The organism is Paraburkholderia sp. BR13439 (assembly GCF_040948805.1).
Classification (GTDB): Bacteria; Pseudomonadota; Gammaproteobacteria; order Burkholderiales; family Burkholderiaceae; genus Paraburkholderia; species Paraburkholderia youngii.
Genome location: NZ_JBFPKN010000002.1, coordinates 459098 through 516267, shown reverse-complemented (window position 1 = coordinate 516267; position 57170 = coordinate 459098). Strand labels below are relative to the sequence as shown.

The 57170-nt window shown below is 64.7% G+C and carries 51 protein-coding genes, 1 other RNA gene and 1 pseudogene (2 of these 53 running past the window's edge); 34 read left to right on the top strand and 19 right to left on the bottom strand.

Annotated features, from left to right (window positions below; genetic code table 11):
• The 7 genes from AB3X96_RS06235 to AB3X96_RS06205 form a co-directional block, all read right to left on the bottom strand.
• Positions 1-880 carry the 5' portion of a bifunctional UDP-4-keto-pentose/UDP-xylose synthase gene (locus tag AB3X96_RS06235; RefSeq protein WP_176108676.1) on the bottom strand. It extends 167 nt beyond the left edge of the window, so the window shows 880 of its 1047 coding nt (coding positions 1-880); the start codon lies at positions 878-880; its stop codon lies off the left edge, out of view.
• Complete coding sequence (locus AB3X96_RS06230; RefSeq protein WP_368589001.1) at positions 877-1806, bottom strand: formyltransferase; 930 nt, start codon at positions 1804-1806, stop codon at positions 877-879. Before AB3X96_RS06230 ends, AB3X96_RS06235 begins: the two co-directional genes overlap by 4 nt.
• A complete protein-coding gene (locus AB3X96_RS06225) occupies positions 1803-2846 on the bottom strand; it encodes a glycosyltransferase (protein WP_176108674.1) in 1044 nt (347 codons plus the stop codon). The genes AB3X96_RS06230 and AB3X96_RS06225 overlap by 4 nt, the downstream gene beginning before the upstream one ends.
• A gap of 6 nt (positions 2847-2852) precedes the next feature.
• On the bottom strand, positions 2853-4004 hold the full coding sequence (locus AB3X96_RS06220) for a DegT/DnrJ/EryC1/StrS family aminotransferase (RefSeq protein ID WP_368589000.1): 1152 nt from the start codon (positions 4002-4004) through the stop codon (positions 2853-2855).
• Between the two features lie 177 nt (positions 4005-4181).
• Positions 4182-4553, bottom strand: a complete 372-nt coding sequence (locus AB3X96_RS06215) for an SMR family transporter (protein ID WP_013089326.1) — start codon at positions 4551-4553, stop codon at positions 4182-4184.
• A 24-nt stretch (positions 4554-4577) separates the two neighbouring features.
• Positions 4578-6332, bottom strand: a complete 1755-nt coding sequence (locus AB3X96_RS06210) for a glycosyltransferase family 39 protein (RefSeq protein WP_368588999.1) — start codon at positions 6330-6332, stop codon at positions 4578-4580.
• A gap of 112 nt (positions 6333-6444) precedes the next feature.
• A complete protein-coding gene (locus AB3X96_RS06205) occupies positions 6445-6819 on the bottom strand; it encodes an Mth938-like domain-containing protein (RefSeq protein ID WP_176108671.1) in 375 nt (124 codons plus the stop codon).
• Positions 6820-7276: 457 nt separating this feature from the next.
• On the opposite strand from AB3X96_RS06205, the gene AB3X96_RS06200 reads away from it, so the two are divergent.
• From AB3X96_RS06200 to AB3X96_RS06175, 6 genes are all read left to right on the top strand, one after another.
• Entirely contained in the window at positions 7277-8524 is a 1248-nt protein-coding gene (locus tag AB3X96_RS06200; RefSeq protein ID WP_368588998.1) for a pyridoxal phosphate-dependent aminotransferase, read from the top strand.
• A gap of 102 nt (positions 8525-8626) precedes the next feature.
• Positions 8627-9958: a homoserine dehydrogenase gene (locus AB3X96_RS06195; RefSeq protein ID WP_368588997.1), complete on the top strand. Its 1332-nt coding sequence runs from the start codon at positions 8627-8629 to the stop codon at positions 9956-9958.
• Positions 9959-9966: 8 nt separating this feature from the next.
• Complete coding sequence (gene thrC / locus AB3X96_RS06190; protein ID WP_368588996.1) at positions 9967-11418, top strand: threonine synthase; 1452 nt, start codon at positions 9967-9969, stop codon at positions 11416-11418.
• A gap of 237 nt (positions 11419-11655) precedes the next feature.
• On the top strand, positions 11656-12867 hold the full coding sequence (gene glp, locus AB3X96_RS06185; RefSeq protein WP_368589073.1) for a gephyrin-like molybdotransferase Glp: 1212 nt from the start codon (positions 11656-11658) through the stop codon (positions 12865-12867).
• A 54-nt stretch (positions 12868-12921) separates the two neighbouring features.
• Complete coding sequence (gene moaD / locus AB3X96_RS06180; protein ID WP_176108666.1) at positions 12922-13179, top strand: molybdopterin converting factor subunit 1; 258 nt, start codon at positions 12922-12924, stop codon at positions 13177-13179.
• A 59-nt stretch (positions 13180-13238) separates the two neighbouring features.
• A complete protein-coding gene (locus AB3X96_RS06175) occupies positions 13239-13715 on the top strand; it encodes a molybdenum cofactor biosynthesis protein MoaE (RefSeq protein WP_368588995.1) in 477 nt (158 codons plus the stop codon).
• Between the two features lie 74 nt (positions 13716-13789).
• On the opposite strand, the gene AB3X96_RS06170 is transcribed toward AB3X96_RS06175, so the two are convergent.
• Positions 13790-14338, bottom strand: a complete 549-nt coding sequence (locus AB3X96_RS06170) for a group III truncated hemoglobin (protein ID WP_368588994.1) — start codon at positions 14336-14338, stop codon at positions 13790-13792.
• A 254-nt stretch (positions 14339-14592) separates the two neighbouring features.
• Between AB3X96_RS06170 and AB3X96_RS06165 the strand changes: the two genes are divergently transcribed.
• Both AB3X96_RS06165 and clpB read left to right on the top strand, forming a co-directional pair.
• Entirely contained in the window at positions 14593-15123 is a 531-nt protein-coding gene (locus AB3X96_RS06165) for an Rrf2 family transcriptional regulator (protein WP_368588993.1), read from the top strand.
• A 170-nt stretch (positions 15124-15293) separates the two neighbouring features.
• The gene (gene clpB / locus AB3X96_RS06160) at positions 15294-17891 is read left to right on the top strand and encodes an ATP-dependent chaperone ClpB (protein ID WP_368588992.1); all 2598 of its coding nucleotides are present in this window, start codon (positions 15294-15296) and stop codon (positions 17889-17891) included.
• A gap of 174 nt (positions 17892-18065) precedes the next feature.
• Here the strand turns inward: clpB and AB3X96_RS06155 are convergent, their stop codons facing one another.
• Together AB3X96_RS06155 and AB3X96_RS06150 are read right to left on the bottom strand one after the other, a co-directional pair.
• Entirely contained in the window at positions 18066-18497 is a 432-nt protein-coding gene (locus tag AB3X96_RS06155; protein WP_176108661.1) for a YidB family protein, read from the bottom strand.
• 105 nt (positions 18498-18602) lie between these two features.
• Positions 18603-19175 carry a ComEA family DNA-binding protein gene (locus AB3X96_RS06150; RefSeq protein ID WP_368588991.1) on the bottom strand — a complete coding sequence of 191 codons (573 nt, stop codon included), beginning with the start codon at positions 19173-19175 and terminating at the stop codon, positions 18603-18605.
• A 310-nt stretch (positions 19176-19485) separates the two neighbouring features.
• Here AB3X96_RS06150 and AB3X96_RS06145 point away from each other — a divergent pair, with 310 nt between their 5' ends.
• Together AB3X96_RS06145 and AB3X96_RS06140 are read left to right on the top strand one after the other, a co-directional pair.
• A complete protein-coding gene (locus tag AB3X96_RS06145; RefSeq protein ID WP_368588990.1) occupies positions 19486-20013 on the top strand; it encodes a MerR family transcriptional regulator in 528 nt (175 codons plus the stop codon).
• Positions 19932-20342: a carboxymuconolactone decarboxylase family protein gene (locus tag AB3X96_RS06140; protein WP_176108658.1), complete on the top strand. Its 411-nt coding sequence runs from the start codon at positions 19932-19934 to the stop codon at positions 20340-20342. Before AB3X96_RS06145 ends, AB3X96_RS06140 begins: the two co-directional genes overlap by 82 nt.
• 124 nt (positions 20343-20466) lie before the next feature.
• Here AB3X96_RS06140 and AB3X96_RS06135 read toward each other — a convergent pair whose 3' ends face one another.
• From AB3X96_RS06135 to trxA, 7 genes and pseudogenes are all read right to left on the bottom strand, one after another.
• Positions 20467-21846: an MATE family efflux transporter gene (locus tag AB3X96_RS06135; protein WP_368588989.1), complete on the bottom strand. Its 1380-nt coding sequence runs from the start codon at positions 21844-21846 to the stop codon at positions 20467-20469.
• A gap of 2 nt (positions 21847-21848) precedes the next feature.
• A complete protein-coding gene (locus tag AB3X96_RS06130; RefSeq protein WP_368588988.1) occupies positions 21849-23606 on the bottom strand; it encodes an ArnT family glycosyltransferase in 1758 nt (585 codons plus the stop codon).
• A 305-nt stretch (positions 23607-23911) separates the two neighbouring features.
• Positions 23912-24175, bottom strand: coding sequence for a type B 50S ribosomal protein L31 (locus AB3X96_RS06125; protein ID WP_012400355.1), 264 nt, complete (start codon positions 24173-24175; stop codon positions 23912-23914).
• Positions 24176-24353: 178 nt separating this feature from the next.
• On the bottom strand, positions 24354-25187 hold the full coding sequence (locus tag AB3X96_RS06120; RefSeq protein ID WP_368588987.1) for a zinc-dependent peptidase: 834 nt from the start codon (positions 25185-25187) through the stop codon (positions 24354-24356).
• A gap of 14 nt (positions 25188-25201) precedes the next feature.
• A pseudogene (locus AB3X96_RS06115) lies at positions 25202-25559 on the bottom strand (MFS transporter); the annotation flags it as partial.
• 151 nt (positions 25560-25710) lie between these two features.
• A complete protein-coding gene (gene rho / locus AB3X96_RS06110) occupies positions 25711-26979 on the bottom strand; it encodes a transcription termination factor Rho (protein ID WP_008921615.1) in 1269 nt (422 codons plus the stop codon).
• 284 nt (positions 26980-27263) lie between these two features.
• Positions 27264-27590, bottom strand: a complete 327-nt coding sequence (trxA, locus tag AB3X96_RS06105) for a thioredoxin TrxA (RefSeq protein ID WP_013089343.1) — start codon at positions 27588-27590, stop codon at positions 27264-27266.
• A 509-nt stretch (positions 27591-28099) separates the two neighbouring features.
• On the opposite strand from trxA, the gene ffs reads away from it, so the two are divergent.
• The 8 genes from ffs (at position 28100) to AB3X96_RS06065 (ending at position 36405) form a co-directional block, all read left to right on the top strand.
• An RNA gene (gene ffs / locus AB3X96_RS06100) (signal recognition particle sRNA small type) lies at positions 28100-28198 on the top strand.
• A gap of 196 nt (positions 28199-28394) precedes the next feature.
• On the top strand, positions 28395-30890 hold the full coding sequence (locus tag AB3X96_RS06095) for a DNA polymerase III subunit gamma/tau (RefSeq protein ID WP_368588986.1): 2496 nt from the start codon (positions 28395-28397) through the stop codon (positions 30888-30890).
• A 73-nt stretch (positions 30891-30963) separates the two neighbouring features.
• Positions 30964-31290 carry a YbaB/EbfC family nucleoid-associated protein gene (locus tag AB3X96_RS06090; protein WP_008923976.1) on the top strand — a complete coding sequence of 109 codons (327 nt, stop codon included), beginning with the start codon at positions 30964-30966 and terminating at the stop codon, positions 31288-31290.
• A 141-nt stretch (positions 31291-31431) separates the two neighbouring features.
• Positions 31432-32028: a recombination mediator RecR gene (gene recR / locus AB3X96_RS06085; protein ID WP_018418135.1), complete on the top strand. Its 597-nt coding sequence runs from the start codon at positions 31432-31434 to the stop codon at positions 32026-32028.
• A 155-nt stretch (positions 32029-32183) separates the two neighbouring features.
• Positions 32184-33425 (top strand): CaiB/BaiF CoA transferase family protein, encoded by a 1242-nt coding sequence (locus tag AB3X96_RS06080; protein WP_368588985.1) that lies wholly within the window; start codon positions 32184-32186, stop codon positions 33423-33425.
• Between the two features lie 159 nt (positions 33426-33584).
• Positions 33585-34622 (top strand): ABC transporter substrate-binding protein, encoded by a 1038-nt coding sequence (locus tag AB3X96_RS06075; protein WP_368588984.1) that lies wholly within the window; start codon positions 33585-33587, stop codon positions 34620-34622.
• A gap of 73 nt (positions 34623-34695) precedes the next feature.
• The gene (locus AB3X96_RS06070) at positions 34696-35508 is read left to right on the top strand and encodes an ABC transporter ATP-binding protein (protein ID WP_176108651.1); all 813 of its coding nucleotides are present in this window, start codon (positions 34696-34698) and stop codon (positions 35506-35508) included.
• Positions 35509-35580: 72 nt separating this feature from the next.
• Complete coding sequence (locus AB3X96_RS06065; RefSeq protein WP_176108650.1) at positions 35581-36405, top strand: ABC transporter permease; 825 nt, start codon at positions 35581-35583, stop codon at positions 36403-36405.
• A gap of 78 nt (positions 36406-36483) precedes the next feature.
• Here AB3X96_RS06065 and AB3X96_RS06060 read toward each other — a convergent pair whose 3' ends face one another.
• Positions 36484-37458, bottom strand: coding sequence for an NADPH:quinone oxidoreductase family protein (locus AB3X96_RS06060; RefSeq protein WP_368588983.1), 975 nt, complete (start codon positions 37456-37458; stop codon positions 36484-36486).
• A gap of 224 nt (positions 37459-37682) precedes the next feature.
• On the opposite strand from AB3X96_RS06060, the gene surE reads away from it, so the two are divergent.
• From surE to rlmD, 6 genes are all read left to right on the top strand, one after another.
• Positions 37683-38441, top strand: a complete 759-nt coding sequence (surE, locus tag AB3X96_RS06055) for a 5'/3'-nucleotidase SurE (RefSeq protein ID WP_013089351.1) — start codon at positions 37683-37685, stop codon at positions 38439-38441.
• On the top strand, positions 38438-39652 hold the full coding sequence (locus AB3X96_RS06050; protein ID WP_368588982.1) for a protein-L-isoaspartate(D-aspartate) O-methyltransferase: 1215 nt from the start codon (positions 38438-38440) through the stop codon (positions 39650-39652). The genes surE and AB3X96_RS06050 overlap by 4 nt, the downstream gene beginning before the upstream one ends.
• 5 nt (positions 39653-39657) lie before the next feature.
• Entirely contained in the window at positions 39658-40608 is a 951-nt protein-coding gene (locus AB3X96_RS06045) for a peptidoglycan DD-metalloendopeptidase family protein (protein ID WP_176368878.1), read from the top strand.
• Positions 40609-40619: 11 nt separating this feature from the next.
• Positions 40620-41708, top strand: a complete 1089-nt coding sequence (rpoS, locus tag AB3X96_RS06040; RefSeq protein ID WP_368588981.1) for an RNA polymerase sigma factor RpoS — start codon at positions 40620-40622, stop codon at positions 41706-41708.
• Positions 41709-41712: 4 nt separating this feature from the next.
• Complete coding sequence (locus tag AB3X96_RS06035) at positions 41713-42489, top strand: 3'-5' exonuclease (RefSeq protein ID WP_176108645.1); 777 nt, start codon at positions 41713-41715, stop codon at positions 42487-42489.
• A gap of 153 nt (positions 42490-42642) precedes the next feature.
• Positions 42643-44073, top strand: coding sequence for a 23S rRNA (uracil(1939)-C(5))-methyltransferase RlmD (gene rlmD / locus AB3X96_RS06030; RefSeq protein ID WP_176368879.1), 1431 nt, complete (start codon positions 42643-42645; stop codon positions 44071-44073).
• A gap of 93 nt (positions 44074-44166) precedes the next feature.
• Here the strand turns inward: rlmD and AB3X96_RS06025 are convergent, their stop codons facing one another.
• Positions 44167-45027 (bottom strand): outer membrane protein assembly factor BamD, encoded by an 861-nt coding sequence (locus AB3X96_RS06025; RefSeq protein WP_176108643.1) that lies wholly within the window; start codon positions 45025-45027, stop codon positions 44167-44169.
• A 38-nt stretch (positions 45028-45065) separates the two neighbouring features.
• On the opposite strand from AB3X96_RS06025, the gene AB3X96_RS06020 reads away from it, so the two are divergent.
• From AB3X96_RS06020 to bktB, 10 genes are all read left to right on the top strand, one after another.
• Positions 45066-46316 carry an RluA family pseudouridine synthase gene (locus AB3X96_RS06020; protein WP_368588980.1) on the top strand — a complete coding sequence of 417 codons (1251 nt, stop codon included), beginning with the start codon at positions 45066-45068 and terminating at the stop codon, positions 46314-46316.
• A complete protein-coding gene (gene pgeF, locus AB3X96_RS06015) occupies positions 46313-47176 on the top strand; it encodes a peptidoglycan editing factor PgeF (protein WP_368588979.1) in 864 nt (287 codons plus the stop codon). The genes AB3X96_RS06020 and pgeF overlap by 4 nt, the downstream gene beginning before the upstream one ends.
• A gap of 597 nt (positions 47177-47773) precedes the next feature.
• A complete protein-coding gene (gene phaC, locus AB3X96_RS06010) occupies positions 47774-49579 on the top strand; it encodes a class I poly(R)-hydroxyalkanoic acid synthase (RefSeq protein ID WP_368589072.1) in 1806 nt (601 codons plus the stop codon).
• Positions 49580-49758: 179 nt separating this feature from the next.
• A complete protein-coding gene (locus AB3X96_RS06005) occupies positions 49759-50940 on the top strand; it encodes an acetyl-CoA C-acetyltransferase (RefSeq protein WP_368588978.1) in 1182 nt (393 codons plus the stop codon).
• A 232-nt stretch (positions 50941-51172) separates the two neighbouring features.
• Entirely contained in the window at positions 51173-51913 is a 741-nt protein-coding gene (locus AB3X96_RS06000) for a 3-ketoacyl-ACP reductase (protein ID WP_176108639.1), read from the top strand.
• 137 nt (positions 51914-52050) lie between these two features.
• On the top strand, positions 52051-52668 hold the full coding sequence (gene phaR / locus AB3X96_RS05995) for a polyhydroxyalkanoate synthesis repressor PhaR (protein WP_176108638.1): 618 nt from the start codon (positions 52051-52053) through the stop codon (positions 52666-52668).
• Positions 52669-53097: 429 nt separating this feature from the next.
• Positions 53098-54141, top strand: coding sequence for a tRNA dihydrouridine synthase (locus AB3X96_RS05990; protein ID WP_368588977.1), 1044 nt, complete (start codon positions 53098-53100; stop codon positions 54139-54141).
• A gap of 81 nt (positions 54142-54222) precedes the next feature.
• Positions 54223-55617 (top strand): 30S ribosomal protein S12 methylthiotransferase RimO, encoded by a 1395-nt coding sequence (rimO, locus tag AB3X96_RS05985; protein WP_026228021.1) that lies wholly within the window; start codon positions 54223-54225, stop codon positions 55615-55617.
• Between the two features lie 3 nt (positions 55618-55620).
• Positions 55621-56571 (top strand): sugar kinase, encoded by a 951-nt coding sequence (locus tag AB3X96_RS05980; protein WP_176119879.1) that lies wholly within the window; start codon positions 55621-55623, stop codon positions 56569-56571.
• An 85-nt stretch (positions 56572-56656) separates the two neighbouring features.
• Positions 56657-57170, top strand: the 5' end (the start) of a protein-coding gene (gene bktB / locus AB3X96_RS05975; protein ID WP_368588976.1) for a beta-ketothiolase BktB. It continues 671 nt past the right edge of the window; 514 of the gene's 1185 nt are visible here — the first part of the coding sequence; its start codon is at positions 56657-56659; its stop codon lies beyond the right edge, outside the window.

The window sequence follows — 57170 nt, the reverse complement described above, 5'->3', positions numbered from 1 at the left end:
AGTACGCGCCCGACGACGTTTCGACCAGTTGCACTTTCTTGGCCGAGTCCGCGTATTCGGGGAATTCGGCCGCAAGTGCCAGCATCTTGTGCGCGAGCTCGCGCACCGAGAAGTTGTTGGTCGGATTGCCGATGTTGTAGATCTTGCCGGTGGCGACGCCGTTCTTGTTCTCGATGATCTTCATCAGCGCGCTGATGCCGTCGTCGATATCCGTGAATGCGCGCTTTTGCGCGCCGCCGTCGACGAGGCTGATGTTCTCGCCACGTACGATGTGGCCGAGGAACTGCGTGACCACGCGCGAGCTACCTTCCTTCGGCGTGTAGATCGAGTCGAGGCCCGGGCCGATCCAGTTGAACGGACGGAACAGCGTGAAGTTCAGGCCTTCCATGCCGTAACCCCAGATCACGCGGTCCATCAGCTGCTTCGAGCACGCGTAGATCCAGCGCGGCTTGTTGATCGGGCCGTACGACAGCTGCGATTCTTCCGGATCGAACTGCTCGTCCGTGCACATGCCGTAGACCTCGGAGGTCGACGGAAACACGAGGTGCTTGCCGTACTTGACGGCCGAACGCACGATCGGCAGGTTCGCCTCGAAGTCGAGTTCGAACACGCGCAGCGGCTGCTTCACATAGGTTGCGGGCGTGGCGATCGCGACGAGCGGCAGGATCACATCGCACTTCTTGATGTGATATTCGACCCATTCCTTGTTGATCGTGATGTCGCCTTCGAAGAAGTGCATCCGCTCATGATTGACGAGGTCGCCGAGACGTTCGGTCTGCATGTCCATCCCGAACACTTCCCAGTCGGTCGTTTCGAGAATGCGTTTGGACAGGTGATGGCCGATAAAGCCATTCACACCCAGAATCAGGACTTTTTTCATGAATGAGATTGGATGAGCTGGGCGAATTTCGCCGGACTGACGGCAGTCTCGCCGCCATCGTGCTGGTGCCGCAATTCGCGGATGTTGATTGCGCGGCCGTCGCCGCAAATTGCGAAAACGGCATTATCGCTTACGTGCAGGCCCGGGGGCAAATCCGAGCGGAGCGCGCCGGGCACGGCCAGACGCGCGCGTGCGACGATGAAACGATGGCCGTTCAGATCCGTGAAAGCGCCCGGATACGGCGGTGCGACCGCGCGGATCAGGTTGTAGACCTGCTGCGCGGACTGGCTCCAGTCGATGCGGCCGTCTTCCGGTTTGCGCCCGCCGTAGTAGCTGCCGTGCGCGAGATCGTTCGGCAGATGCGGCGCCTCGCCCGCGAGCAGCGCCGGCAGCACGCGCCAGAGCGTTTGCTCCGCGGCGACCGTGACCTTGTCGAAGACCTGCGCGGCGGTGTCGTCGGGCAGGATCGGCACCGGTGTTTGCGCAATGATCGCGCCGGCGTCGGGTTTCGCGGCCATTTCGTGCAGCGTCGCGCCGGTTTCGCTCTCGCCGTTGAGCACCGCCCAGTTGGTCGGCACGCGGCCGCGATACTTCGGCAGCAGCGAGCCGTGCATGTTGTAAGCGCCCCGTGCGGCGATCGCGAGCAGATCGGGCGGCAGCATGTGGCGGTAGTAGAACGAGAAGATGAAGTCCGGCCGCGCGGCGCTCACCGCGCCGCGCAGTTCCGGGCTCTTCGGATCGGCCGGCGTGACGACGGCGATGCCGTGCTCGGCCGCCACCGATGCCACGCTGCCGAACCAGATGTTCTCGCTCGGGTTGTCTTCGTGCGTGACGACGAGCGCGACGTCGACGCCGCGCGCGAGCAGCACCTGCAGGCAGCGCACGCCGACGTTGTGGTACGCGAATACGACGGCGCGCGGCTTCATGGCTGGTGTCCCTGATCGGCGACCGGCACCGGCTGCACGCCTTGCGCGACGGTCTGACGCGGCGTTTCGGCGACGGCGCCGCCGTCGCGTTCTTCGAGAATGGTCTGCACCAGATAACGCGGCCGCGCACGCACCTGCTGATAGATCCGGCCGATGTATTCACCGAGCAGGCCGAGCGCGAAGATGATCACGCCGAGCAGGAAGAAGGTGATAGCGAACAGCGTAAACACACCTTGAACTTCCGCGCCGATGATGAAGCGCCGAATCAGCAGCAGGACGAACAGCGCCGCGGAGCCTAGCGACAGGATCACGCCGATGAACGACAGCCATTGCAACGGCACCACCGAGAAGCCGGTGACGAGGTCGAAATTCAGGCGGATCAGCGAGTACAGCGAGTACTTCGACTCACCGGCGAAGCGTTCTTCGTGCGCGACCTCGACTTCCACCGGATTCTGCGCGAACGTGTACGCGAGCGCGGGGATGAACGTGTTGATTTCGCCGCAGCGGTTGATCGTATCGATGATGTGACGGCTGTACGCGCGCAGCATGCAGCCCTGGTCGGTCATCTTGATGCGCGTGATGCGCTCGCGCAGATGATTCATCGCGCGCGACGCCTTGCGGCGCCACAGGCTGTCCTGACGCTGCCGACGGATCGTGCCCACGTAGTCGAAGCCCTCGCGCATCTTCGCGACGAGCTTGCCGATTTCCTCGGGTGGATTCTGCAGGTCGGCGTCGAGCGTGATTACGATGTCGCCGCGCGACTGCTCGAAGCCCGCGAGAATCGCCATGTGCTGGCCGTAGTTGCCGTTCAGCAGGATCACGCGCGTCGTGTCGGGCCGCGCGCGGAACTGCCCGGCGAGCAGCGCCGCGGATTTGTCGCGGCTGCCGTCGTTGATGAAGATCACTTCATAACCGGTGCCGAGCGCATCGAGAGCCGGATAGAGGCGCGCGAACAGCGCGGCCAGTCCGGCTTCCTCGTTGTACACCGGAATGATGATCGACACTTCCGGTGCGACGGCGCGATGTTCCGAATAAGTCATGTCCGCTTACTTTCCGTAGTGTTCGCAAATTTCGTTGACCGCGCGGCACACGCGCTCGACGTCGCCTTCGTTCATCAGGGTGAAGAGCGGCAGCGTGACGGTGGTGGCGCCGAAGCGTTCGGCGTGCGGGAACATGCCTTCCTTGAAGCCGCGCGCGCGGTACAGGGAAAACAGGTGCAGCGCAGGGTAGTGCACGCCCGAGCCGATGCCGCGTTCCTTCAGTTCGCCCATGAAGCCGGCGCGGTCGATCGACAGTTTTTCGAGCGGCAGCGTGATCTGGAACATGTGCCAGTTGCTGTTTTCGAAGTCCGCGACGGGCAGGCCGACGCCGAGCTTCACGGCCGCGCCGCCTTCGAGCTGCGCGAAGTACGCGCGCACGAGCTTCTTGCGCTGTGCGATGAAGCGCTCCAGATGCGGCAGCTGGCCGAGGCCGACGCGCGCGGCGACGTCGGTCAGGTTGTACTTGCCGCCGAGCACGTCGCAGTCCATGCCGTCGAAGCCGGTGCGCGTGATGCCCTGCAGCCGGTATTTTTGAGCGAGCACCGCTTCTTCCTCGTTGTTCAGGACGAGCGCGCCGCCTTCGACCGAGGTCAGGTTCTTGTTCGCGTGGAAGCTGAACGACACGATGTCGCCGAGCTTGCCGATGCGCTCGCCGTTCCAGGTCGAGCCGAACGCCTGCGCGGCGTCTTCGATCACGCGCAGCTTGTGCTCGCGGGCGATCGCGTACAGACGGTCCATGTCGACCGGCAAGCCGGACAGGAACACCGGCAACAGTGCCTTGGTGCGCGGCGTGATGGCTTTTTCGAGCAGATCGAGATCGATGTTGCGCGTGACCGGGTCGATGTCGGCAAGCACCGGCGTCGCGCCGGTTTCGAGGATCACGTTGCAGGTCGACACCCAGGTGGCCGGCGTCGTGATGACTTCGTCGCCGGGACCGACGCCGGCGATGCGCAGGCCGATTTCGAGCGTCGCCGTGCCGGAATTGAACGTGCGCACCGGGCGGCCGCCGCAGAACTCAGACAGCGCTGCCTCGAACTTCTGGTTCTGCGGGCCGGTGGTGATCCAGCCGGAACGCAGCACGTCGGCGACGCCCTGGATCGTTTCCTCGTCGATCTCGGGTTTGACAAACGGCAAAAACGGGACTTGTGACTGGCTCATGAATGCATCGCTCGATTGAAAGGGGCGCGGCCCGACGGGCGCGAAGTAAACCACAAACTACGCGCAAACCCAAGGCCGCGGCGGAAAAAACGCAACCGTGCAGCTTACCGCGCCCTACCTTACGTCAGGCTTAGGCGGCTCGTGCGCGGCGCGGGTTCCTGCGCGAGGCCCGGCCGCCTAGCTGCGCGCGAGCACGACCACGCCGACCAGAATGATGCCGATGCCGACCAGCTTCTGCACCGACATCACCTCGCCGAACAGGTACCACGCGGCGATCGCGTTGACCACGTAGCCAAGCGATAGCATCGGATACGCGATCGACACGTCCACACGCGAGAGCCCGATGATCCATACCGCCACGCTGATCACGTAGCAGGCGAGCCCGCCGATGATCGGCGGCTGGGTTGCCAGCTTGAAGCCGATGGGCAGGATGTTCGCACGGGTGAATTCGAAGTGTCCAACGGCATTCGTGCCGGCCTTGAGCAGCAGCTGCGCGCCGGCGTTCAGCGTGACGCCGGCGAGGATGCAGAAGAGGGAAATCGGGTTCATCGAACGGTCTGGTTCTCGAGAGGATTAGGACTTTGCCGCGGGCGTGGAGGCGGGGGCAGCGGCGGCGGGAGCCCCGTCGGCGAGCGGCTTCATCACCACCACGCGACGCGGATCGCGCGCGATCACCTGCATCGGCACGCCTTGCTTGACGAGGCGCTCGTAAGTCGGCGGCGGGATCAGCGCGAGCGCGTAACGATCGGCCTTCCAGCGCTCGATCCACGCTTGTTCCGTCGGCACCCATTTTTGCGGCTCGACGGACACGCCGAACGCGAGCTCGTCCGGGTGCGCGACCATGATCATCGTGTGGCCGATGTAGAACGGCAGCGTGTGGTCGAGCACGCCGACCGAGTAGAACGGCGTGTCGGGCGGCAGCTGCGCGAGTTTTGCCTTGATCGCGGACGCGAGCGGCGCGCCGGAGCTCAGGCGTCCGAACACGTCGTGGCCGGTGCCCGCGATCGTGGCGAGCAGCAGCCAGCCCGCGCCGAACGCGGCGAGGCTGCCGAGGCCGACCCGCGCGTTGGCGCCCACGCCATCCTCGCCGCGGCGGTTCAGCCACAACGCGACCAGCGTGAGCACGAAAGCCACGGCCAGCCCGGCGAGCACCCACACGCGGAATTCGGCGTACAGCGCGGCCGGATTACGCTGGGAGCCGAGGCGCGGCAGGAACAGCGCCGCAAACGCGGCGACCACGAAAAACAGCGCGTAGCCCGCCAGATGCCGGCGCAGCTGCTCGCGCGTGACGAGCGGCAGGTACATGCCGATCAGCATCGCGATCGGCGGCGCGATCGGCAGCGTGTAGGACAGCAGCTTCGAGTGCGACGCGCTGAAGAACAGGAAGATGAAGACGATCCACGTGAGCATCAGCGTGACCGGCGCGAAGCCGTTCGGCTGGCGCGGCTGACGCCACGCGTGGCGCACGCTTTGCACGGTTACCGACAGCCACGGCAGGAAGCCCACCAGCAGCACCGGCACGAAGTAGTAGAACGCGCCGGGGCGATTCTGCTCGGGCGTCAGATAGCGCTTGAACTGCTGGACGACGAAGAAGAAGTTCAGGAATTCCGGATTGCGCTGCTGCACGAGGACAAACCACGGCGCGACGATCGCGAAAAAGACGATCAGGCCGCTCACCAGGTGAAGCCGCTTCCACAGCGCCCAGTCGCGCGCGATCAGCGTGTAGAGCACCAGCACCGCGCCCGGCAGGATCAGCCCGACGAGGCCCTTGGAGAGCACCGCCAGCGCCATCGACGCCCAGCACACCCACATCCAGCCGCGCACGCACGGCAGGCGCAGGTTCGGACGCTGCGCGAGCAGCAGCGCGCACAGCGTGAGGGTCATCCAGAACGACAGGCCCATGTCGAGCGTGTTGAAGTGGCCCATCAGGTTCCAGTACGGCGCGCAGGCGAGCACGAGCGCCGCGAACACGCCGGTCGCCGCGTTGAACACGCGCGCGCCGGTGAAGCCGATCAGCAGCACGCCGGCGAAGCCCGTCAGCGCGGTATAGAGGCGCGCCTGCCATTCGCCGATGCCGAACCACGCGAACGTCAGCGCGTTCGCCCAGGTTTGCAGCGGCGGCTTCTCGAAGTACTTGTAGGCGTTGTAGCGCGGCGTGATCCAGTCGCCGGTCAGGAACATTTCGCGCGCCATTTCGGCGTAGCGGCCTTCGTCGCTCGGCAGCAGATGGCGCCAGCCGAGCGGCACGAACCAGATCACGGCGAGAACCAGCACCAGCAACAGGATTGCGGTGCGGTTGAGCGGTAGCCTCGACGGCGTATCGTTCATGAAATATCAACCCTTCTTGTTATCGACGACGCGCGCACGGGCGCGGCGCGGGGGCCAGAACGGGGCCGGCGCCGGCGCGGGCTCGCGCGGGATGCGCCGGCGCCGGGCCCGCTCAGGCTTCGATCAGCAACGCGGCCGCGACCTTGCGGCCCTCGGCCATCAGAATGTTGTAGGTGCGGCAGGCGGCCTTGAAATCCATCGTTTCGACGCCGATGCGTTTCGCGGTGAGCGCGGCGGTCAGCCGCGGGTGCGGAAAGCGCAGCCGCTCGCCACTGCCGAACACGACCACTTCGGGCGCGGCGTCGACCAGCATCGCGAAATGCTCGGCGCTCAGCCGCTCGAACGACGAGACGGGCCAGGGAATGACCGGCGCGTCCGGCAGCACGAGAATACTGCCCGCGTGACGCACCAGATTGATTTCGACGTAGTCGGCGCCGTAGCCGGTAACGGTATTCAGCGCGCCGCTGGAATCCTGATGTAATTTCAAATTGGTTTTCCGAAGTCGTCGTGAGACGTCATGCGTATTGCCGGCCTGGATGCACGTCGCACAGGCCGCGCGGTTCGACGCGTGTGACACACGAGAAGGCCGAAAAGGCTTGCCGTTGCGGGTGGTGCATTGCGGAAGTCGGCCAAAATCCGCTAAATTATAACTTTTTAGCCGCCTTGCGGCGCCCCTCGCTCAAGTGCCGCCACAAGCCGCGCTGGGCGCATCGGCGTGGCCCACCGGCTACCTGTGCTGGCATCGCCCGCTTTCGCTGCGTTTTTTTCCCGCGCCGGAACCCGGAAAGCCGCGGCCGCTCGACAGTTCGACCCCATTTCGCAGTTGGCCGCCTTCGCTGGCGCCGCCGCGTCCGAATTCCCGTATCGGTGAATCCGAGCGGCCCGGTGACGTCAGCCGGGCCCCGTTTGCCCCAAGGTTTGCCCCAGCCATCAACCAGGATGAAGTGCCCGCCGTGAAACCGATTCTCAAATCCAACAAATTGTTGAATGTCTGCTACGACATTCGCGGGCCCGTCCTCGAACACGCGAAGCGGCTCGAAGAAGAGGGCCACCGCATCATCAAGCTGAACATCGGTAATCTGGCGCCGTTCGGTTTCGAGGCACCCGATGAAATCATTCAGGACATGATCCTGAACCTGCCCAGCTCGTCGGGCTACTCCGATTCGAAGGGCGTGTTCGCCGCGCGCAAGGCGATCATGCACTACACGCAGCAAAAGGGCGTGCACGGCGTCGAGCTCGACGACATCTACATCGGCAACGGCGCGTCCGAGCTGATCGTGATGGCGCTGCAAGGCCTCGTCAACGACGGCGACGAAGTGCTGCTGCCCGCGCCTGACTACCCGCTGTGGACCGCCGGCGTGAGCCTCGCGGGCGGCACGCCGGTGCACTACATTTGCGACGAGTCGAATAGCTGGATGCCCGACCTCGACGACATCCGCGCGAAAATCACGCCGAACACGCGCGCGCTCGTCGTGATCAACCCGAACAACCCGACCGGCGCGCTCTATTCGGACGAACTGCTGCTCGGCCTGATCGAGATCGCGCGCCAGCACGGCCTCGTGATCTTCGCCGACGAGGTGTACGACAAGATCATCTACGACGGCAAGAAGCACACGTCGATGGCGTCGCTGTCCGAAGACGTGCTGACCGTTACGTTCAACAGCCTGTCGAAGAGCTACCGCTCGTGCGGCTACCGCGCCGGCTGGATGGCCATTTCGGGCCTGACCGGCGAGAACCGCCGGCTCGCGAAGGACTATCTGGAAGGGCTCGGCATCCTCGCATCGATGCGGCTGTGTCCGAACGTGCCCGGCCAGTATGCGATCCAGACCGCGCTCGGCGGCTATCAGAGCATCAACGACCTGATCGTGCCGAGCGGGCGCCTGTACAAGCAGCGCGAGCTCGCGTATGAGATGCTCACGTCGATCCCCGGTGTAAGCTGCGTGAAACCGGAAGCGGCGCTGTACATGTTCCCGCGCCTCGACCCGAAGGTGTATCCGATCCAGAACGACCAGCAGTTCATCCTCGACCTGCTGCTCGAAGAGCGCGTGCTGCTCGTGCAGGGCACCGGCTTCAACTGGAAGACGCCGGATCACTTCCGCGTCGTGTTCCTGCCGAACGTCGACGACCTCGCGGATTCGATCAACCGGATCGCGCGCTTCCTCGATGGCTACCGCAAGCGTCACACAGCCTGAGCCGGCCTCGCGTACGATGTGGCGCGTGACGCGGCGCATCAGGCGCGCCGCTCGTGCCACCTCAGACACCCTTTTCAAACCTCTAATAGAAACACACGCTGCATGGAACCGATCAAAGTTGGACTGCTGGGCTTCGGCACGGTAGGCAGCGGCACCTTCACGGTACTGCGCCGCAATCAGGAAGAAATCAAACGTCGCGCGGGTCGCGGTATCGAGATTGCGCGTATCGCCGTGCGCAACCCGGCCAAGGCGACCGCGGCGCTCGGCGGCGAAGCCGGCAGCGTGGCGCTGACCGATGACTTCAACGCGGTCGTCGACGATCCGTCGATCGCGATCGTCGCGGAAATGATCGGCGGCACCGGCATTGCGCGCGACCTCGTGCTGCGCGCGATCAACAACGGCAAGCACGTGGTCACCGCCAACAAGGCGCTGCTCGCCGTACATGGCACGGAGATTTTCGAGGCGGCGCGCGCGAACGGCGTGATGGTCGCGTTCGAAGCGGCGGTGGCGGGCGGCATTCCGATCATCAAGGCGCTGCGCGAAGGCCTGACGGCGAACCGTATCCAGTACATCGCCGGCATCATCAACGGTACGACGAACTACATCCTGTCGGAGATGCGCGACCGCGGGCTCGATTTCGCCACCGCGCTGAAGGCCGCGCAGGAACTCGGCTACGCGGAAGCGGACCCGACCTTCGACATCGAAGGCGTCGACGCCGCGCACAAGGCGACGATCATGAGCGCGATCGCGTTCGGCGTGCCGGTGCAGTTCGACCGCGCGTACGTCGAGGGCATCAGCAAGCTCGCCGCGATCGACATCAAATACGCCGAGGAACTCGGCTATCGCATCAAGCTGCTCGGCATCACGCGGCGCACCGACAAGGGCATCGAACTGCGCGTGCATCCCACCCTGATTCCGGAAAAACGCCTGCTCGCGAACGTGGAAGGCGCGATGAACGCGGTCGTCGTGCATGGCGACGCGGTCGGCACGACGCTGTACTACGGCAAGGGCGCGGGCGCGGAGCCGACGGCGTCCGCGGTGGTTGCCGATCTGGTCGACGTGACGCGTCTGCACACGGCCGACCCCGAGCACCGCGTGCCGCATCTGGCGTTCCAGCCGGACAGCCTGTCGAACACGCCGATTCTGCCGATCGAAGAAGTCACGAGCGGCTACTACCTGCGCCTGCGCGTCGCCGACGTGACCGGCGTGCTCGCCGACATCACGCGCATTCTGGCGGACACCGGCATTTCGATCGACGCGCTGCTGCAGAAGGAATCGGAACTCGTCGACGCGAACGGCAAGGGCGAAACCGACATCCTGCTGATCACGCACGAGACGGTCGAAAAGCAGGTCAACGCCGCGATCAAGTCGATCGAGGCGCTGCAGACCGTCGTCTCGCAAGTCACGAAGCTGCGCATGGAAGCGCTGAACTAGGCCGAACTATGAACTACCTCTCCACGCGCGGCGCCGGAGCCGGCGAGCGCCATACCTTCTCCGACATCCTGCTCGGCGGTCTCGCGAAAGACGGCGGCCTGTATCTGCCGGCCGAATATCCGCGCGTCACCGCGGATGAACTTACGCGCTGGCGCACACTGCCGTACGCGGATCTCGCGTTCGAGATCCTGTCGAAGTTCTGCGACGACATCCCCGCCGACGATCTGCGCGCGCTGACGCGCAAGACCTACACGGCCGCGACCTACTGCAACGTGCGCGACGACGAAAGCGCCGCGCAGATCACGCCGCTGAAGACGCTCGGCGTCGAAGACGGCGCGCCGCTGTCGCTGCTCGAACTGTCGAACGGGCCGACGCTCGCGTTCAAGGACATGGCGATGCAGCTGATCGGCAACCTGTTCGAGTACGCGCTCGCGAAGCACGGCGAAACGCTGAACATTCTCGGCGCGACCTCGGGCGATACCGGCAGCGCCGCCGAGTATGCGATGCGCGGCAAGCAGGGCATCCGCGTGTTCATGCTGTCGCCGCACAAAAAGATGAGCGCGTTCCAGACCGCCCAGATGTACAGCCTGCAAGACCCGAACATCTTCAACCTCGCGGTGGAAGGCGTGTTCGACGACGCGCAGGACATCGTGAAGGCGGTGTCGAACGATCACGCGTTCAAGGCGAAGTACAAGATCGGGACGGTCAATTCGATCAACTGGGCGCGGGTCGTCGCGCAGGTCGTCTATTACTTCAAGGGCTACTTTGCCGCGACGAAGTCGAATGACGAGCGCGTGTCGTTCACGGTGCCGTCGGGCAACTTCGGCAACGTCTGCGCGGGTCACATCGCGCGCATGATGGGTCTGCCGATCGAAAAGCTCGTCGTCGCGACCAACGAAAACGACGTGCTCGACGAGTTCTTCCGCACCGGCATCTACCGCGTGCGCAAGGCGGCCGAGACGTATCACACGAGCAGCCCGAGCATGGACATCTCGAAGGCGTCGAACTTCGAGCGTTTCGTGTACGACCTGCTCGGCCGCGATCCGGCGCGCGTGCTGCAACTGTTCCACGACGTCGAGGAAAAGGGCGGTTTCGACCTCGCGGCGAGCGGCGACTTCGCGCGCGTGAGGGAGTTCGGTTTCGTGTCCGGCAGCAGCAACCACGACACCCGCGTCGAGACGATCCGCGACGTGTTCCAGCGCTACGACACGATGATCGACACGCACACGGCCGACGGCGTGAAGGTCGCGCGCGAGCATCTGCAACCGGGGATTCCGATGATCGTGCTCGAGACTGCGCAACCGATCAAGTTCGGCGAGACGATCCGCGAAGCGCTGCTGCGCGAACCGGAGCGGCCGGCCGCGTTCGCGGGGCTCGAATCGCTGCCGCAGCGCTTCGAGGTCGTACCCGCGGATGCTCAGCGGGTGAAGGACTTCATCGTCGCGAATGCCGGCGAATAAGTGCGACCGGCGAGGGCAAGCGGGCCGTGTGGGCTGTTTTCGGCTCACGCGGCATCCCGACGCCCACGCCCGCACTACGAAAAAACGCTGGCCGCACCCCTCGCCGCCACGCAGCGAAAATCACAAAAAACTCTCCATGACGCCCGGCCGCCCAGGCTAACGGCATCGGCCGCTACAATGTTCTTTTAACCTGCGGCTTCGACACTCCAGATGTCCACACCCACGCCCCGTGCTCCGATGCTCGCCACTGCCGATGCGTTGGCGATCCTGCTCGACGCCGCGCGAGCGATCGACGGTATCGAAACGCTGCCGACGCTCGACGCGCTGAATCGCGTGCTCGCCACCGACGTCACCTCGCCGCTCGACGTGCCGCCGATGCACACGAGCGCGATGGACGGCTACGCAGTCCGTATCGCCGATCTCGCGCACGGCAGCCGCCTGCCGGTCTCGCAACGGATTCCGGCCGGCCATGCGCCGGCGCCGCTCGCGCCCAATAGCGCCGCACGCATCTTCACCGGCGCGACGATGCCCGCTGGCGCGGACGCGGTCGTGATGCAGGAGCAGACCGAGGTGGCCGGCGACGAGGTGACGATCGTGCATCGTCCGCAGGCGGGCGAGTGGATCACCGCGCAGGGCGCCGATATTCGCGCGGGCTCGGTGATCCTGCCGGCCGGCACGCGGCTCACGCCGCAGGCGTTGGGGCTTGCCGCGTCGGTCGGATGCGCGCAGCTCGAGGTGCGCCGTCGCGTGAAGGTCGCCGTGTTTTTCACCGGCGACGAACTGACGATGCCCGGCGAGCCGCTGAAGCCCGGCGCGATCTACAACTCGAATCGCTTCACGCTGCGCGGCCTGCTCGAGAAGCTCGGCTGTGACGTGACCGACTACGGCATCGTCGTCGATCAGCTCGACGCGACCCGTGCAACGCTGCGCGAGGCCGCTGAGGCGCACGATCTGATTCTCACCTGCGGCGGCGTGTCGGTCGGCGAGGAGGATCACGTGAAGCCGGCGGTCGAGGCCGAAGGGCGTCTGTCGATGTGGCAGATCGCGATGAAGCCGGGCAAGCCGCTCGCATTCGGCGCGGTGCGCCGTGGCGCGGCGGGCACGGCCGAAACGTTTTTCATCGGCCTGCCCGGCAATCCGGTGTCGAGCTTCGTCACGTTCCTGCTGTTCGTGCGTCCGTTCGTGCTGCGGCTGGCCGGCGTGCAGGCGGTCGCGCCGCGCGCGCTGTCGCTGCGCGCGGACTTCACGCAGGGCAAGGCCGATCGCCGCAACGAATTCCTGCGCGCGCGCGTCAACGCGGCCGGCGGGCTCGAACTGTTTGCCAATCAGAGCTCGGCCGTATTGACGTCGACCGTGTGGGGCGACGGCCTGATCGACAATCCGCCGAACCACGCGATCAGCGCCGGCGAAACCGTGCGCTTCATTCCGTTTTCCGAACTGCTGAACTGAGGCAGGCTATCCGAGGCATGCGCGGCATGCGCGGCACAAACCGGCGGTATCCCGATGAAGATTGAACTTCGATACTTTGCGAGCGTACGTGAAGCGCTCAATACCTCCGACGAAACCGTCGAGGTGCCCGACGGCATCGCGACCGTCGGCGACGTGCGTGCGTGGCTGCGCGTGCGTGGCGGCATCTGGGCCGAGACGCTCGCCGAAGGCCGCGCGCTGCGCATGGCCTGCAACCACGTGATGACCGACGCGAGCACGCGTATTACCGAGGGCTGCGAGGTCGCGTTCTTTCCGCCCGTCACCGGCGGCTGAGCCGCGCTCACGCCCATCATCACGTTCACGCCAGCCACAAAAGCCCTCAGGAGTCACCCATGCCCGTTCGCGTCCAGACCGAAGACTTCGACCTCAGCGCCGAGGTGGCCGCGCTGCGCGCGCGCAATCGGAGGATCGGCGCGGTCGCGTGCTTCGTTGGCACCGTGCGCGACCTGAACGAGGGCAGCGCGGTCGAGACGATGGAGCTCGAATACTATCCGGGCATGACGGAGAAGTCGCTCGAGGCGATCGTCGAGCGTGCGCGCGAACGCTGGCCGGGCATCGAGGTGCTGATCGTGCATCGTGTCGGCAAGCTGTATCCGCTCGATCAGATCGTGCTCGTGGCGACGACGGCCGCGCATCGCGGTGACGCGTTTGCGTCGTGCGAATTCGTGATGGACTATCTGAAGACCGAAGCGCCGTTCTGGAAGAAAGAGAAAACCGACGCGGGCGAGCGCTGGGTCGACGCGCGCGTGACCGACGATGCCGCGCTCGCGCGCTGGGGCATCGCATCGGGAAACCAGACGGCGGAGTAGCCGAACCGCGGGCCATGGCGCTGCGGTGGCGCACGCGGCGCGTTTGTGTCAGGCGGGTCGGCGCCGACCCACGTTCACTGGTCCCGTGAGCGTCCGATGATCGGCACGGGAAACGGCTCCCCAGCCGGCCGCGACGGCTGCTCGCCATCGTCGTCAGCATCGCGGGGCCGACGCTTCGGCGCCACCCGCTCGAGCAGCGCTTGCTGCTCCGCCGGAATCGTGTAATCCCAGCCGTAACGGCTCAGCTGCAGACTCTGCGCAATCCGTAGCGCCGGCTCCATGAAACGGACCGCCGCGGCCGGTTGATAGCGCGATTCGACCGTATCCAGGAACAGGTACAGCCAGCGGCTGAAGTGCTGCGGCTCGATGCCTTCGAGCGGCTGATGCACCTGCTGCACGTTGCCGCGATACTGCTTCGCGCCGAGCACGAGGCTGTTCCAGAACGTGCACATCTTCGGCAGATGGTCGTCCCAGCGGCCCTCGAGCTTCGCGTCGAAGACCGGACCGAGCAGCGGATCGGCGCGCACACGATCGTAAAAGCCGTAGACGAGCTCGCGGATATTGGCCTCGGTGGGTTCGGCCGCGCGTTCGACCGGTGGCGCGGCGGGGAAAGACGGATTCATGCGGATTCCAGAAAAATACGTTTGCCGATGGCGGCGGCTTAACTGAACTTCGAACCCCCGTTTTTCTAACAAACGGTTGATGCGGAAAAAGCTACTATTGCTATCCAACGCAGTTTTGCAACGCGATTCGAGCAACGACCCGCCAGCCAATGATGTTAGGGCGCGGCGCAGGTCGACCGCAACTCTTGCGTCGACGCGGTTATCGGGCACGTTCAATGCGTTTGCTCGCAGCTTTTCAAGCTATATCGGGACTTATGAGACTCACCGACTATACGGATTACTCACTGCGCGTGCTGCTGTACCTCGCGGTGCGGGGCGACGGATTATCGACGATCCAAGACATTTCGGAAGCTTACGGCATCTCGAAGAACCATCTGATGAAGGTCGTGCAGCAACTGGGCGAACTGGGCTGGGTCGAAACCGTGCGCGGCCGCAACGGCGGGTTGCGGCTCGCCGCACAATCGCTGTCGCTGACCGTCGGCGACGTGGTGCGGGTCACGGAAAGCGACTTTGCGCTGGTCGGCTGTCTGCCGGACCGGCAAGGCCAACAGCGGCCTTGCGTCATCACGCCGCACTGCCGGCTGCGCGGCGCGCTGCAGGCGGCGAACCTCGCTTTTCTCGCCGAACTCGATCGCTTTACCATCTGCGAAGTCGCGCAACCGAAAAGTCCGCTCGCGGCATTGCTCGGGTTGGGACCCAACGTTCAGAGGGTGCCGCTGCCGATTCCGGTGGCATCGGATGGCACGCGTGGCGGCAGTTCGGCGACGTTGGGCCACAAGAGCTAGGACATCGGGTCGGCTCCAGGGTGCGCAAACCCGTCCGGCCGCCTCACCGGGGAAGGATCGCGGCAGTTCTTGCGCTCAAATGTTAAATAGTTGCGACCGAGGCCAAAAAAGCGCTTGAAACCCTAATAAATCGCCTCATTTTGGTGGTAATCGAAATTGGAGGTCTCTTGATGAGAATCGACAAACTCACCACTAAATTCCAGGAAGCACTCGCGGACGCCCAGAGTCTGGCGGTCGGCCACGACAATCAGTACATCGAACCCGTTCACGTGCTGGCGGCACTCGTCGCGCAGCAGGACGGCTCCGCTCGCTCGCTGCTATCGCGCGCCGGCGTGCATGTACAACCTCTACAGACCGCACTGAACGACGCAATCACGCGGCTGCCCCAGGTGCAAGGCACTGACGGCAACGTGCAGATCGGCCGTGAACTGACCGGTCTGTTGAACCAGGCCGACAAGGAAGCGCAGAAGCTCAACGACACGTTCATCGCGAGCGAAATGTTCCTGCTCGCGGTCGCCGACGACAAGGGCGACGTGGGCCGTCTCGCGCGCGAGCACGGCTTGTCGCGCAAGGCGCTCGAAACCGCGATCGCCGCGGTGCGCGGCGGCTCACAGGTGCATAGCCAGGACGCCGAAAGCCAGCGCGAAGCGCTGAAGAAATACACGATCGACCTGACCGAGCGCGCCCGCGCCGGCAAGCTCGATCCGGTGATCGGCCGCGACGACGAAATCCGCCGTTCCATCCAGATCCTGCAGCGCCGCACCAAGAACAACCCGGTGCTGATCGGCGAGCCGGGCGTTGGCAAGACCGCGATCGTCGAAGGACTCGCGCAGCGCATCGTCAACGGCGAAGTGCCGGAAACGCTGAAGAACAAGCGTGTGCTGTCGCTCGACATGGCCGCGCTGCTCGCGGGCGCGAAATATCGCGGCGAGTTCGAAGAGCGCCTGAAGGCCGTGCTCAACGACATCGCGAAGGACGAAGGCCAAACCATCGTCTTCATCGACGAGATTCACACGATGGTCGGTGCCGGCAAGGCCGAGGGCGCGATGGACGCGGGCAACATGCTGAAGCCGGCGCTGTCGCGCGGCGAACTGCATTGCGTCGGCGCGACCACGCTCGACGAATACCGCAAGTACATCGAGAAGGATGCCGCGCTCGAGCGCCGTTTCCAGAAGGTGCTGGTGGACGAACCGTCGGTCGAGGCGACCATCGCGATCCTGCGCGGTCTGCAGGAGCGCTATGAGCTGCACCACGGCGTCGACATCACCGACCCGGCGATCGTCGCGGCGGCGGAGCTGTCGCATCGCTACATCACGGACCGCTTCCTGCCGGACAAGGCGATCGATTTGATCGACGAAGCCGCCTCGAAGATCAAGATGGAAATCGACTCGAAACCGGAGGAGATGGACCGGCTCGACCGGCGTCTGATCCAGTTGAAGATCGAACGCGAGGCGGTGAAGAAGGAGAAGGACGAAGCGTCGCAAAAGCGTCTGCAACTGATCGAAGAGGAAATCGAGCGGCTCAACCGTGAATATTCGGACCTCGAAGAAATCTGGACCGCCGAAAAAGCAGCGGTGCAGGGCAGCGCGCAGTTGAAGGAAGAGATCGAGAAGACGCGCGCGGAAATCGTGCGTCTGCAGCGCGAGGGCAAGCTCGAGAAGGTCGCCGAACTTCAGTACGGCAAGCTGCCGGGGCTCGAAGCGCAGTTGAAGGAAGTCACGCGCGCCGAAGCCGAGGAGCAGAACAGTCCGAAGCGTCCGCGTCTGTTGCGCACGCAGGTCGGCGCGGAAGAGATCGCCGAAGTGGTGTCGCGGGCCACCGGTATTCCGGTGTCGCGCATGATGCAAGGCGAACGCGAAAAGCTGCTGCAGATCGAGTCGAAGCTGCATGAGCGCGTGGTCGGCCAGGACGAGGCGATCAGCGCGGTCGCCGATGCGATCCGCCGCTCGCGGGCGGGTCTGTCGGACCCGAACCGCCCGTACGGCTCGTTCCTGTTCCTGGGGCCGACCGGCGTCGGCAAGACCGAGCTTTGCAAGGCGTTGGCGTCGTTCCTGTTCGATTCGGAAGATCACCTGATCCGTATCGACATGAGCGAGTTCATGGAGAAGCACAGCGTCGCGCGTCTGATCGGCGCGCCGCCGGGATACGTCGGCTACGAGGAGGGCGGCTATCTGACCGAGGCCGTGCGCCGCAAGCCGTATAGCGTGATCCTGCTCGACGAAATCGAGAAGGCGCATCCGGACGTGTTCAACGTGCTGCTGCAGGTGCTCGACGATGGCCGCATGACCGATGGCCAGGGCCGCACCGTCGACTTCAAGAACACGGTGATCGTGATGACCTCGAACCTCGGCTCGCAGGTGATCCAGGCGATGGTCGGCGAGCCGCAGGAAGCGGTGAAGGACGCGGTGTGGGAAGAGGTGAAGCTGCACTTCCGGCCCGAGTTCCTGAACCGGATCGACGACGTCGTGGTGTTCCATGCGCTCGATCGCTCGAACATCCAGTCGATCGCGCGGATCCAGTTGCAGCGTCTGCACGAGCGGCTCGCGAAGCTCGACATGCAACTGGTGGTATCGGATGCGGCGCTCGAGCACATCGGCAAGGTCGGCTACGACCCGCTGTTCGGTGCGCGGCCGCTGAAGCGCGCAATCCAGCAGGAGATCGAGAACCCGATCGCGAAGCTGATTCTGGCCGGCAAGTTCGGTCCGAAGGATGTCATTCCGGTCGAAGTGGACGACGGTCAGCTGCGGTTCGAACGCGTCGTGCACTAAGCGCGATGGCCTGATGACGCGACGGGGCGGCGGTAGTCGAGTCGCTTCCACCAACGTTAAGAAACCGGCAACGAAGGCGACTTCGTTGCCGGTTTTTTTGTCCGCCGTTTTCAAACCGGGCGTCGACCTCGACCGGCAGCCTGCGCCGCCGTCAGCGCATCGCGCACTGCGTGCTCAAGCGTTGCCCTTATTGCCGAGCAGCGCCGACAGGCCGCCGAGCGCGCCGAGCACCGTGGTCGCGTTCAGCTTGCCATCGGCCGGCACTTCGCCTTCCGGCGTGGCCGCGTTGACGACGTGCGGCAGGATCTGCGACAGCAGACCCGTCACCTGATCCGGCTGGACGCCGGCCTTGGCGGCGAGGCCGCTCACGGCCTCGGAGCCGAGCACGTTATGCAGCGCGTCGGGCGCGATCGGCTGGTTTTCGCCGTTGCCGACCCACGACGACACGACGTCGCCGAGGCCCTTTTCCTGGAAGCGCTGGATCAGGCCGTTCAGGCCACCAGGCTGGTTATTGACGAATTCGAGCGCGGCTGCGATCAGCGCTTGCTGGCCGCCGCCTTCTGGCGATTTGCCAAGCAGGGAACCGATGGTGTCGAGTAGGCTCATGACGGTCTCTCTTGAATGCCGGCGCGTGCATGACGGCCGGGCGGGTGACGACGACGCGCGGTTGCGCGTCGCGGTGAAACGCAAGGGCGGCAGCCCCGCCCGGCCTCAAGCGCCGGACGCGGCCGCGGCGGATGCCGCCTTGCTCTTCTTCGCTTTCTTCTTCGAAGCCTTGGTGCCGGATGCTTCGGCCGGTGCGCTAGCTGCCGCGGCGGCCGGCGCCGCAGCGGCTGTCGCGTCGGATGCAGCGGCCTTCTTCTTCGACTTCGACGGCTTCGCGGCCGAGGCGGGAGCAGCCGCGGCCGGCGCTGCCGTCGTGGCGGCGGGCGCGGCGGCGGTGGTTGCCGCGGGAGCCGCTGGCGTCGTCTTCGTGGCCGACCTAGCCGACGTCTTCGCGCCGGTCGGCGGCGCCGACGAGCCGTTGATCGTCAGTCCGGCCGCTTCGAGGTTCTCGACCGATTTCTGGCCGAGGCCCTTCACGCGCGCGGCGAGATCGTCGGCATTCTTGAACGGCCCGTTTTTGGCGCGTTCGTCGAGGATCGCTTTCGCATGCACGGGGCCGATGCCCTTGACCGATTCGAGCGCAACCTGATCGGCGGTATTCACTTCCACGGCCGCGGCAAATCCGGCCGACAGCGACAAAGCCACAGCGACGCAAAGCATGAAAAGCTTCTTCAGCATGGCAAGCACTCCATTGAGGGCAAAAAGTTAGCCGGGAACGGACGACCTATCCTGTCAGCGGGCGCTGCGTTTAAGCATAGAACAAATCGCAGACCCGATTTGAGATAGCGGTCGATTTATACCGATCGATCGATGACAAGTAAATCCGGCCACACAATCTTTAAAACTTTAGTCGCATGCAATTCCGGTGAATTTATCGGTCGATACCGGTCGCGATAAAGCGCTTGCGATAAAGAATGGGTAACGCCGGTGGATGACACCGTCCGACGCTTGACTTAGAGTGCACTCGAAGTCCTAACCTGAGTCCGTCATGTCGAAACACTCAACCGCGCTCACCATCGGTCAGGTCGCCGAAACGATCGGCGTATCCACGCACACTCTGCGCTATTACGAGCAGGCCGGCCTGATCCGGCCGGTCGGGCGCACGCAGGCGGGGCACCGGCTGTACTCGCCTGCCGATCTCGACTGGTTACGCTTCGTGATGCGTCTGAAGACGACGGGCATGTCGATTTCCGGCATGCAGCAGATCGCCGCGCTGCGCGCGCAAGGCCATCCGACGATGCGCGAGCGCCGCGACCTGCTGGTCGCGCATCGCGCCGTGCTGCTCGCGCGGATCGCCGAACTGCAGAGCAACCTCGGCGCGATCGACGACAAGATCGCGTACTACGAGGCGGCCACGAGCGGCGCGCTTGAGCCCGATCCGGCACGACAGGACGACGAAGCCTCGTCGTCCTCACACGCCAATGAGGACTTGCAATGGACTACGCAGACAACGACCGCTACACGCGCGGATGGGACAAGCTCAGGGAAATCGACGGTTCGGCGGGCGAGCAGGTAATCGCCGCGCTTGCACCGATCGCGCCGGAATTCGGGCGCCTGCTGATCGAATTCGGCTTCGGCGACATCTACAGCCGGCCGCAGCTCGATCTGCGCACGCGTGAGATTGCGACGATCGCGTCGCTCGCAACCCTCGGCTGTGCGCAGCCGCAGTTGAAAGTGCATATCGAGGCGGCGCTGAACGTCGGCTGCACGCGCGAGCAGATCGTCGAGGTGTTCATGCAGATGGCGCTTTATGCGGGTTTTCCTGCCGCGCTCAATGCGTTATTCGCGGCGCGCGAAATATTCGAGGCGAGGGATCGGGAGGGGGAGGCCGCGTGCGCGGCGTGAGAGGGCTGATCTGCACGGGGAGAGGGATGGCGGATGCAGGACACCTAGAGTCTCGCCCCCGGTTTTGGGGTGCAACTAACGGTCCCATCAGTTCGATTCGAGGCCTTCCTGAGCCCCCATCGCCTCATACAGCCGAATCAACCCGCACTGCAGCGGTCTTGCGCAAATAGCGCTGGCTCACGATCCGCCAATACACGAGCAAGCCGGCCCCGGCAATCGCCAGACTGGCGGTATTCGCGACCCAGAATCCGCGCGCACCGGTGAGCCAGGACGGCGTGAGGCCGGTCGTATCGAAGCCGAGCGCATAGCCGCCGCCGAGCCCAACACCCCACAGCGCGACCGCATAGATGACGGTCGGCACGACCGCGACCTTGTAGGCGCGCAGCACGAACGCGGTGGTGATCTGCAAAGCGTCGAACAGGTGGTAGCAGGCGACGATCAGCACCAGCGGCAACGCCTTCGCCGCGACCTGCGCGTTGGTCGTATAGCCGTCGACGATATACGGCCGCAGCACGAGCACGAGCGCGCCATAGCAGCACGCGAGCGCAACCGCCATCGCGATGCCGTGACGCGACAGCGTGCGCGCCGCTTGCGGCCGATGCATGCCGAGTGCCTGCGCGACCAGCGTCGACGACGCGATGCCGATCGACAGCGGCGTCATATACAGCACCGCGCCGATATTGCCGGCGATCTGATGCCCGGCGAGCGTCGTCGTGCCGAAGCGCGCGATGAAGAGCGCCATGAACGTGTACGACGTGACCTCGATCAGATACGACAACCCCATCGGAATACCGAGCCGGAGTTGTGCGGCCTGGCGCTTCCAGACCGGCCAGCAGAATTGCGTGAAGATACCGAGCGCCTTGAAGTCGTCGACGCGCGCGAGCAGCAGCATGCCAAGCGCCGCGAGCGCCCAGTTGAGCAGCGTGCTCGCGAGCGCGCAGCCCGGGCCGCCCAGCGCCGGCACGCCGAGGCCGCCGAAAATGAACCAGGTATTGAGCGGAATTTTCAGCAGCAGCGCGGCGATCTGCAGGAACATCACGAGCCGCGGTTTGCCGAGCGCGTTGGCAACGGAACCGTAGACCCGGAACGCGAGGCCGGCGGGCAGCCCGAACGCGAGAATCCGCAGATACGCGAGCGTGCGCTCGTGCAGCGCGTCGGGCACGTGCGACAACGACAACAGCGGCCCGGGGAAGAACAGGATCAGAAAGCCGATCACCGTCAGCGCGGCGGTGAGCCACCATGACTGGCGCACCTCTTCGCCGATCTCGCCGTAGCGGCGCGCGCCGTACAGTTGCGCGGCGATCGGCTGCAGCGCGGTCAGGATGCCGGTCAGGCCGATATAGACCGAGACGTAGATCGACGAGCCGAGACCGAGGGCGGCCAGATCGACGGCCGAGTAGCGCCCGACCATCGCCGTATCGATCACGCCGAACGCGATGATGGCCAGTTGGCCGATCAATACGGGCCACGCGAGCGCGGCGATTTTCCGTACGTCGGCGAACATGGTCAGTTAGGCTTTTTGTGCCAGTTGCGGTGCTTGCCGGGCGGCGGCTTCGGACGGTCGATGCGCACGTACAGGCGGAAGCGCTCGTCGCGGTCGGCCGCGCGGCGGCCTTCCCACACGAGCTTCCAGATGTAGTCGGGCAGCGCGCTCGGGTCGCCGTAGTCCTGCGAGTCCTGACGCAGGATCACGTCGCAGTCCTGGTCGAACGAGAAATGCATGTCGCCGAAATACGCGAACGTCGCGATTTGCGCATTGCCGAGGCGCACCGGCGAGATGCAGGTGTAGTCATCGGGCAAGTGGTTGGCGATCTGCTGCGCGACGTCGCGATAAGTCCGGCTGTAGTTGACCACCGGCAGCCACAGCGTCATCAGCAGCACCCACATCAGCGTCGTGCCGGCGCTCGACAGCACCACGCTGCGCCACAACACCTTCGGATGACGCGCGAGACGCCAGCGCACCAGCAGGAACCAGCAGACGGTCACCGCGATCGCGCAGATAAACGACAGAATCTTGAACTGCGGCACGAAGCCGGGCGCGAGCCGCGCGAGATTGCGCGCAAGCGGATGCGGAAAACCGGTCAGACTCGCCACATACACGGCCCACACGAAGCTACCGAGGATCGTGAAGCTCAGCAGCGCGAACCAGTCGATCGCGTTGATCGCGCCGCGCTTGAGCGTCGGCAGCGCGAAAGTGGCGAGCACCGCGAGCGGCGGCAGCAGCAGCATGTAGAGTCGATTCGATTGATGGCTTTGCAGCACCACGAGCACGAACAGCGGCCCGATCACCGACAGCGGAATCGCCACATGCGGCGCGCGCCGCAGGCCCTTCCAGCTGAACCACGACCACAGCGCGAGCGGCCAGGCGGGCCATGTGAAGAGCGGCAGGTTTTTCAGCGCATAGGCGGCGACCGAACCGGGTGGGCCCGCGAACGAACTCAGGCTCACGTGCAGCCACTGGTTCAGATACCAGACGGCGTCGTCGGGGAATGCGGCAAGCGCGATGATCGGCCACGATACCGCGAGCACCAGCGCGACGGGCAGACCCGCGAGCAGCAGCCAGCGCGAACGCGTTTCGCGCACGATCAGCGTCATCGCGAACGTGCCGAGCAGCAGCGCGCCGACCAGCACCGGGCTGCTCGCGAGCGTGACGAGGCCGATCGCGAGGCCCCAGATCAGCGCGCCCTGGATCGGCTTGTCGATCATGCGCACGAGGCCGTAGACGAGCATCGCGATGCAGACGAACTGGACGAGCTGCGGCGTGGTTTCGTGGCCGCGCTCGGCGAGGCCGAAGCACGCGAGCAGGATCAGCAGTGCGCCATCGGCGAGCGTGCGGCCATAGTCGCGCGGTTCGGGCTCGCCGCCAAACGCGTATTTGAACGGCTGCACTTCGGCGCGCCGGCCGAGCAGATACGCCGCGTACCAGACGAACGCGCAGCCCGCGCAGAACAGCAGGCCGGTGAACACGCGCGACGCGTTGCTTGAGTCGACCCACGGTGCGAGGACGCGGATCGCGCTCGCTCCGAGCCAGTAGCCGAGTGGGCCGTCCTCGGTCAGATATTTGCCGACGAGGTTAGGCAGCAGCCAGTCGTGCGCGCCGCCATTCGCCATCGTCCACATGACGCCGAAGCCAGCCGCGTCCTCGTTCTTCCACGGGTCGCGGCCGAACAGGCCGAACGAGGCGTAGAGGATACAGATGGCCAGCAGCAGCCAGCGCGGCAACGCACTGGTCGCAGAGGCGGTGAGGCGGACGACAGGTCTCATGCGGTGTGTGGAGTCTGGATAAACGATGCAGCCGGAGCGGCCCGGCAGGTCAGGGTGGGAGGGCCCGTTTCGAGCATCCGGCATTGTAGTCGTGCGGTGCGATGCACGTCACGGCCGGTAACGCCCGGCAACGTCGATGGACAACCTGTAACAGGTGTCGTGAAAGCGCGGTGTGCTGGTTACGGGTTATGCCGTCGCGGGTATGCGAACCAGCGGCCGCCCACGCGCAGGCGACAAAAAAGGGCAGCTCGCGCTGCCCTTTCTGTTTGCTCCGTTGCCGGCCGGAAGCCGGCACCGTTGCGGTATTACTTTGCTGCCTTGCCGGAAGCGCGGGCGCCGAACTTCTTGTTGAACTTCTCGACGCGGCCGGCCGTGTCCATGATCTTTTGCTGGCCGGTGTAGAACGGGTGCGATTCCGACGACACTTCGATCTTTGCGAGCGGGTAGGTCTTGCCGTTGAATTCCGCGGTTTCGCGCGTCTGGATGGTCGAGCGCGTCACGAACTTGAAGTCGTTCGACATATCGATGAACAGGACTTCGCGGTAATCCGGGTGAATGCCTTCTTTCATGGTCTTTCCTTTAATCTGGCGGTAGCCAACCCGCGTGCAGTCTTAATTTAGACTGCCTTCAGGCGCGAGCCACTTGCCTACGGTCGAAAAACCGCGATTATGCCAGAAAATCAGTCGCTTGGCGATTTTTCTGCCACTAGATTCTATTGCGGCGCAAGCGGCGCCCGTTTGCAGCGTCTCAAACCGGCGTGAACGTCAATCCGACGCGCGCAGGGTCTTGCCGATAGTAGCGCGCGAGCAGCCGGTACAGTTCCGGATACTCCGCCTCGAACGCTTGTGGCTTCACGAACAGCGCCTCGCTGCACACGGCGAAGAATTCCGACGGATGGTCCGCCGCATACGGATCGATCAGCGACTCGCGTTCGAAACGCGTCCAACGTCGCTCGGGCACAGCGTCGACTTTCGCGCAGAAATGATCGTATGCGTGGTCGAACACGTCGGCCCATGCCTGCGCATCGAGCGGCGCGTGCCAGCGGCGCATCAGCGGCGGGTGGCCATCCGCTTCGCCGTTCAGCATGTCGATCTTGTGCGCGAACTCGTGGATCACGACGTTGTATGCGTCGCTGCCGTCGGTCATCTGCGCGTCTTCCCACGACAGCACCACAGGGCCGCCTTCCCACGCCTCGCCACTGGCGTCGTGTTCGATCTCGTGCACGACGCCGTCTTCGTCCTCGACGGTCTTGCGGATCACGAACTCGCCCGGATAGACGATTACGCCAACCCAGCCGCGATACAGATCGAGGCTCAGGTTCAGCACCGGCAGGCACGCCTGCGCGGCGATGCCGACCGTCATCGCATCGGTCAGTTCGAGCTCGTGCGCGGTCGAGAATTCCTTCTGCGCGAGGAAGAGACTCGTCAGCTCGCGTAGCCGCGCGAGATCGGGGGCTTCCAGATGTGTGAGAAAGGGCAGGCCGGCGAGTGTTGCGAGCCATAAGGAATCGTCGATCGCGTAATCGCGCAGCGCGCGCTCGCGACGCCGTGTGCCCAGCCAGTTCGTGAGTTTCGACAGCATGCTTGAGCCCACCTTCAGTCGATCTGTTTTTGCCACGCGGCGAACAGGCCGCCGCAAATCGTGACGCCGATCAGAAAATGGAAGCCGTCGAGCGACGCGAGGAAATTGGCCTGCTGCGCGACCGACCGGCCGATCGTCGCGATTCGCGAGCGTGTTCTGGTAGACCGAATTGTACGGATTCACGGACTCCGCGAGGCGACTTTGATGCAGCGCGAGCCGGTGCTGTTCGATGATGATCACCGAGGCGGTCGCGAAGGAGATGGTCAGCTGCCACACGATGTTTTTCAACCGGTAGCCGTACGTGAACTCTTCGATCGCGAAGATGCGGAAAGTCAGATTCGCGACTAGCTGCGCGATGAACAGCAACACGAGCGCAAAGGCGCTCGACGCCCACGCGAGCTCATCCGGCGGTGCATTGACGCCACCCCCGATATAGCTGGCCAAAAAAAACCGCTCGCAATCTGCGAGCGGTTTTTCATGCTGTACAGTTGCCGGCCGCTACGGCCAGCACGAACGTCGCGCGTTAGCTGCCGCCACCACGACGCATCATGTCGAAGAACTCGGAGTTGCTCTTCGTCTGGCGGATCTTGTCGAGCAGGAATTCCATCGACTCGACTTCGTCCATGTCGTGAATGAACTTGCGCAGTACCCAGATCTTCTGCAGCACTTCGGGCTTGATCAGCAACTCTTCGCGGCGCGTGCCCGACTTGTTCAGGTTGATCGACGGGTAGACGCGCTTCTCGGCGAGACGGCGCTCCAGGTGCACTTCCATGTTGCCAGTGCCCTTGAACTCTTCGTAGATCACGTCGTCCATCCGGCTGCCGGTTTCGATCAGCGCCGTGCCGATGATGGTCAGCGATCCGCCTTCCTCGATGTTGCGCGCCGCGCCGAAGAAGCGCTTGGGACGCTGCAGCGCGTTCGCGTCGACCCCACCCGTGAGCACCTTGCCGGAGGCCGGTACCACCGTGTTGTAAGCGCGCGCGAGACGGGTGATCGAGTCGAGCAGAATAACGACGTCGTTCTTCATTTCGACGAGGCGCTTGGCCTTCTCGATCACCATTTCGGCGACCTGCACGTGACGCGCGGCGGGTTCATCGAACGTGGAGGCGATCACTTCGCCTGCCACCGAACGCTGCATTTCCGTCACTTCTTCCGGGCGCTCGTCGATCAGCAGCACGAACAGCACGACGTCGGGATGGTTCTGTTTGATTGCGTGCGCGATGTGCTGAAGCATCACCGTTTTGCCCGACTTCGGCGAGGCGACGAGCAGGCCGCGCTGGCCCTTGCCGATCGGCGCGATCATGTCGATGATGCGGCCCGTCACGTTCTCTTCGCCACGCATTTCACGTTCGAGCAGCAGCACCTTGTTCGGGTGCAGCGGCGTCAGGTTTTCGAACATGATCTTGTGCTTCGAGGCCTCCGGCGGCTGGCCGTTGACCTTGTCGACCTTCACCAGCGCGAAATAGCGCTCGCCGTCTTTTGGCGTGCGCACTTCGCCTTCGATCGTGTCGCCCGTATGCAGATTGAAGCGGCGGATTTGCGACGGGCTGATGTAGATATCATCCGTGCTGGCGAGGTAGGAGGTTTCCGGCGAACGCAAGAAGCCGAAACCGTCCGGCAGCACTTCGAGGGTGCCGTCGCCGAAGATCGTGTCGCCCGCTTTGGCTCGTTTTTTTAGAATGGCGAACATCAATTCCTGCTTGCGCAGGCGGTTCGCGCTTTCGATCTCGAGGCCATTGGCCATCTCGATCAATTGGGACACGTGCAGAGTCTTAAGCTCGGATAAATGCATACGGAGAACCCGCAGGAGAAGGTGCGACGAAATGAAATCTGGGAGGAGGGTGAGCGGAACCGCTCAAAGACTTACACGTCTTTTCGACGTTTTCTGGATTCTAGCATAGCACACGCCAATTTCCGCCAGTGCGGCGGAGTGGCATCTTTGTCGTAAAGCGTGTTGCCGGTTGACAACACGCTTGACCGGCGGGCGCGGTGGTTTGCATCCACCGATGCGCCCGATTCTCAACTCCTCGCGGCGCGCGATCGACCCGCGAGCGCCGCGACGTGCTTCTGTATGTCTTACAGGTTGCCGTCGAGGAACGCGGTGAGTTGCGACTTCGACAGAGCGCCGACCTTCTGAGCGGCGACGGCGCCATTCTTGAACAGGATCAGCGTGGGGATGCCGCGCACGCCGAACTTGACCGGCGTGGACTGATGCTCGTCGACATTGATCTTCGCGACTTGCAGACGATCGGCGTAGTCCTTCGCGACTTCGTCGAGGATCGGCGCGATCATCTTGCAGGGACCGCACCATTCGGCCCAGAAATCGAGCAGCACGGGTTTATCGGATTTCACGACGTCCTGTTCGAACGATGCGTCGCTAATATGCTTAATTTGTTCGCTCATTTATGAATACCTCTGTCGGTTCGAGGCCCGCCTGAATTGCTCGCCACGATACGTCAAAAACCGGGAAAATTTCCGTTCGCTTTGCCGCATCCGGAGACTCGCCGCGCATGCCTGTGAAAATCAGAAAAACCGTCTGAAAAAATGCCGGATTTTCACGCAATGCGCGGAAAGAGTCGCGTATGCGGGTCTTTCAACTGGCAGTGTAGCTTAATTCGCTATGCGTTGCCGATGGCGATAGTACTCATTAGGTCAGTGGGGCTAATAGGTCGTCGCCGCGGCGTCGGCCGGTATCTGCGGCACACGGATACCGCGTTGCAATCTAAATGGTGGCGGGCCCGGCGAACTCAAGCGCCTTGCGTGGCGGGTGTCGTCGCGGCGGCTGGGATGACGTCGGGCGGCGTGCAGCAAGCGGACGTTAACAGTATGAAGCGGTTCGAAGCGGAGCGTCGTTCGCGTTTTGCGCATATCAACAGTCGCACAATGCGCGCGGCAATGATAGAATCTTTCGTGACGGGCCTCCTCGCATGGAGGGATGGTCAACCTGGTCAGGTCGGGAACGAAGCAGCCACAGCCGTTTTCCACCAGTGCCGAGGGTCGGGCTCGTCACCTTCCTTTGCTTCTTTCTCCGCGGCCGTTTTCACGGATTCTCCGCAGGCTGTCCTTCATAGCTGTCCTTCATAGTATTCCCCGCTTCAATATTGATCGTTCGCCGTGTTCGGACTGAGCATCGTCGTGGCCGTGTCGCGCGTTCGCGCGTCTTGCCGAATCGGTTTTGCGCGCCATTGTTACTGATACAATTTCCGCATGACCTATCAAGTTCTCGCACGCAAATGGCGGCCGAAGGATTTCGCTTCGCTCGTCGGACAGGAGCACGTGGTGCGCGCGCTCACCCATGCGCTCGACGGCGGCCGTCTGCACCATGCCTATTTGTTTACAGGTACGCGCGGCGTCGGCAAGACCACGCTGTCGCGCATCTTCGCGAAGGCACTCAATTGCGAGACCGGCGTGACGTCGACGCCATGCGGCGTGTGCCGTGCGTGTCGCGAGATCGATGAAGGGCGCTTCGTCGATTACGTCGAGATGGACGCGGCGAGCAATCGCGGCGTCGATGAAATGGCCGCGCTGCTCGAGCGCGCGGTGTATGCGCCCGTCGATGCGCGCTTCAAGGTCTACATGATCGACGAAGTGCACATGCTGACGAACCACGCGTTCAACGCGATGCTGAAGACGCTCGAAGAGCCGCCGCCGCACGTCAAGTTCATCCTCGCGACCACCGACCCGCAGAAGATTCCTGTCACCGTGCTGTCGCGCTGCCTGCAGTTCAATCTGAAGCAGATGCCGGCCGGCCATATCGTGTCGCATCTCGAACGCATTCTCGGCGAAGAAAACGTGCCTCACGAGGCGCAGGCGTTGCGCCTGCTCGCGCGCGCGGCCGACGGTTCGATGCGCGACGCGCTATCGCTGACCGATCAGGCGATAGCCTATTCGGCGAACCAGGTCAGCGAAGACGCGGTGCGCGGCATGCTCGGCGCGCTCGACCAAAGCTATCTGATCCGCCTGCTCGACGCGCTCGCGCAGGGCGACGGCGCGGCGGTGCTCGCGGTCGCCGATGAAATGGCCTTGCGCAGCCTGTCGTTTTCGACGGCGCTGCAGGATCTGGCGAGCCTGCTGCATCGGATCGCGTGGGCGCAGTTCGCGCCTTCGTCGGTGCTCGACGAATGGCCGGAGGCGGCCGACTTGCGCCGCTTCGCCGACACATTGAGCGCCGAGCAGGTGCAACTGTTCTATCAGATCGCAACGATCGGCCGAAGCGAGCTGGGCCTCGCGCCCGACGAATACGCGGGCTTCACGATGACGCTGCTGCGCATGCTCGCGTTCGAGCCGGCGCCGACAGGCGGCGGAGGTGGGGCGGCGGGAGCCGCTGGCGCGCAGACCGGTGCGGCCGGCGCCGGTGCGAAGCGTTCTGGTGCACCGACGGTTGCCGCGCTGCGCGCGCTGTCGCCTTCATCCGCGACGGCCATGGCGGCCGCTGCGCCGGCTCGCGGACCTCAGGTGGGCGTCGCCGGCGAGGAACCGGGCGATGCGATGAAATCGACCGCGCCGGTTGTAAAGCCGATCGCGAAGCCCGCAGCCGACACCGCGCAAGCTGAAGCAGCGCGCGTGACAGACGCACCGGCTATGTCGGCACGTCCGCTGGCACCTTGGGAAGACTCGCCCCCGAATGATGGCGCCGCGATCGCCGGTTCGACTGCGCCGGTCTCGAACCAAGCTTCTGACCTCGCCCCTGCGTCCGCGCCGAGCGCGCTGGCCCGCGCGGAAGAGGCAACGCCACCGGAGCCGGAAGCGCGCCAGGAATTGGCTGCACCCGCTTCAACGCCGGCACCGGCGGCCTCGGCCGACTCCGCGCCGCGTCGCGCGGGCGGCGCGAGCGCCGCGCTCGACGTACTGCGCAACGCCGGCATGAAAGTATCGTCCGACCGTGGCCGCCCCAACACGCCCGCGGCCGCGAAGCCGGCCACGCCGGTCCCCCCGAAACCCGCCGCGCCGCGCGTGGTCGTGCCGGTGCCGACCTCCGGTGCGCCACGCCGCGCGTCGCAAGACAGCGCCGTGCAGGCTGCGCCGATCCGAGACGCCCACACCGGCGCAAGCGGCAACGCGCAACAGACCAGCCCGTCGAGCCCACCTTGGGACGACATGCCGCCCGACGACTACATGCCGCTGTCGGCCGCGGACGACGCGTACTTCATTCCGCCAGACGACAACTTCGTGCCGGTGTTCGACCACGGCCCCGACGACGTCCGCATGGGCGGCCCGGCCACGCAGGCCGCCGCACCGGCGCCGGTCGTCGACACACGCCCGCTGCCGCCCGCGGTGCCGCTCGATCCGCTCGGTTTCACCGGCGACTGGCCCGCGCTCGCGGTCGATCTGCCGCTGAAGGGCATCTCGTATCAGCTTGCGTTCAATAGCGAACTGATGACGCTCGAAGGCAGCACGCTGAAACTCAACGTGCCGGTGCCGCAATACGCGGAAGCGTCGCAGGTCGCTAAACTGAAAGCAGCGCTCGTCGAGCGGCTCGGCCAGAACGTCGAGGTGCAGGTCGAAGTCGGCCCGGCGCGCCGTACCGCTGCAGCGCACGACGCGAAGCTGCGCGCGCAGCGCCAGCAGGAGGCCGAGCGCGAAATCAGCGCGGATCCGTTCGTGCAGTCGCTGATTCGCGAATTCGGCGCGAGCATCGTGCCGGGCTCGATCCGCCCGATTACCCCGGACGCCGCTCCGAACGGCGCGGCGCCGGCCCACTGATCCATCGTTCGCGGCGTCGTCGCAGCGCGGCGCCGGAATGCCAGCTTTCACGCTATCTAGAAGGAGCACGTCCATGATGAAAGGCCAACTCGCCGGGCTGATGAAGCAAGCCCAGCAGATGCAGGAAAACATGAAGAAGATGCAGGAGCAACTCGCGCAGATCGAAGTCGAGGGGCAGTCGGGTGCCGGTCTCGTCAAGGTGACGATGACCTGCAAGAACGACGTGCGCCGCGTGTCGATCGACCCGAGCCTGCTCGCGGACGACAAGGACATGCTGGAAGATCTCGTCGCCGCCGCGTTCAACGACGCCGTGCGCAAGGCCGAGGCGACCGCGCAGGAAAAGATGGGCGGCATGACCGCCGGCCTGCCGCTGCCGCCGGGCTTCAAGCTGCCGTTCTGAACCTGCCCTGATTGAGACCGGGCTGAGCGGTTGAGCGCCGCGGCGGTTCATTGCCGCGGTGCGAAAGCGCGCCCCGGTCCGAGCACCACTCCGCATCCCGATTCGCCCACCCGAGCACCACCCACGTCGACGCCGATCCGCATGAAACAACCTTCCGCCCTGTCGGCGCTCGTCGAAGCGCTGCGCGCGCTGCCCGGTGTCGGGCCGAAGTCCGCGCAACGCATGGCGTATCACCTGATGCAGCACGATCGCGAAGGCGCCGAAAAGCTCGGCCGCTCGCTGTTGTTCGCGACCGAGCATCTGCGTCACTGCGAAAAGTGCAACACGTTTACCGAAGCGCAGATCTGCGAGGTCTGCCTCGATGAGGAGCGCGATCCGTCGCTGCTGTGCGTCGTCGAAACGCCGGCCGACCAGATCATGCTCGAACAGACGATGACCTATCGCGGCCTCTATTTCGTGCTGATGGGGCGGTTGAGTCCGCTCGACGGCATCGGCCCGAAGGAGATCCATTTCGACCGGCTCGTGAAGCGCGCGTCGGATGGCGTCGTCAAGGAAGTCGTGCTGGCCACCAATTTCACCAACGAAGGCGAGGCCACCGCGCATTACCTCGGACAGACGCTGAAGGCGCGCGGCCTTGCCGTCACGCGTCTCGCGCGCGGCGTGCCGGTGGGCGGCGAGCTCGAATATGTCGACGCGGGCACGATCGCGCGCGCGATGCTCGACCGTCGTTCGATGTAGCCATGCGGCTTGCGTTGGCCGGCGCCGCACCAGTGAAGACACGCGTCGTCGCGAGACGTGCAGAACCGTGCGCACGGCGATACAAAATAATGCAACCCACTTGCAGGGGATCAGAGTAAGCGCTGTGCACCAACTCTGGCCGACAAAGGAGACTCATGAGCGCCACCCCCGATTCAGGCGCGAGCACCGCACCGCATGACGCACGCGGTCCGCTCGCCGGCGTCAAGGTGCTGGAACTCGGCACGCTGATCGCCGGGCCGTTCGCTGCGCGTTTTCTCGGCGAATTCGGCGCCGACGTCATCAAGATCGAAGACCCCAAAGGCGGCGACCCGCTGCGCAAATGGCGCAAGCTGTATCCGGAAGTGGGCGGTACGTCGCTGTGGTGGGCCGTGCAGGCGCGCAACAAGAAGTCCGTCACGATCAACCTGAAAGCCGAAGAGGGCAAAGAGATCGTGCGGCGGCTCGCGAAAGAGGCCGATATCGTCGTCGAGAATTTCCGGCCGGGGCTGCTCGAAAAACTCGGGCTCGGCTACGACGTGCTGTCCGCCGAGAACCCCGGTCTGGTAATGGTGCGTCTGTCGGGCTACGGCCAGACGGGTCCGTATCGCGACCGGCCCGGCTTCGGTGCGATCGCCGAATCGATGGGCGGTCTGCGCCATATCACCGGCTATCCGGATCTGCCGCCGCCGCGCATCGGCATTTCGATCGGCGATTCGATCGCCGCGCTGCACGGCGTGATCGGCGCACTGATGGCGCTGCATCACAAGCAGGTGAACGGCGGCAGGGGGCAGGTCGTCGACGTCGCGCTGTACGAGGCCGTCTTCAACATGATGGAAAGCGTGGTGCCCGAATACGGTGTCTACGGGATGGTGCGCGAGCGTACCGGCGCGTCGCTGCCGGGCATCGTGCCGTCCAATACGTATCCGTGCCGCGACGGCAGCATCGTGATCGGCGGCAATAGCGATCCGATCTTCAAGCGGCTGATGATCGCGATCGAACGCGACGATCTCGCGAACGATCCGGCGCTCGCTCATAACGACGGCCGCGTGCCGCGCACCCAGGAAATCGACGCCGCGATCGCCGCGTGGCTGTCCACGCGCACGATCGACGAAGCGCTCGCGGTGCTGAACGCGGCGGATGTACCGGTGGGCCGCATCTACAGCGTCGCCGATATGTTCACCGATCCGCAGTTCATCGCGCGGCAGATGATCCAGCGTTTCAAGTGGCAGGACGGCAAGGAAATCACGCTGCCCACGGTCACGCCGAAGCTGTCGGCGACGCCCGGCGAGACGCGCTGGCTAGGGCCGGAACTGGGTGAACATACCGATGAAGTCCTTCAATCACTGGGTTATGATGCTGATGGCATCGCGCGGTTGCGGGCGCAACAGATCGTCTGATGCGCACAGTGCAACGCATTGAGAAGAGCGCTTAAAGCGCGGCGCTGACGTACGATCGGCTCCGCGCGACCGACAAGCCACACACCGTGCCCAAGCGCGTGCGCAACGCGCACCCGGGCGGTCAAAAGCCGGACTAAAAAAATCTGGAGACAACGGACCATGCAACGCAGAACCTTCCTCGCCGGCGGTGCGGCGCTCGCGGGCGCCTCTCTCGCGGCCACACCGTTCGCTTTCGCGCAGGCCAAACCCGAGACCACCAGGGTCGCCATCGCGGTTGGCGGCAAGAACCTGTTCTACTACCTGCCGCTGACGATCGCCGAGCGCCGCAACTACTTCAAGGACGAAGGGCTCGAAGTCGAGATTTCCGACTTCGCGGGCGGCTCGCAGGCGCTGAAGGCGGCAGTCGGCGGTAGCGCCGACGTGGTCTCCGGCGCGTTCGAACACACGCTTCTGTTGCAGGCGCAAAAGCAGATGTTCCGCGAATTCGTGCTGCAAGGCCGCGCGCCGCAGATCGTGCTCGCGGTGTCGAAGAAGACGATGTCGAACTTCAAGTCGATCGCCGATCTGAAGGGCAAGAAGATCGGTGTGACCGCGCCGGGTTCGTCGACGTCGATCATGGCGAGCTTCGTGCTCGCGAAAGCCGGGCTCAGTCCGAAAGACGTCGCGTTCATCGGCGTGGGCGCGGGTGCCGGTGCAATCGCCGCGCTGCAGTCCGGCCAGATCGACGCGATCGCCAATCTCGATCCGGTCGTCACGCGCCTCGAGCGCGCCGGCGAAGTGCGCGTCGTGTCCGATACGCGCACGCTCGCCGACACGCACACCGTGTTCGGCGGCGACATGCCGGCGGGCTGCCTGTACGCGTCGCAGTCGTTCATCACGAAGAACCCGAACACCACGCAGGCGCTGACCAATGCGATGGTGCGCGCGCTCAAGTGGCTGCAGAACGCGAGCGGCAGCGAACTGATCAATACGGTGCCGGAGAGCTATCTGCTCGGCGACCGCGCACTCTATCTCCACGCGTGGCAGCACGTGCGCGAAGCGATGTCGCCCAACGGCCTGATGCCCGCCGACGGCGCCGCGACGTCGCTGAAGACGCTGAAAGCGTTCGATCCGATGATCCAGAACGCGCAGATCGATCTGTCGAAAACGTGGACCAACGACTTCGTGAAGAAGGCGCTGACGACTGTCAAGGCATAAACGACGCGGCGCGCGGTCTCCAGCGTCGCCGCGACATCTCCCCGCAAACCCGATTCCTGAAGCGAGCCGTACGATGACCGTTGCTGCCCTGGCGCTCGAAAACATCACCTGCACGTTCGCCGCGCGCGACAACCGCGCGCAGCGCTACACAGCGGTCAAAGACACGACGCTGCGTATCGAGCCGGGCGAGTTCGTGTCGGTGGTCGGGCCGACTGGCTGCGGCAAGTCCACGCTGCTGAACATCGGCGCGGGGCTGCTGCAGCCGTCCACGGGCGCGGTCAGCGTGTTCGGCGAAAAGCTCGATGGCCTGAATCGTCGCGCGGGCTACATGTTTCAGGCCGATGCGCTGATGCCGTGGCGCTCGGCGCTCGACAACGTGATGGCCGGCCTGTCGTTTCGCGGCATGTCGGCCGCAGACGCGCGCGCGAAGGCCGAAGAGTGGTTGAAGCGCGTTGGGCTCGGCGGCTTCGGCGACCGCTATCCGCATCAGCTGTCGGGCGGCATGCGCAAGCGCGTCGCGATGGCGCAAACGCTGATCCTCGATCCCGACATCATCCTGATGGACGAGCCGTTTTCCGCGCTGGACATTCAAACTCGGCAGCTGATGGAAAACGAACTGCTCGACCTCTGGGCCGCGAAACGCAAGGCGGTGCTTTTCATCACGCACGATCTCGACGAAGCGATCGCGATGTCGGATCGCGTGGTCGTGCTGTCGGCCGGCCCCGCCACGCATCCGATCGGCGAGTTCCGGATCGATCTGCCGCGGCCGCGCGATGTCGCCGAAATCCGTTCGCATCCGCGCTTCGTCGAATTGCATGCGCAGATCTGGGGCGTGCTGCGCGATGAAGTGCTCAAGGGGTATCAGCAGCAACTGACTGCTGTTTAAGCGTGTCGCGCATCCCTGCATGCGCATTAACAGAGAAGACGCGTTCAACAATCGTCCGAGGCAATCCAAGTCATGTGGAAGACGTTGCGCCCAAACCGGGCGAATCTGGTGATCTGGCAGTGGCTGCTGCTCGTGCTGTGCTTCGTGCTGTGGTACGTGCTGACGAGTCCGACGCTGGTGCCGCCGTTCTATTTCGACGATCCGAACAAGGCGGCGTTCTTCTTCGGCGAGCCGCAGAAAGTGCTGCAGCGGATCTGGGAGTGGTTCACGAGCGGCGAGATCTACCTGCACCTGTGGATCACGCTCGTCGAGACCGTGCTCGCGTTCGTGTTCGGCACCGCGATCGGGCTCGGCGTCGGTTTGTGGCTTGCGCTCGCGCCGACCGCGAGCGCGCTGTTCGATCCGTACGTGAAGGCCGCGAACTCGATGCCGCGCGTGATTCTCGCGCCGATCTTTGGCGTGTGGTTCGGCCTCGGCATCTGGTCGAAGGTCGCGCTCGGCGTCACGCTGGTGTTCTTCATCGTGTTCTTCAACGTCTACCAGGGCGTGAAGGAAGTGAGCCCGGTCGTGCTCGCAAACGCGCGCATGCTCGGCGCGAACCGCAAACAGCTGCTGCGCTTCGTCTATCTGCCGAGCGCGATGAGCTGGGTGTTTTCGAGCCTGCATACGTCGGTGGGGCTGGCGTTCGTCGGTTCGGTGGTGGGCGAGTATCTGGGTTCGGCGCGCGGCGTCGGCTATCTGATCCTGCAGGCCGAAGGCACCTTCGACATCAACACCGTGTTCGCGGGCATTCTGGTGCTCACCGCGTTCGCGCTGATTCTCGACGCGATCGTCGGGATCGCGGAGCGGCGTTTGATGAAGTGGCAGCCGCGCACCGGAGATACCGAGAAGCTGTGAGCGTAGATCGCAAGCGGCGCGGTGTCCGAAATCGCCTTCGGGCGCCGCGCCGTTTTTCATGCTGCCTGATTGCTTGCGCTACGGCGTGATGACCACCTTGCCGATCACGCGACGCTCGGCCATGTCGCGCAACGCGCGGCCGGTGTCGTCGAGGGAATAGCGGGCGGACACATAGGGCTTGAGCTTGCCTTCGCGAATCCAGCCGGTCATCTGCTCGAATGCCGCGCGGTTGCGCTGCGGCTCACGCCTCGCGAAATCGCCCCAGAATACGCCGACTACGCTCGCGCCCTTGAGCAACATCAGGTTCAGCGGCAGCTTCGGGATCTCGCCGTTGGCAAAGCCGACCACCAGATAACGCCCCCTCCACCCGATGCTCCGAAACGCCGGCTCCGCATACACGCCGCCGACCGGGTCGTAGATCACGTCCGGGCCTTTGCCGTCGGTGAGTGCCTTGATGCGCTCGCGCAGATCCTCGCTGCTGTAGTTGATCGTCGCGTCCGCGCCGTGCTCGACGCAGGTCGCGAGCTTTTCGTCGCTCGATGCCGCCGCGATCACGCGCGCGCCGAGCGCCTTGCCGATTTCGACCGCCGCGAGGCCGACGCCGCCGGCCGCGCCTAGCACGAGCATCGTCTCGCCAGGCTGCAGCGCGCCGCGATCGACCACCGCGTGATGCGAGGTGCCATATGCGAGCGTGAACGCGGCCGCGAGTTCGAACGACACATCGTCGTCGAGCGGCACGCAGGCTGCGGCGGGTGCGAGCGCCTGTTCGGCGAAACCGCCGGAGCCGATGAACGCGGCCACGCGCGAACCGGGCCTGAACTGCGTGACGCCTTCGCCCACCGCGCGCACGATGCCCGCGGCTTCCGAGCCCGGCGTGAACGGCAGCGGCGGTTTGAACTGGTATTTGTTCTCGATGATCAGCCCGTCGGGAAAATTGACGGCTGCGGACTTCACGTCGATCACGACATGGCCTGGCGGCGGTTCGAGATCCGGCAGGTTATCGACGACCAGGCTCTCGGGCGGCCCGTACTGTTTGCAGCGAATCGCGCGCATCGTGGCTCCATATCGTTCAGGGTTCGCAACGGTTTCGAGTGTAAAGCAAAGCGCACGACCGTACGATTCATTGCGCTGCGGATTGCGGCTCAAAGCAGCATCCTTGCGTTCGGCACAAGCTCCGCGCACCTGAATAAACCCGGCTCGCACGACGCTCGTGCGCGCCATGCAGAGACGCCGACCATGTCGTTCGCGTGCCATCTTTCCTCGGTTACAATCGGCGCATGCGAATCCTACTCAGCAACGACGACGGTTATCTGGCGCCGGGCCTCGCCGCGCTTTACGAAGCGCTGAAGCCGATCGCCGACGTCACCGTGATGGCTCCCGAACAGAACTGCAGCGCCGCGTCGAATTCCCTGACGCTGTGGCGGCCGCTCTCGGTCCTGCGTTCGGCGAATGGCTTCTACTACGTGAACGGCACACCGACCGACTCGGTGCACATCGCACTGACCGGCATGCTCGACCATACACCGGACCTCGTCGTGTCGGGTATCAACAACGGCCAGAACATGGGCGACGACACGCTGTATTCCGGCACCGTCGCGGCCGCCACCGAAGGCATCATGTTCGGCGTGCCGGCCATCGCGTTTTCGCTGGTCGACAAAGACTGGGTGCATCTCGAAGACGCGGCGCGCGTTGCCGCCGAAATCGTCGCGCATTATCTCGAGCGGCCGTTGCCGGGACATCCGCTGCTGAACGTCAATATTCCTAACCTGCCGTATGACCAACTGCGCGGCTGGGAGATCACCCGACTCGGCAAACGTCATCCGTCGCAGCCGGTGATCCGCCAAACCAATCCGCGCGGCGAACCGATCTACTGGATCGGCGCCTCGGGCCAGGCGCGCGACGCGAGCGAAGGCACGGACTTCCACGCGGTCGCGAACGGCGCCGTGTCGATCACGCCGCTGCAGCTCGATCTGACCTACACGCAAATGCTGCCCGCGGCGCGCGACTGGCTACGCGCCGGGAGCGGCAGTTCATGACCGGCGAGCGCGCGAAGCGCTTTCCGCTAGGTCTCGAGGACCTGGTGCGCGAACCGCGCCGGCCCGAGGGACGTCCGGGGGAGATGCGCGCGGCGGCGCTCGCGGCGAGCGCGGCGTTGAATGCGCGGCAGCAGTCGGCGAAACCGACGCAGGGCGGCGCGGCCGCACGGGCGCAAGCGAGGACCTCCGCTGCGGCGCAAACAACGTCAACGCCGGCGACGCGACCCCAGGTGATTCCCCAGGCGAAGACGCAGAGCGCTACGTTGGGCTCGCCAACCGGAACCACCGGAGGGATGCCGCCGAAGCCGCAGGCCGCGCCAGTCGCAAAGACAACGGCGAACTCGTTGTCCAGCGCATTGGCGGGTCAGCCTGTCATGCAATCACCGAAGTCGTCGGTCAAGCCAGGCAAAACCTCGACGCGTGCGTCTGCACCCAGCGCACGTCCGACACCGCCACTTCAGCCGCAACCGCAGCAAAGCGCGAAACCCGGGTCGAACGCCGCGCCAGCCGGTGCGATGAGCGGCGCATTCGGCGGCGCAAGCAGCAGCGCGATGAACAACGCCCTCGCGTTGACCTCGGAACGGGTTCGCGAACGGATGGTCGAACGCCTGCGAGCCAATGGCGTCAGCGACCAGCGTGTGCTGAACGCGATGGCGGCGGTGCCGCGCCACATGTTCGTCGATCCGGGTCTTGCGGCCCAGGCGTACGAAGATGCCGCGCTGCCGATCGGTCATCACCAGACCATCTCGAAGCCGTCCGTGGTCGCGCGGATGATCGAACTCGCGGCGGCCGGGCGCGCGCCGAACACGGTGCTCGAAATCGGCACTGGTTGCGGCTATCAGGCAGCGGTGCTGAGCCAGGTCGCGCGCGAGGTTTATTCGATTGAACGCATCAAGCCACTGTCCGAGCGCGCGAAGACGAATCTGCGTCCGCTGCGCATTCCGAATATCCGGCTGCATTACGGCGACGGGCGGCTCGGTTTGCCGTCGGCGGCGCCGTTCGACGCGATCGTGATCGCGGCTGCCGGGCTCGACGTTCCACAGGCGCTGCTCGAGCAGCTTGCGATCGGCGGACGTCTGGTTGCGCCGGTCGGCTCGCAGGAAGGACAGAGCCAGGTGCTGACGCTGGTCGAGCGCCTCGGGCCCGCGCAATGGCGCGAGTCGCGGCTTGATCGCGTTTTCTTTGTACCCTTAAAATCCGGAGTGATTTGACACCGATGAGTATGTTGCGCGCGATGCAGAGAACCACCCCGAATACCCCCCTGACCGTAACCCAGCGCAGCGTGTGCGTGCTCGCCTTGTCCCTGTTGATGACGGCCTGTGCATCCCGGCTCGACCAGGCGCCCGTCGTCGACCGCTCCGGCGGGGGCGTGCTCTCCACCGCGCAGGGCGCGGCGCAACCGGCGGTGCCGCTCGGTCCGCCGCCGCCCGGTTACTATCGCGTGAAGCCGGGCGATACGCTGTACCGCATTGCGCTCGAAAACGGCCAGAATTACCGCGACATCTCGACGTGGAACAACCTGACCAATCCGAATCAGATCGAAGTCGACCAGCTGCTGCGCGTCGTGCCGCCGGGTGCGAATACCGCGGCCATGACGCCGGGCGTGTCGACCGCGCCGATCGGCAGCACGGGCGCGGTGCAAAGCGCGCCGCTGAACAGCAACGCGCCGGCCGCGGTCGGCGCCGCGATGCCGCCGCTCTACGGCGGCGCGACGAACGGTACGCCCGCGAACGGCGCGGTAGCTGCGCCTCCGGCCAATTCCTCTGCGGCGAACGCCGAGCTCGGCAGCGCGGCGGCGGGCAACGTAGCATTTGCATGGCCGGTGCGCGGTCCGCTGCTCAACACGTTCAACGACTCGACCAACAAAGGCGTCAATATCGGCGGCTCCGCGGGCGAGCCGGTTAAAGCGTCGGCCGATGGTCGCGTCGTCTATGCGGGAAATGGGCTGCGTGGTTACGGCAATCTCATTATCATCAAGCATGATGCAACTTATCTCACCGCGTATGCACACAACCGCGCTTTGATGGTAAAAGAGGGGGACGCGGTAACGAAAGGGCAGAAGATCGCTGAGATGGGCAATAGCGATTCCGACCGCGTGATGTTGCATTTCGAAGTTCGCCGACAGGGTAAACCAGTCGACCCACTGAAGTACTTGCCGCCGCAATAAGCGATACGACCATGCCGAAATCGAAGCGCCGCCCGCCGCAAGCCGAGTCTGAGACGATCAGCGAAGTCACGTCCGCCGCAGTGGACGAAAGCGGCGCTTCGGAAGTGGAAGAGGAGATCGTCGAGGAGCGCGATCTCGACGAACGCCAGAGCGGCCTCGACGACAGCGAGGGCTCCGAAGCGCGCGAAAGCACCGGCGACGCTGTGCCCGACGCCGACGATTTCCGCGCACTGCTGCAGGCCGAACTCACGGCCGACACGATCCAGCATTATCTAAACCGCATCAGCGTGAAGCCGCTGCTCACCGTCGAGGAAGAGCAGAAATATTCGCGCCTTGCCAAGGCCGGCGAGTTCGAAGCGCGGCAGGTGATGATCGAGCGCAATCTGCGGCTGGTCGTCAGCATTGCCAAGGGTTATCTGAATCGCGGCGTGCCGCTGCTCGATCTGATCGAGGAGGGCAATCTCGGCCTGATGCACGCAATCGAAAAATTCGATCCGACGCGCGGCTTCCGTTTTTCGACTTACGCGACGTGGTGGATTCGCCAGAGCATCGAGCGCGCGATCATGAACCAGGCCCGCACCGTGCGGCTACCGGTGCATGTGATTCGTGAGCTCAACCAGGTGTTGCGCGCGAAGCGCCATCTGGAAAAGAACTCGATGAATTCGGGCGAAGCCGCCGAGCGCCGCGACGCGAGCATCGACGACATCGCCTATCTGACCGGCAAGACCACCGACGAAGTCACCGACATCCTCGCGCTGAACGAGCACACCGCGTCGCTAGACGCGCCGCTCGACCTCGATCCGGCGAGCAGCCTGCTCGATTTGCTGTCGGACGACCAGAGCCAGTCGCCAGACGCCGAGGTGCAGCATCGCGAGCTCGAAACGCTGACACGCGCATGGCTCGCGCGTTTGTCGGACAAGCACCGCCATGTGATCGAGCGGCGCTTCGGTCTGAATCATATCGAGCCCGCCACGCTCGAGGAGCTGGCCGACGAAATGGGCCTTACGCGCGAGCGTGTGCGCCAGATCCAACAGGAAGCGCTGGTGCGGCTCAAGCGCTTCTTCGCCTCAAACGGTGTCCGCAAAGACGCCGTTCTCTGACCTGATGACACCGATTCTTGTTTTCGACATCGAGACGATTCCCGATGTCGCCGGCATCCGCCGTCTTGAAGATTTGCCCGCGTCGATGAGCGACGCCGATGTCGCCGAGCACGCGTTCGCCGCGCGCCGGGAAAAAACCGGCAGCGATTTTCTGCCGCATCACCTGCAACGGGTCGCGGCGATTTCCTGCGTGTTCCGCGACAACAACGGTTTTCGCGTGCGCTCGCTCGGCACGCCCGAGGACGGCGAGGCGACGCTCGTGCAGTCGTTCTATCGCGTGATCGAAAAGTACACGCCGCAGCTCGTGTCGTGGAACGGCGGCGGATTCGATCTGCCGGTGCTCAACTATCGCGCGCTCGTCAACGGCATCCCGGCCTACCGGTTCTGGGATCTCGGCGAGGACGACCGCGACTTCAAGTGGAACAACTATATCAGCCGCTACCACGCGCGCCACACCGACCTGATGGACGTGCTCGCAATGTACCAGGCGCGCGCTAACGCGCCGCTCGACGCGCTCGCGAAGATGTGCGGCTTTCCGGGCAAGATGGGCATGGACGGCAGTCAGGTGTGGCAGGCGTTCCAGCAAGGGCGCATCGAGGAAATCCGCAATTACTGCGAGACCGACGTCGTCAATACGTATCTGCTGTATTGCCGCTTCCAGTTGATGCGCGGCGGCTTTTCGCCGTCGGAGTATGCTGATGAGATCAACCTCGTGAAGAATGCGCTGGCGCTGGAGACCGCGCCACAGTGGGCCGAGTATCTGGCGGCGTTCGAGCCGTAACGGCGCGCGAGTAGCGCGTCCGCTGGGGCGCCGCGCCGCGATCCGGACCGCGATCCACACGCGCTCCGGGCGTGGTCCAGACCACGCCACTGGCAGGCTCGGCGCTTGGTCTACAATCTCGCCTTTCCCCATAGTTTGTCAGGAAGTCCGCAGGTGTCCCGAACTGCCCCCCAACGTCGCTCGCCGCGGCGCTCATCGAAGCATGCGAAGGCGCACGCCCCGGCGCCGGCGCCCGTCATTACCGGCAACGAACCGGTCATCGAAATCGTTTCGCTCGATATGGAAGCGCGCGGCGTGGGCCGCACCGCGAGTGAAGACGGCACGCCAGGCAAGGTTGTGTTCGTCGAGGGCGCACTGCCGGGTGAACTCGTCAGTTATTCGACGCATCGCAGCAAGCCGAAATTCGAGCAGGCCGAAGTCGTCCAGGTGTTCCGCGAAAGCGTGATCCGCACGACGCCGAAATGCACGTACTTCAACATCTGCGGCGGCTGCTCGATGCAGCATCTGGACATGCGCGCGCAAGTGGCGGTCAAGCAGCGCGTGCTCGAGGACAACCTGCAGCATCTGGCGAAGCTGCGCCCCGAAACGGTGTTCCGGCCGATTCACGGGCCGTCCTGGGGTTATCGCTATCGCGCGCGGCTCGCGGTGCGCTATCTGCCGGAGCGCGGCGGCATGCGCATCGGCTTTCACGAGAAGAAGAGCAGCTATATCGCCGATATGAAGACCTGCGAGGTGCTGCCGCCGCATGTGTCGGCGATGCTGATGCCGCTGCGCTTCATGGTCCGCAAGCTGTCGATCTACGACCGTATGCCGCAGCTCGAGCTCGCAGTCGGCTCCTCAGTCACGGCGCTCGTCGTGCGCAACCTCGAACCGCTGACAGCCGCGGACGAGCAGGTGCTGCGCGAGTTCGCGGACGAGCACAAGGTGCAGTTCTGGGTCCAGCCGGGTGGTCCCGACACAGTCACGCCGCTTTATCCGCTCGACGTGCAGCTCGACTACACGCTGCCGGAATACGGCATTCGCATGCCGTTCAAGCCGACCGATTTCACCCAGGTCAATCACGCGATCAACCGTGTGCTGGTGAGCCGCGCGTTGCGCCTGCTGGCGCCGGCGCGCACGGACCGCGTGCTCGACCTGTTCTGCGGGATCGGCAATTTCACGCTGCCGCTCGCGCGAATTTCGCGGGAAGTGGTCGGCATCGAGGGCAGCGAAGTGCTGACCCAGCGCGCGCTCGCGAACGCGGAGCTCAATGGCGTCGCCGGGCATACGTCGTTCGCGTGCCGCAATCTGTTCGAAGTCACCGCCGACGACCTGCGCGCGCTCGGCCACTTCGACAAGTTCCTGGTCGATCCCCCGCGCGAAGGCGCGCTCGCGATCGCGAAGGCGCTCGCGGAGATCGCGCAGAGCGGCAACGGGCCGCTGCCGAAGCGCATCGTCTACGTGTCGTGCGCGCCGGGCACGCTCGCGCGGGATGCCGGACTGCTCGTGCATGAGGCCGGCTATCGGCTGGTGGGCGCGGGCGTCGTCAATATGTTCCCGCATACGTCGCACGTGGAATCGATTGCGCTGTTCGAGCGCGATTGAGTCTCGCGGCGCGCACAAACGAAAACGCCACGACCGAGGTCGTGGCGTTTTCGTTTTCAGACGACGGTCAGTGTGCCGTCGGCGCGTGGGGAATCAGAACTGCCACCACGACTTCGCCGTGCCGGGCCGTGCGTGGCCGGTCACGTACGGGCTGTCGGGGAAAGTGCCGGCCAGCACGCGGCGCGTGTCGTCAGCGAGTTGCTGGTTGTTCAGCTTCTGGTACGACAGAATCATGATGTGCAGCGCGTCTTCGATGGCGGGCGCGTTCTTGTACTCGCGCAAGGCGAGCTGCGCGCGGTTGATCGCGGCGACATAGGCGCCGCGGCGGTAGTAGTAGTCCGCCGCGTGGACTTCGTGCGATGCCAGCGCGTTCACGATGTAGCGCATGCGCTGCGCAGCGTCGGGCGCGTACTTGCTGTTCGGGAAGCGGTCCACCACGACCTTGAACGCGTCATACGACTCGCGCAGCGACTTCGGATCGCGCTCGCTCATATCCTGGCCCGAGAAGCGGCCGAACAGACCGAGGTCGTCATTGAAGTGGATCATGCCCTTCAGGTAATACGCGTAGGCGATGTCCGGGTGATCCGGGTGCAACTGGATGAAGCGGTCGATGGCCTGGTCGGCGGCGGCGTTTTCGTTGTCTTTCCAGTTGCAGTACGCGACGTTGATTTGCGCCTGCTGGGCGAAGTGGCCGAACGGGTCGCGGCCCTCGAGAAGCTCGAAATACTTCGCGCACTTGCCCCAGTCACCACCGGTCAGGGCGTCGTTCGCCTCCGTATATAATTTGTTGTTGTTCCACGTTGCCGTTTCGTCGGTCTTCTCCGGCAGGCCGTGGCAAGCCGCAACAGCGACGACGGCCGCGGCGCACGCAATGTATCCGGCCACTTTCCGGGCCGCCTTCTTGATGGCCGCCAAATTGATCGCCGCTTCAGTGATGGTGTTCAAGGCTCGCATTTTCCAGTCTAGCTTTACGTCCAGGTGACCCAGATTCAATGACCCGCTCAAATACTCCAGGCACCGCAGGCGCCGGGAATAGCAACAAAGATTATAGCGTAAGCGCCGACCCGGCCGACGCGTTGGGCGTCGATTCCCTCGATGACGATTTCGCCGGCGACGCACTCGCCGAAAGCGGTCCGCAAGGCTCCGCGGCCACGGCGGCGCCCGTACCCGCGCGCGCGGTCGACGAAGCGCCGCGTAGCGTCGTGGTGCCCGACGAACTGGCCGGCGAGCGCCTCGACAAGGTGCTCGCCAAAGTATTCCCGGAGTTCTCGCGCAGCCGTCTGCAAAGCTGGATCGAGGCGCAGCGGGTGCGTGTCGACGGCAAGCCGGCGAAGATTCGCCAGCCGGTGCCGCTCGGTGCCACGATCGAGCTCGTGCCCGATCTGCTGCCCGAGCAGCTCGCCTTCACGCCCGAGCCGGTGCCGCTCGAGATCGTCTACGAGGACGACACGCTGGTCGTCATCAACAAGCCGGCCGGCATGGTCGTGCATCCGGCGGCCGGCAATTGGAGCGGCACCGTGCTGAACGGACTGCTCCACCGCTATGGCGAGGCCGCGGCGGGTCTGCCGCGCGCGGGCATCGTGCATCGGCTCGACAAGGAGACTTCGGGACTGATGGTGGTCGCGCGCACGCTCGAGGCGCAGACCGACCTCGTGCGTCAGTTGCAGGCGCGCACGGTCAAGCGCCGCTACCTCGCGCTCGTGTGGGGCAACATGCCCGACGAAGGCACGATCGACGCGCCGATCGGCCGCGACCCGCGCGAGCGCACGCGCATGGCCGTGGTGACGGGCGCGGCCGGCAAGCCGGCGCGCACGCATTTTCGACGCGTGGCCGCGGCGATCTGGCAGCGTCAGCCGGTCACGGCGATCCACTGCGATCTGGAGACCGGGCGCACGCATCAGATTCGCGTGCATTGCGCGCATATCGGTCATCCGCTGCTCGGAGACCCCGTCTACGGACGCGCGCGCGGCAAGCGCTCGGTCACGCCGCTGCCGGACGGCTTCGCGCGCCAGGCGCTGCACGCGTGGCGGCTCGGCCTGATCCATCCGAAGACCGGCCGCTCGATGCAATGGCGCGCCGACGTGCCGGCCGACATCGAGGCATTGTCGGCCGCGCTCGGCCTCGGTCGCGACGACGCCGGCGAGTTCGACGACGCGTATGACGAGGACGAGGACTACGATGCATCGTTCGACGATGGCGCGTACGATGAAGACAGCGACCACGACGAGGACGATCACGCATGAGCGCCAATCTGCCGGAGCTGGGTTTTGCCGATGTCGTGCAGCCCGCATGGAACGTCTCGCCGCGCGTGCGCGCGCTCGTCACCACGCGCGACGGCGGCGTCAGCGACGCGCCGTTCGGCCGCTGGCGCGACGGCGCCGACCAGCCCGGCGGGCTGAACCTGGGCATGAAGACCGGCGACGATCCGGCCGCGGTCGCGAGCAATCGCGCACGGCTCGTCGCGCTGACCGGTGTTCGCGAGGCCGCGTGGCTCGAACAGATCCACGGCGCCGGCATCGTGCGCGCCGAGGATGCAGTCGCGCACGCGCGCGAGCATGGCGCGCCGGCGCGCGCCGACGCGAGCGTCACCGATCGCGCGGGCATCGCGTGCGTCGTGATGGTGGCCGATTGCATGCCGGTGCTGTTGTGCGACGAAGCGGGGCGCGCGGTCGGCGCCGCGCATGCCGGCTGGCGCGGACTCGCGGCGGGCATCGTCGAGCAGACCGCCGCGCGGGTCGCGGCGCTGGCGGGCGTGCCGGCCGCCGAGTTGTATGCGTACCTCGGACCGTCGATCGGGCCCAACGCGTTCGAAGTCGGTGCAGACGTCCGTGACGCCTTCATGACTGATGTCGACGACGCACAACGCGATGCGACCGCGAAGGCGTTCGTCGCACATCCCGCGAATGCCGGCAAATATCTCGCCAATCTGCCGGCGCTGGCGCGCTTGCGCCTGCAGCGGCTCGGCGTTACGCGTATCAGCGGCGGCGACCTGTGCACGGTCACGCTGCGCGAGCGCTTTTATTCGTATCGCCGTGACCGCGAAACCGGCCGTATGGCCGCGTTGATCTGGATCGACGAACAGGCGCAATCAATTGCCGATTGATTCCGGGTGCGCGCGCATTTCGTCATATTTTTAAAATCGAACGTTGTTTTATTTTGCATCAATGCGCACCGGGTCGAAATTCACGAATGGCACGGCAGGTCCGTCACTGAAGGCCTTCCCCGGGCCTTGAAACACATTTTTTGTTGCACTGCCGGAAGGATTGCCGATAGCGCGAATCCCCCGCCTGCTCTGCGGGCGAGCGAACGGACAAATATGCTTAAGTGCCATGCGCCGTTGGACTTTTTTGATTTGCGTGCGGCATGGAACATTTATTCGCAAAAGCGCGATTTGCCATACAGGGAAAACGATAATTAAAAAAATATCGCACCGCGGCAAAATCGGGAGCAAGCATTGACATGCCTTGTGATGGGGAGCAAGAATGTTCCTTCTAAGCTCCTCCTCGTTCATGGGACAGGGTGTGACGAAGTCGCGAGCAATCGCTCCGTGCGCACGAACCTGCCTCTCAACCCGTCCGCAAGGACTTACCGGTCAAAAGCAGGCATGGCAGCATCTCATTCCTCAGCTTCCCCCAGCACGGACTCCTCGAAGGAGCAGACGCAGCAGGCCGGTACGAGCGGTGCATCGTCAGCCGCAGGCATGCAGCAATTTCTCGACGCCTGGATGAACGCCTGGCGTTCGTTCGGCGCTCCGCCCAATGGCGCGGCATTCCAGATGCCTTCAATGCCGCAGATGCCGGACCTCGCGCAGCTCACGGCTGGCTTTCCGCAAATCCCGGCATTTCCCGGCATGCCCGACTTCAGCAAGCTGGCCGCCGGCGCGCTGCCGGGGCTGAGCATTCCCACCGCCGCGATTCCGCCCGAGCGTTTGCAGAAGCTGCAAACCGACTATTCGCGCGAGGCGATGGAACTGATCCAGCAGGCCACCACATCGGCGATCAAGGCGCCCGAGCTCAAGGACCGGCGCTTTAGCGCGGACGCCTGGAGCCAGGCGCCGGCCTACGCGTTCACCGCCGCGTGGTATCTGCTGAACGCGCGCTATCTGCAGCAGATGGTCGACGCGCTCGATACCCAGCCGAAAACCCGCGAGCGCATTCGCTTCGCGGTCCAGCAGTGGACTGCAGCGGCCTCGCCGAGCAACTTCTTCGCGCTGAATCCCGAAGCGCAGAAAACGCTGCTCGACAGCAAGGGCGAGAGCCTGCGCCAGGGTGTGATGAACCTGCTCGGCGACATGCAGCGCGGCAAGATTTCTCAAACCGACGAATCGCGTTTCGCGGTCGGCGAGAACCTCGCGAACACCGAAGGCTCGGTCGTGTTCGAGAACGATCTGCTGCAGCTGATCCAGTACAAGCCGCGCACGGCGACCGTGCGCGAGCGGCCGCTCCTGATCGTGCCGCCGTGCATCAACAAGTACTACATCCTCGACCTGCAGCCCGAAAACTCGCTCGTCGCGCACGGGCTCGATTCGGGCCACCAGGTGTTCCTGATTTCGTGGCGCAACGCCGATCAGTCGATCGCGCACAAGACGTGGGACGACTACATCGCCGAGGGCGTGCTGACTTCCATCGACACCGTGCGCCAGATCAGCGGCCGCGAGCAGATCAATACGCTCGGCTTCTGCATCGGCGGCACGTTGCTCGCCACCGCGCTCGCGGTGGCCGCGGCGCGCGGCGAACATCCGGCCGCGTCGATGACGCTGCTCACCGCGATGCTCGACTTCTCCGACACGGGCGTGCTCGACGTGTTCGTCGACGAGGCACACGTGCAGATGCGCGAGCAAACCATCGGCGGCAAGAACGGTGCGCCGCCGGGGCTGATGCGCGGCATCGAATTCGCGAACACGTTCTCGTTCCTGCGTCCGAACGACCTCGTATGGAACTACGTCGTCGACAACTACCTGAAGGGCCGCACGCCGGTGCCGTTCGACCTGCTGTACTGGAACAGCGACTCGACCAGTGTGCCGGGGCCGATGTACGTCTGGTATCTGCGCAACACGTATCTGGAGAACAAGCTGCGCGAGCCGGGTGCGCTGACCACCTGCGGCGAGCCGATCGATCTGTCGAAGATCGACGTGCCGACCTTCATTTACGGTTCGCGCGAAGACCATATCGTGCCGTGGCAAACCGCGTATGCGTCCGCGCCGCTACTCACGGGACCGCTGAAGTTCGTGCTCGGCGCGTCGGGTCATATCGCCGGCGTGATCAATCCGCCCGCGAAGAAAAAGCGCAGTTTCTGGAAGCTCGAGAGCGACGCGAAGACGCTGCCCGCAAGCGCGGACGAATGGTTCGAAGCGGCGACGGAAGTGCCCGGCAGCTGGTGGCCCGAATGGACCGACTGGCTCGATCAGTACGGCGGCAAGAAGGTGAAGCCGCGCGCCACGCTGGGCTCCGACGAATTCCCGGTCATCGAGCCGGCGCCGGGCCGCTACGTGCGGCAGAGGGAGTAGGTTTCACGCACGGGCCGACGCGCGCGTTCGAAGTTGCTGTGCAGTCGGCCGGTGCATAGGTGTTTGGCAGGTGAATGAGCGTCTGGTTGATGAAGGCGTGAGAGCAACGCAAGTTGCGACGCAATTTTTAACGTAACGGGCTGCGGCGCAGTTTGCCGGGATGCCCTGAGGATATGGAAATGACTGATGTTGTGATCGTATCGGCCGCTCGTACTGCAGTGGGCAAGTTTGGTGGGTCGCTGGCGAAGGTTGCCGCACCTGAACTCGGAGCGATCGCGGTGCGCGCCGTACTCGAACGGGCCGGCGTGAAGCCGGAACAGGTGAGCGAAGTTATCTTGGGCCAGGTGCTGACGGCGGGATCCGGTCAGAACCCCGCGCGTCAGGCGCTGATCAAGGCGGGTTTGCCGTCGGCCGTGCCCGGCATGACGATCAACAAGGTTTGCGGCTCCGGTCTGAAGGCCGTGATGCTCGCGGCCAACGCGATCATCGCCGGCGATGCGGACATCGTCGTCGCAGGCGGCCAGGAAAACATGAGCGCCGCGCCGCACGTGCTGCCGGGTTCACGCGATGGTTTCCGCATGGGCGACGCGAAGCTGATCGACTCGATGATCGTCGACGGCCTGTGGGACGTGTACAACCAGTACCACATGGGCGTGACGGCTGAGAACGTCGCGAAGGAACACGGCATCACGCGCGAACAGCAGGACGCCTTCGCGGCGCTGTCGCAGAACAAGGCGGAAGCCGCGCAGAAGGCAGGGCGCTTCAACGACGAAATCGTGCCGGTCGAGATTCCGCAACGCAAGGGCGAGCCGCTGCGCTTCGCCACCGACGAATTCGTGCGTCACGGCGTGACGGCCGAATCGCTCGCGGGCCTGAAGCCGGCGTTCTCGAAGGAAGGCACGGTCACGGCGGCGAATGCGTCGGGCCTGAACGACGGCGCGGCCGCGGTGCTCGTGATGTCGCTGAAGAAAGCGGAAGCGCTCGGTCTCACGCCGCTCGCGCGCATCAAGGCGTACGCGAACGCGGGTGTCGATCCGAAGGTGATGGGCATGGGCCCGGTGCCGGCTTCGCGCCGCTGCCTCGAGCGCGCGGGCTGGACGCCGGCCGACCTCGACCTGATGGAAATCAACGAAGCGTTTGCCGCACAGGCGCTCGCCGTGCACAAGCAGATGGGCTGGGACACGTCGAAGATCAACGTGAACGGCGGCGCGATCGCGATCGGCCACCCGATCGGCGCGTCCGGCTGCCGGATTCTCGTTACGCTGCTGCACGAAATGCAGAAGCGCGATGCGAAGAAGGGTCTGGCGTCGTTGTGTATCGGCGGCGGCATGGGTGTCGCGCTCGCGGTCGAGCGAGTTTAAAGTACGCTGGGTACGCCGCGCGCGACCGCGACCGTTCGCGCGCGGCCTTCGCCGGCACAGCCATCTGGCCGCGCCGCACGCCAACTGGCAGTGCGGCGCGCTGTGCTGGAACAGGTGACTCGGGCCGGCAGCGCGCGTTGCCAGACGGTCGCCCGGCGGCAACGTGAACCAGCATCAGGCGAGGCACGAGGCCGCCGGCAGGCGCCTCGACAACGATAACGGAGTGTGGTTTATGACACAGCGAATTGCGTACGTAACGGGCGGCATGGGCGGCATCGGCACCAGCATCTGCCAGCGTCTGCACAAGGAAGGCTTCAAGGTGATCGCGGGCTGCGGCCCGAATTCGCCGCGCCGTGCAAAGTGGCTCGACGAGCAGAAAGCGCTTGGCTTCGACTTCGTCGCCTCCGAGGGTAACGTCGGCGACTGGGAATCGACCAAGGCCGCGTTCGACAAGGTCAAGGCCGAAGTCGGCGAGATCGACGTGCTGGTCAACAATGCCGGCATCACGCGCGACGTTGTGTTCCGCAAGATGACGCACGAAGACTGGACCGCGGTGATCGACACCAACCTGACGAGCCTGTTCAACGTCACCAAGCAGGTGATCGACGGCATGGTCGAGCGTGGCTTTGGCCGCGTGATCAACATTTCGTCGGTGAACGGCCAGAAGGGCCAGTTCGGTCAAACCAATTATTCGACTGCGAAGGCAGGCATCCACGGCTTTACGATGTCGCTCGCGCAGGAAGTCGCGACCAAGGGCGTGACGGTCAACACCGTGTCGCCGGGCTACATCGGCACCGACATGGTCAAGGCCATCCGCCCGGACGTGCTGGAAAAAATCGTCGCGACGATTCCGGTGCGCCGCCTCGGTCAGCCGGACGAAATCGGCTCGATCGTCGCATGGCTCGCGTCGGACGAATCGGGCTTCGCCACCGGCGCAGATTTTTCGCTGAACGGCGGCTTGCATATGGGCTGAGCCATCGGCGCGCCGGACCGGATGGCGGCGCGCTCCGGCTCAGATGGTTTCCCCGGCGTCCCGGCTGCGCAATCGATTCGATCGCACAGCCCGGACGCCGTTTCCGCGTTTGCTTAACTCGAGCTTAAAGGCGTTACATGACTACTACTACAAAGAAAACGGCCGAACGACTGATCAAGAAATATCCGAATCGTCGGCTCTACGACACGGAGACGAGCACCTACATCACGCTGACTGATGTGAAGCAGCTCGTGCTCGATCAGGAAGATTTCAAGGTGATCGATGCCAAGAGCAACGAGGACCTGACGCGTTCGATCCTGCTGCAGATCATTCTCGAAGAAGAGAGCGGCGGCCTGCCGATGTTCTCGTCGTCGATGCTGTCGCAGATCATCCGGTTCTACGGTCATGCGATGCAGGGCATGATGGGCACGTATCTGGAGAAGAACATCCAGGCCTTCATCGACATTCAGGCGAAGCTCGCCGACCAGTCGAAGAATCTCTATGAAGGCAAGGCGATGAACCCTGAGGTCTGGTCGCAGTTCATGAACATGCAGGCGCCGATGATGCAGGGCATGATGACCAGCTATATCGAGCAGTCGAAGAACATGTTCGTGCAAATGCAGGAGCAGATGCAGAACCAGGCGAAGACCATGTTCGCCACGTTCCCGTTCACGCCGGGCGGCGCTGTCAATGCGAACAACGCGAGTAATGCGCCGGCTACGCCCCAGGGCAATCCGGAGCCGGAGAAGAAGTGAACGAGTGAATGGCGGCGAGGTCCGCTCGGGTCGACGAGGGCTTCGGGGTAGCCCGCGGACGCGAAGCCGACCTTCATGGCTGCAACGGGATCGCGCGACCTGGCTGAGCCAGCTCCTGGCCGTCCGCGTAGCGTTGGCGTCCAGCTGCTCCGTTGCCAATCTCCCAGATGGCTCACACGATTGCGCAGCCACCGACGCGCTACAATACTGGCCCGCGCGTGGGGACGCTTTTCCGTCGGAACCGGATTCAGGCCGCGGTTCAAGGTCCGTTGCGTCCCTCTGCCGGCACATCGCTGCTAGCGCCGTTATCGTTTTCCTTCCGCTGGACCCGCCTTATGTTTCAGACCGTCTCCCTGATCGCGTCCGTGTCTTCCGTTGCGAAGGCCGCACGGATCATTCTTCGCTGATCCGCCGTTCACCCACATCCTCATGAGCCGGCTGTTTCTCGCCCCAATGGAAGGGCTTGCGGACTACGTGCTGCGCGACGTGCTGACGAGCGCGGGCGCTTTCGACGGCTGCGTGTCCGAGTTCATCCGCATCACGGGCTCGATGCTGCCGACGCGCGTCTATGAGCGCGAGGCGCCCGAGATCCTGCGCGCGAGCGTGACCGCCAGCGGCACGCCGATGGTGATTCAACTGCTCGGCAGCGATCCCGAGTGGATGGCGCGCAACGCCGCGTACGCGGCCACGCTGTCACCGTACGGTATCGACCTGAACTTCGGCTGTCCCGCCAAAGTGGTCAATCAGCATGGCGGCGGCGCGATGCTGCTCGCGAACCCGAAGCTGCTGAACCAGATCGTCGCGGCCGTGCGCGCCGCGGTGCCGGCCGATATCGCGGTGACCGCAAAAATGCGCCTCGGCGTGTCCGACACGTCGCGGGCGATCGAATGCGCGCAGGCGCTCGTGGACGGCGGCGCGGCCTCGCTCGTCGTGCATGCGCGCACGCGCGACGACCGCTACCGGCCGCCTGCGCACTGGGAGTGGGTCGCGCATATCGACGACGCCGTCGATGTGCCCGTCATCGCGAACGGCGAGGTCTGGACAGTCGCGGACTGGCAGCGCTGCCGCTCGGTCAGCGGCTGCACGGACGTGATGATTGGCCGCGGCGCTGTGTCGGACCCATTCCTCGCGCAGCGAATCCGCGGGCTCATGGACCCGTGTGCGTCGGCCGACGAATGGCCGCAGGTGCTGGGTTCGATCGTCGGCTACCTGAACAAGCTGCGGGCGCACGGCTCGCTGACCCATGAGCACGGCCGCGTCAAGCAGTGGCTCAGCTACCTGCAGCGGACCTGGCCGCAAGCGGCCGAACTGCATGCGGCGATCCGGCGCGTGCAGGACTCTGACGAAATTCTTACGGTGATCGGCCAGGCGCTGGCGGCCGCAGGCGCGTCGGCGCCAACGCGTGAGCACGTTTTTAGCGACGAAAATAGCGAGCTGAATCAACCCGAACCGGCTGAAGCGATCCCCGTTTGAAGACTAGAATTCAAAGACTTACGAGCGGTGGCGGTGGCGAACCGCTACAATTCAGGGTTTAACGTCTTCAAGCGGTTCCCCATGTCTTCCACCCCCTCGAACGCTCCGGCCGCGCCGGGCGCCACGCCGAAAGTCGGCTTCGTTTCCCTCGGCTGCCCCAAGGCCCTCGTCGATTCCGAGCAGATCATCACGCAGCTGCGCGCCGAAGGCTACGAAATCTCCGGTACCTATGACGGCGCCGACCTCGTGGTCGTCAACACTTGCGGCTTCATCGACGAAGCCGTGCAGGAAAGCCTCGACGCGATCGGCGAAGCGCTCAACGAAAACGGCAAGGTGATCGTCACCGGCTGCCTCGGCGCGAAGAAGAGCGCGAGCGGTTCTGGGCTGATCGAGGAAGTGCATCCGAAGGTGCTCGCGGTGACCGGCCCGCACGCGGTCGGCGAGGTGATGCAGGCGGTGCACAGCCATCTGCCGAAGCCGCACGATCCGTTCGTCGATCTGGTGCCTGCAGCGGGCGTCAAGCTCACGCCGCGCCACTACGCGTACCTGAAGATTTCCGAAGGCTGCAATCATCGCTGCACGTTCTGCATCATCCCATCGATGCGCGGCGATCTGGTATCGCGCCCGGTCGCCGAGGTGATGCTCGAAGCCGAGAATCTGTTCAAGTCCGGCGTGAAAGAGCTGCTCGTGATTTCGCAGGACACGAGCGCATACGGCGTCGACGTCAAATACCGCACCGGCTTCTGGAACGGCAAGCCGATCAAGACGCGCATGACGGATCTGGTCGCCGCGCTCGGCGAACTCGCCGCGCAATACGGCGCGTGGGTGCGCCTGCATTACGTGTATCCGTACCCGAGCGTCGACGAAGTGATTCCGATGATGGCCGCGGGTCCGTACAAGGGCCACGTGCTGCCGTATCTCGACGTGCCGTTCCAGCACGCGCATCCGGAAGTGCTCAAGCGCATGAAGCGCCCGGCCAACGCCGAGAAGGTGATGGAGCGCGTGAAGGCGTGGCGCGAGATCTGCCCGGATCTGACGATCCGCAGCACGTTCATCGCCGGCTTCCCGGGCGAGACTGAAGAGCAGTTCGAGACGCTGCTCGATTTCATCCGCGAGGCGGAGCTCGATCGCGTCGGCTGTTTCGCGTATTCGCCGGTCGAAGGCGCGAGCGCGAACGAACTCGACGGTGCGCTGCCCGACGAAGTACGTGAGGAACGTCGGGCGCGCTTCATGGAAGTGGCCGAGCAGGTGTCGGCGAAGCGCATCGCGAAGAAGGTTGGCAAGACGCTGAAGGTGCTGGTCGACGAGATCAACGCGGACGGCGGCATCGGCCGCACCGCGGCGGACGCGCCGGAGATCGACGGCGTCGTCTATATCGCGCCGTCTACCAAAGCATCGAAGCGCTACAAGGTCGGCGATTTCGTGTCGGTGAAGATCACCGGCGCGGACGGCCACGATTTGTGGGGTGAGGTCTAAGCGATGGCGCTCGGCGCGGCCGCACGGCCTGAAGCTCAAACACCGGACATCCTCGCGCTCGGCGAGGCGATGATCGAATTCAACCAGTCGGCGAAGGATCAGCCGAACTACCTGCAAGGCTTCGGCGGCGACACGTCGAACTTCTGCATCGCGGCCGCGCGCCAGGGTGCGAGGACCGGCTTCGTATCGGCGGTCGGCGCCGATCATTTCGGACGCCTGCTGGTCGATCTGTGGGAGCGCGAACAGGTCGACACGTCGTTCGTGCGCATCGATGCGCAAGCGTCGACCGGCGTCTATTTCGTGTCTCACGGCCCCAACGGCCACGCGTTCGACTATCTGCGCGCGGGCTCGGCGGCGAGCCGCTATGCGCCCGCCGATCTGCCGCGCGACGCGCTCGCGGCGGCGAAGGTCGTTCATCTGTCCGGCATCAGTCTCGCGATCAGCGTCAGCGCTTGCGACGCCGCGCTCGAAGCGATCGCGCATGCGCGCGCGAATGGCGTGCGCGTGAGCTTCGATACCAATCTGCGTCTGAAGCTGTGGCCGCTCGCGCGGGCGCGTGCGGTGATGCTCGAGGCGATCCGCCAGACCGACATCTGCCTGCCGAGCTGGGACGACGTCACCGAACTGACAGGGCTGACCGGCCGCGACGAAATCGTCGATTTTCTGCTGTCGCACGGGCCGAGCGTGGTCGCGCTGAAGCTCGGCAAGGACGGCTCGTATATCGCGACGCCTAACGAGCGACGCGTCGTGCCGGGTCACGTCGTCGATGCGGTCGATGCGACTGGCGCCGGCGACTGCTTCGGCGGCGCATTCATCGCGCGCATCGTTGCGGGCGACGATCCATTTGCGGCCGCGCGCTACGCGAACGTCGCCGCCGCGCTGTCGACGCAAGGTTATGGCGCGGTCGCGCCGATCCCGTCGCGCGAGACCGTCGAGCGGCTGCTGGCGGGCTAGATATTACGTAAGCCGCGCGCGGCGCAGCATGGCCCGCGTTGGCGCAATCATCCAGGCGAGCTGGAGACAACAGGAGGGGCAAGCGATGCAACGGGACGTAGTGGTGGTAAGCGGTGTGCGCACGGCAATCGGCACGTTCGGCGGTAGCCTGAAGGATTTTGCCCCGACCGATCTCGGCGCGCGCGTCGTGCGCGAAGTGCTCGAGCGCGCGGGCGTGTCGGGCGATGAAGTCGGGCACGTCGTGTTCGGCAACGTCGTGCACACCGAGCCGAAAGACATGTATCTCGCGCGGGTCGCGGCGATCAACGGCGGGGTCGCGCAGCATACCCCCGCGCTGACGGTGAACCGGCTGTGCGGCTCGGGCTTGCAGGCCATCGTGTCGGCCGCGCAAAGCGTGCTGCTCGGCGACGCCGATATCGCGATCGGCGGCGGCGCTGAAAACATGAGCCGCGCGCCGTACTCGATGCCGGCCGCGCGCTTCGGTCAGCGCATGGGCGATGCGCGTCTGGTCGACATGATGGTCGGCGCGCTCAACGATCCGTTCCAGTCGATCCATATGGGCGTGACCGCCGAGAACGTCGCGCGCAAGTACGACATCT

Excerpts from the sequence above, each read along its gene's own strand:
- AB3X96_RS06230 (WP_368589001.1), bottom strand. The coding sequence starts at position 1,806 with ATGAAGCCGCGCGCCGTCGTATTCGCGTACCACAACGTCGGCGTGCGC.
- AB3X96_RS06225 (WP_176108674.1), bottom strand. The coding sequence starts at position 2,846 with ATGACTTATTCGGAACATCGCGCCGTCGCACCGGAAGTGTCGATCATC.
- AB3X96_RS06220 (WP_368589000.1), bottom strand. The coding sequence starts at position 4,004 with ATGAGCCAGTCACAAGTCCCGTTTTTGCCGTTTGTCAAACCCGAGATC.
- AB3X96_RS06215 (WP_013089326.1), bottom strand. The coding sequence starts at position 4,553 with ATGAACCCGATTTCCCTCTTCTGCATCCTCGCCGGCGTCACGCTGAAC.
- AB3X96_RS06210 (WP_368588999.1), bottom strand. The coding sequence starts at position 6,332 with ATGAACGATACGCCGTCGAGGCTACCGCTCAACCGCACCGCAATCCTG.
- AB3X96_RS06195 (WP_368588997.1), top strand. The coding sequence starts at position 8,627 with ATGGAACCGATCAAAGTTGGACTGCTGGGCTTCGGCACGGTAGGCAGC.
- thrC (WP_368588996.1), top strand. The coding sequence starts at position 9,967 with ATGAACTACCTCTCCACGCGCGGCGCCGGAGCCGGCGAGCGCCATACC.
- glp (WP_368589073.1), top strand. The coding sequence starts at position 11,656 with ATGCTCGCCACTGCCGATGCGTTGGCGATCCTGCTCGACGCCGCGCGA.
- moaD (WP_176108666.1), top strand. The coding sequence starts at position 12,922 with ATGAAGATTGAACTTCGATACTTTGCGAGCGTACGTGAAGCGCTCAAT.
- AB3X96_RS06175 (WP_368588995.1), top strand. The coding sequence starts at position 13,239 with ATGCCCGTTCGCGTCCAGACCGAAGACTTCGACCTCAGCGCCGAGGTG.
- AB3X96_RS06170 (WP_368588994.1), bottom strand. The coding sequence starts at position 14,338 with ATGAATCCGTCTTTCCCCGCCGCGCCACCGGTCGAACGCGCGGCCGAA.
- AB3X96_RS06165 (WP_368588993.1), top strand. The coding sequence starts at position 14,593 with ATGAGACTCACCGACTATACGGATTACTCACTGCGCGTGCTGCTGTAC.
- clpB (WP_368588992.1), top strand. The coding sequence starts at position 15,294 with ATGAGAATCGACAAACTCACCACTAAATTCCAGGAAGCACTCGCGGAC.
- AB3X96_RS06155 (WP_176108661.1), bottom strand. The coding sequence starts at position 18,497 with ATGAGCCTACTCGACACCATCGGTTCCCTGCTTGGCAAATCGCCAGAA.
- AB3X96_RS06150 (WP_368588991.1), bottom strand. The coding sequence starts at position 19,175 with ATGCTGAAGAAGCTTTTCATGCTTTGCGTCGCTGTGGCTTTGTCGCTG.
- AB3X96_RS06145 (WP_368588990.1), top strand. The coding sequence starts at position 19,486 with ATGTCGAAACACTCAACCGCGCTCACCATCGGTCAGGTCGCCGAAACG.
- AB3X96_RS06140 (WP_176108658.1), top strand. The coding sequence starts at position 19,932 with ATGGACTACGCAGACAACGACCGCTACACGCGCGGATGGGACAAGCTC.
- AB3X96_RS06135 (WP_368588989.1), bottom strand. The coding sequence starts at position 21,846 with ATGTTCGCCGACGTACGGAAAATCGCCGCGCTCGCGTGGCCCGTATTG.
- AB3X96_RS06130 (WP_368588988.1), bottom strand. The coding sequence starts at position 23,606 with ATGAGACCTGTCGTCCGCCTCACCGCCTCTGCGACCAGTGCGTTGCCG.
- AB3X96_RS06125 (WP_012400355.1), bottom strand. The coding sequence starts at position 24,175 with ATGAAAGAAGGCATTCACCCGGATTACCGCGAAGTCCTGTTCATCGAT.
- AB3X96_RS06120 (WP_368588987.1), bottom strand. The coding sequence starts at position 25,187 with ATGCTGTCGAAACTCACGAACTGGCTGGGCACACGGCGTCGCGAGCGC.
- rho (WP_008921615.1), bottom strand. The coding sequence starts at position 26,979 with ATGCATTTATCCGAGCTTAAGACTCTGCACGTGTCCCAATTGATCGAG.
- trxA (WP_013089343.1), bottom strand. The coding sequence starts at position 27,590 with ATGAGCGAACAAATTAAGCATATTAGCGACGCATCGTTCGAACAGGAC.
- AB3X96_RS06095 (WP_368588986.1), top strand. The coding sequence starts at position 28,395 with ATGACCTATCAAGTTCTCGCACGCAAATGGCGGCCGAAGGATTTCGCT.
- AB3X96_RS06090 (WP_008923976.1), top strand. The coding sequence starts at position 30,964 with ATGATGAAAGGCCAACTCGCCGGGCTGATGAAGCAAGCCCAGCAGATG.
- recR (WP_018418135.1), top strand. The coding sequence starts at position 31,432 with ATGAAACAACCTTCCGCCCTGTCGGCGCTCGTCGAAGCGCTGCGCGCG.
- AB3X96_RS06080 (WP_368588985.1), top strand. The coding sequence starts at position 32,184 with ATGAGCGCCACCCCCGATTCAGGCGCGAGCACCGCACCGCATGACGCA.
- AB3X96_RS06075 (WP_368588984.1), top strand. The coding sequence starts at position 33,585 with ATGCAACGCAGAACCTTCCTCGCCGGCGGTGCGGCGCTCGCGGGCGCC.
- AB3X96_RS06070 (WP_176108651.1), top strand. The coding sequence starts at position 34,696 with ATGACCGTTGCTGCCCTGGCGCTCGAAAACATCACCTGCACGTTCGCC.
- AB3X96_RS06065 (WP_176108650.1), top strand. The coding sequence starts at position 35,581 with ATGTGGAAGACGTTGCGCCCAAACCGGGCGAATCTGGTGATCTGGCAG.
- AB3X96_RS06060 (WP_368588983.1), bottom strand. The coding sequence starts at position 37,458 with ATGCGCGCGATTCGCTGCAAACAGTACGGGCCGCCCGAGAGCCTGGTC.
- surE (WP_013089351.1), top strand. The coding sequence starts at position 37,683 with ATGCGAATCCTACTCAGCAACGACGACGGTTATCTGGCGCCGGGCCTC.
- AB3X96_RS06050 (WP_368588982.1), top strand. The coding sequence starts at position 38,438 with ATGACCGGCGAGCGCGCGAAGCGCTTTCCGCTAGGTCTCGAGGACCTG.
- AB3X96_RS06045 (WP_176368878.1), top strand. The coding sequence starts at position 39,658 with ATGAGTATGTTGCGCGCGATGCAGAGAACCACCCCGAATACCCCCCTG.
- rpoS (WP_368588981.1), top strand. The coding sequence starts at position 40,620 with ATGCCGAAATCGAAGCGCCGCCCGCCGCAAGCCGAGTCTGAGACGATC.
- AB3X96_RS06035 (WP_176108645.1), top strand. The coding sequence starts at position 41,713 with ATGACACCGATTCTTGTTTTCGACATCGAGACGATTCCCGATGTCGCC.
- AB3X96_RS06025 (WP_176108643.1), bottom strand. The coding sequence starts at position 45,027 with ATGCGAGCCTTGAACACCATCACTGAAGCGGCGATCAATTTGGCGGCC.
- AB3X96_RS06020 (WP_368588980.1), top strand. The coding sequence starts at position 45,066 with ATGACCCGCTCAAATACTCCAGGCACCGCAGGCGCCGGGAATAGCAAC.
- pgeF (WP_368588979.1), top strand. The coding sequence starts at position 46,313 with ATGAGCGCCAATCTGCCGGAGCTGGGTTTTGCCGATGTCGTGCAGCCC.
- phaC (WP_368589072.1), top strand. The coding sequence starts at position 47,774 with ATGCAGCAATTTCTCGACGCCTGGATGAACGCCTGGCGTTCGTTCGGC.
- AB3X96_RS06005 (WP_368588978.1), top strand. The coding sequence starts at position 49,759 with ATGACTGATGTTGTGATCGTATCGGCCGCTCGTACTGCAGTGGGCAAG.
- AB3X96_RS06000 (WP_176108639.1), top strand. The coding sequence starts at position 51,173 with ATGACACAGCGAATTGCGTACGTAACGGGCGGCATGGGCGGCATCGGC.
- phaR (WP_176108638.1), top strand. The coding sequence starts at position 52,051 with ATGACTACTACTACAAAGAAAACGGCCGAACGACTGATCAAGAAATAT.
- AB3X96_RS05990 (WP_368588977.1), top strand. The coding sequence starts at position 53,098 with ATGAGCCGGCTGTTTCTCGCCCCAATGGAAGGGCTTGCGGACTACGTG.
- rimO (WP_026228021.1), top strand. The coding sequence starts at position 54,223 with ATGTCTTCCACCCCCTCGAACGCTCCGGCCGCGCCGGGCGCCACGCCG.
- AB3X96_RS05980 (WP_176119879.1), top strand. The coding sequence starts at position 55,621 with ATGGCGCTCGGCGCGGCCGCACGGCCTGAAGCTCAAACACCGGACATC.